Genomic DNA, 57,671 nt, shown 5'->3' with positions numbered 1-57,671 from the left:
CAAAGGCGGGGACTAAACACCTAGGATCCAGAATTTGGTTGCGTCATCTGATGCTGGTGTTCGTATTGAGGTGACAAAAGCCACAACCATTTTTCTCGGTGTTAGCGAGCTGGCTCCCAATGTCCGCGCGGTTACCATTTTGCACCGCCGCCAGCAGCATTTCGGACGTCTCTCTCATTGCGGCAGGGGCACCCCTCAGTCGCTCTGGGCTCATATCCACGTATTCCGCTGTCGCCTCACCAGGAGGGAACAACTCACCCAGCCGCCGTGACCATGAGACCAGATCATGTGCGGACTCCTCCGTAGCTGCGGCGCTCCAGCTTCTACTATACGCTGCGGTGCAAGGAGCCGAGCCACATCAGGTTCGGAATAGGGGCTTGCGTCCCGGCGCCGTAAGCTGGGTTGGCTGGCCTGATTTGAGCGCTTGTGTCTCTTGTGCCGAAACCGCGGACTGATCCTCCGATGACACTTGCATGTCCATTGCGCTTCGGTCTCTTTCTGCCTGCATAGGCTTCGCCGTATTCACGCGCATGATCGGAAGAGTCGCATCATTCGCCATGGTATCTCCTACAGCTCTTGTTGGGGTGATAGGTGAGCGACCTATCGCCTCGAGGAGTTAATGTGGCGCAAGCCGAATAGGTAGACTCGGAAAATACCTAGGAGGACGATATTCATCCTGATCCAAGGGATGGCGACTCGGACATCCCTTACGCCTCGGACAGTCCAGCACCCTTGAATACCTCGTCGAGAGCCTCTTGCGCCTCCCGCTGGATCTGCCGAAGATGCTCTTCGCCCTGGAAGCTTTCGGCATAAATCTTGTAAATATCTTCCGTCCCTGAGGGCCTCGCGGCGAACCATCCATTTTGAGCGACAACCTTAAGGCCTCCGATTGGAGAACCGTTCCCAGGGGCGGTCGTTAGCTTCGCCCGTATCGGCTCGCCGGCGAGCTCTGTCATGCCAAACTCATCCGGCGACATCGCTGCCAGGAGCGCCTTCTGTTCCGAGGTCGCGGGCGCGTCGGTTCTTTCGTAGAAGGACGTCCCCAGCTTTTGGCCAAGCGCCTGGTAGAAAATACCCGGATCATGCTTTGTGCACGCAGTGATTTCCGCAGCAAGTAGGCCGAGGATTAAGCCGTCCTTGTCAGTCGTCCACGCCGTTCCGTCGCAGCGCAGGAACGATGCCCCCGCGCTTTCCTCACCTGCAAAGCCGAGCAGCCCATCGGCTAATCCGCCAACGAACCATTTGAATCCTACCGGGACTTCTACAACGTTCCGGTTCAACATTTTGGCGGCGCGGTCGATGATACTGCTGCTGACAATCGTCTTGCCAATGCAGCAACGCTCACTCCAGCCGGGTCGGTTCGCAAAAAGGTAGGCTATCGCCGTCGCGAGAAACTGGTTCGGCTCCATCAAGCCGCCCGACCGGTTGACGATGCCGTGTCGGTCAGCATCTGTGTCGGTCGCGAAGGCGACATCGAATCTGTCACGCATAGCGATCAGGCCCGTCATGGCGTAGGGGGAAGAGCAATCCATCCGTATCTTTCCATCCCAGTCGACGGGCATGAACCGAAACGTCGGGTCTATCACTTCATTCACGACCGTCGCCGCGATGCCGTATGTCTCGATTATGGGTTGCCAGTAGTGGACGCTGGCGCCTCCTAGTGGATCGATCCCTATTTCTACACCGGAGGCGCGGATCATTTCCATGTCAACGACGTTGGCTAGATCGGCGACATAGGAGCCAACGTAATCGTGCTTGTGGACCCAGGATGATTTGAGAGCACGATCGTACGGAATGCGTTTTACACCCTCGAGCTTGTCCTCCAGGCTCCTGTTCGCGAGCTGCGCGATTTTGCCCGTGTCCTGGGTGTCCGCAGGGCCGCCCGTCGGCGGATTGTACTTAAAGCCTCCGTCCTCTGGCGGATTGTGAGACGGCGTAATCACAATCCCATCGGCCAGACCGCTCTTGCGGTTCCTGTTGTAAGTCAGAATGGCGTGAGAAATGACCGGCGTCGGTGTATAACCGCTGTTCGCGTCGAACATCACATTCACCTCGTTGGCGACAAATACTTCTAGTGCACTTGCCAATGCCGGCTCGGACAGTGCGTGTGTATCAATCCCGATGAACAAGGGGCCGTCGATTCGTTGGGTTACGCGATGATGGCAAATCGCCTGACTGATGGCGAGGATATGAGCTTCGTTGAAGGAGTTCTCGAAGGCGGATCCTCGGTGTCCCGAGGTGCCAAAGGAGACCCGTTGCGAGGGAATGGTCGGGTCCGGTCTACCGGTAAAATACGCAGTTATCAGCCGAGGCACATTGATGAGCCGGGAGGGATCGGCTGTCTTCCCGGCAAAAGGGCTAACCCGCTGGCTCATCTGTCTCTTTTCCTAAAAGGACGTCGCTCGATGCCGGCCGGTCTCGAATCATCGCCCCAAGCCCGACCTGAACCCGATGGATGGCCCCGTCATCCACGAGCTTTAGGCGGAAAGGTCGTTCGAGGATCGCCTTTCCATCGATCGATGCGGATACGATACCTTGCCCGGCCCCGGCAGGATTCTCGACGCGGATCTCGTAACTCGCGGAGCCATGTCGGAGCCGTATCTCGAAGCCTGGCCATGATTTCGGGATGCAAGGTTCGAGATGCAGGATCTCCCCAAGCAGATGCAGGCCGAGAATGCTTTCGGTAGCGGCGCGGTACATCCAGCCGGCGGAGCCCGTGTACCAGGTCCAACCGCCCCGCCCGACATGGGGTGGCATGGCGTAGACATCGGCCGAGACCACGTAGGGTTCGACCTTGTAGCGATAGACGTCAGCGCGTGTATGCGAGTGATTGATCGGGTTCAGAAGTGCAAACAGGCTGGCCGCCTCGTCACCATCGCCTAGGGCCGCAAAGGCCATGACCGACCAGAGAGCGGCGTGAGTATACTGGCCTCCGTTCTCTCGGATACCTGGCGGATAACCTTTGATATAGCCGGGATCGAGCGGCGTCTTGTCGAATGGCGGCGCAAACAGCAGCGCCAGGCCGTCCTGGGGCCGAATCAGGTCCCGCTTGACGAATGCCATTGCGTGGCTCGCTCGGTCGGCCTTTGACGCTCCGGAGAGCACCGCCCAGGACTGCGCTATGGAGTCGATCTGGCATTCTAGGCTCCCGGCCGATCCTAGCGCGGTGCCGTCATCGAAGAAGCCGCGCCGATACCAATCGCCATCCCATGCTTCGCGCTCTAGCGACGCCTGCAGGGCAACAGCATGTGTCTCCCATGCCACAGCCCGCTCCTTCTCCCCCCGGTTGCGCGCAATCGGAATGAACGCCGTCAGCGCGGCGTGGAGAAACCAGCCGAGCCAAACGCTCTGCCCCTTTCCTCCCTCTCCGACGCGGTTCATGCCATCATTCCAATCTCCTGTGCCCATCAGCGGAAGCCCGAGGTCGCCGACCGCGAGGCTGTGATCGAGAGCCAGGGCGCAATGCTCGAACAAGCTGGCTGTCTGATCGGAAGCTGCCGGCAGGAAGAAGGCATCGTGCTCATCCGCCCTCAACGCCTGGCCTTCCAAGAAGGCTACCGGCTCGTCAAGAACCGCGAATTCGGCGGTAACACTGAGGTAGTGGCCGACCGCGTAGGCAAGCCAGGCGCGATCATCCGATATCCGGGTCCGAACACCCTGACCCGAATGCGGTAGCCACCAATGCTGGACGTCGCCCTCGACAAATTGCCGCGCGGCAGCTCGCAACAAGTGCTCACGCGTGAGTGCCGGGCGTGAGACCGCCAGCGCCATACCGTCCTGGAGTTGATCGCGGAAGCCATAGGCACCGCTGGCCTGGTAGAAGGCAGACCGCGCCCAGACGCGACAGGCGAGTGTCTGGTAAAGGAGCCAGCCATTCGTCATGATATCCATCGATCGGTCGGGCGTCTTTATTTCGATCTTGCCCAGGGCGTCGTCCCAGTAACCTATCGCGGCCGCGAGGACTGCACCCAGATCGGCTGTACGATAATGCGTGATCAAGTTCCGCGCCTCATCAACGCTTGCCGCGTCGCCCAGGAAAAAGGCGATCTCGACACTGCCGTTCGCCGGGACCTCGACTTTTCTCCGCAACGCGCCGCATGGATCTAAACCTGCGCCAACAGTTTTGGAAAGCGGCGCCGCGCTGCTGAGCGCGGCAGGATTCGCGAGCGTGCCGTTGCGGCCGATGAACTCACGGCGGTCGCCGGTCCAACTCGTGTGACCTCCGCGCAGATCTGCAAAAGCAACGCGAGACGGAAACGCCATGTTCCAAGGATTTCGAGCAAAAATCGCACCTGTAGAGGGATCGATCTCCGTCGTAACAAACGGCAGCGAAGACGACCGCGACGGGGCGAGAACCCACTCGACATAGGCCGTTACACTAAGGCGCCGAGCCTTCCTCGAACGGTTGTGGAGGATAAGGCGCGAAATCTTAACCGGCGCGTCGATCGGCACATACTGGAGAAGTTCGACATCAACGCCATGCGCTGAATTTTTGAAGCGAGTATAGCCGCGTCCATGATGCGCGATATAGGTTGCGCCTTCGTCGCGCATGGGAAGTGCGGTGGGCGTCCACACATCTCCACTCTCATCATCGCGGAGGTATAAAACCTCTCCCGAAGGATCGGTCACGGGGTCGTTCGACCAAGGTGTCAGCTGGTACTCGCGGCTGTTTGCGGACCAGGTATAGCCGCCGCCGTCCGCCGCGACCTGGAAGCCGAAGGTGGGATTGGCGATGACGTTGATCCAGGGCGCCGGCGTCGACAAGCCGGGGCCGAGGATGGTCACATACTCCTTCCCACCATCCGCGAAACCGCCGAGGCCATTGAAGAACTCGAGCTTTGGCGACACGGGCGCCAAAACCGCTTCTACTCTAGGAGGTGCTATCTGTGTGGGCGCTCTGGCCGCATTGCCCGTTTCGGCAATCCTGTCGAGCTGATCGAAGAGGCTTCCTCGCTGTGCGACGAACACAACGCGCGCCGCGGAACCAAGAAGGGCCTTTGTTTCGGGCGGGATAAGGTCGGCCCGCAGCACAAAGACGCGCCCGGACGGCCCCTTCGCTCCCGTTCGCCACCGGGATTGGCTCGTACGGACCTGCGCGTCGATCGCGACTTGGAGGTCTTGGACATAGGAAGATTGCCGCTCGTTGAGGATTACCAAGTCGACAGCGAGCTGCTTCATCCGCCAATACTCATGCGCCTGCGATAGCTGGCGCGCGATATCGAGGTTCTCGATATCGCTGATCCGTAAGAGCACAATGGGCAAGTCCCCGGAGATCCCCTGTGCCCATAACCCTGATTGTGGGCCGGCGCCTCGAATTAAGGAATCCGACGACGGTCGCAACGTTCGCGTCGCATAGATGACATAGCCAGCGAGACGCTGAAAAAGGCCGGCCTCAGCAGCGGTGATACCGAAATGATTTAGCTGGACCTGCGCCTGTGTCCAAGCAAGCGTTCCCGCCCGCGCGAAGGCTGCCGTGTCTCTATGCTTGTCGACATCATCCAGTAGAGCTTTCCTGGTTGAAGCAACGATTGTCCAGAAAGCGACCGTCGCGGTCGATCCCGCGGCGACCCGAACCTTTCGGCGCAACGCGAACACCGGATCGAGCACCGTGCCGATGGTGTTTGAAAGAGGCCGGGCATCTGTCATCGCGATTGGCGTTCTCGGGTCGCGCCCACGGCCGAGAAACCGCGCCCGGTCGGTCTCAATCTCGATGCCCCCTACGGCTTCACCATCAACGACGGCCAAATGAGCCGCCCAAATCTCGGGCTCCTCCGGCGTCCGTCTTCGGCGCGTGGCTAGAATGGCGCCAACTTCGGGGAGGAATTCTGTCTGGACGAAAAGCTTCGAGAAGGCCGGATGGGAAACATCGGCGGCCTGAGGGGCGAGCACGAGCTCGGCATAGGATGTCACCTCGACTTCGCGTGGGCGATTGCCAGTGTTGGTGATGGTGACGCGCCTCACTTCGGCGTCATCCTCGACCGAAACGAGCGCATCCATAATCGTTGTCAATGTTCCATCGCGACGGGTGAACTCGGCTCGATCCTCGTTGAAGACAACATGGTATTCCTGCGGCTCAATGGCCGTCGGCTGAAACGTTGCCGACCACACCTGCCCGCTCCTGACATCCCTGAGATATACATAGGAGCCGCGGTCGTCGCAGGTGGCGTCTTCCCGCCAGCGAGTCACGGCAAGATCTCCCCAGCGGCTGTAGCCCGAGCCTGCCGCCGTGAGCATAAGGGCATAGCGCCCGTTTGAGAGAAGATGGGTGGCGGGCGTCACTTGATGAGCTGACGCAAACCGACGTCCTCCAGGTGCCTCCATATCGTGGGATCTGGATGATGTTGCGTCCGCCGCCCAAGGACGCGCGACGGCAATCTCGCGAGGCGGACGCTCCTGTAACAGCAGCTCCGTTGCCTGAATGATCGGCTCGGCATGGAACCGCGACCGCATTACGCCGTCCAAGAGAGCATCTGCGATGGCGGCGATGGTCATCCCTTGATGGTGAGCCATGAAGGCCTGCACGATAGCGACCCGTTCGCCGACCGGCACGCGAGCAGGCGTGTAGTCCAGCGCCTCGTAGAAACCGTAGCGTCCAAGGCCGCCGATCGCGGCAAGCCGGGTAAGATTCCTGGACGCGGCATGCAGATCGACCATTGTCGCGAGGGCGGTGGCATAGGGCGCTATCACCCGATTTTCGCCGAGGCCTCGCTTCAGGCCGAGGCCAGGGACGCCAAAGTTCGAATACTGATAGGTAAACTCCAGATCGCGGACGTTATAGGCAGACTCCGAAATGCCCCATGGCAAGTCCAGGCCCGAAGCGTAATCGATCTGCCGACGCACAATGAGGCGGCTCGTCTGCTCGAAAAGGCTTCCCCCGGGCGCGCGCATGATCAGCGATGGCATCAGATACTCGAACATTGAGCCTGACCAGGAGATGAGTGCCGCGCCACGCGCGACGGGAGTGACCGAGCGGCCCAAACGGAACCAGTGGCGCGCGGGAACATCGCCCTTCGCAATTGCAAAGAAACTCGCGAGCCGCGCCTCGGACGCCAGGAGGTCGTAGCAGTTCGAATCCAAAGTGTTATCGGATAGGAGGTAGCCAATTGACAAAAGCCTACGCTTTTCGTCGAAAAGGAAGCCGAAATCCATCCCGAGGGCCAACGAACGGGCGACACTCTCGATCGCAGAGAGGCGCACCTTAATCGCGTCGTCTGCCGCGGCCGTCAGCCCAAGATCGCGGCAGTGCGTCGCTATCGTGTTTAGGCTCGCCTCGGCCCAAAACACCATATCTTTGCCCACATCGGGACCGCGTTCTTCGGCAAACGCCCGCGCCATATCCGCTATCGTCTCAGCTTGACCCGCGAGGCCAGCCAAACGTTGTGAAAGCTCGTCTGGGGTGCTCAATGGTCGCTCAGACATGATTGCAAGGTTGGCGAGTGCCCCATCAAGCTCGCGCCACGTCACCGTCTGCGTTCGGGGTAGGTCACGGAAGCGTCGCGCCTCCTCATGAGTGAGGGCGATGGCGTCGGCGATGCCGCCAAGGCGGCCGGCAGCATCAAAAGAATTCGTCTTCCAGTCTCTACAAACGTTGGCGAGAGCGATGAGATGTCCCGCCAAGTTCCCGCTATCGACGGACGAGATGTAGACCGGGTCGAGCGGTCGTAGATCAAGCGTGCCATACCAGTTGTAGAAATGACCCCTGAAGCGTGGCAAGCCGTGCAAGGTGGCAAGCGTTGCCTCAAGCCGCTCGGTCGCCTCGACGAGTCCGATCCAGCCAAGATCCCGTGCGCTGGCCACCGAGAGGAGATAGAGTCCGATATTCGTCGGTGACGTTCTATGCGCCACGGTCGGCGTTGGCGTCTCCTGGAAATTGTCGGGCGGCAACATGTGGTCGGCCGACGTTACGAAGGTCTCAAAAAACCGCCAGGTGCGGCGCGCGGTCAACCTCAACACGCTCGTGCGGGGATCCGATCTCGAGGGCCGAATGGCAACTCGCGGCGAGCGGCTCACCCAGCGCGCGCCAGCCGGAGAGAATGCCCAGAGCACGGCAAATGGGGCGACCAGCGGCCAAGTTCCGCGCCCGAAGATTACAGATAGTAGTATAGCAGCGCCGCCAATCAACGGCGCGGCAACCATTTTACGGTAGGAGCCGAAGACATCGAGACGGGGACAGAGGTTCGCTTGAGCGGCGGGAACCCATTCCAGCAGATGACGGCGAACGACGAAGAGGCGCCACAACGTGCGCGCGATCGCGTCACCCATCAACCAAGCTTGATGGGCCAAAAACATGATGGTGAACGCAAAGAGCGTGCTTGCTAGACGGGAATCCCGACCGAGAGCACGAAGATGGCTCCCGACAGTGATCCCCGGGCCGCGCGGACGGATTGAGACGATAACCGGTATAGCTGCCGGCACGATGATCGTTGCAAGGATAAAGACCGTCCACGTTACAGCTTGGTTCAGGGTCAGGGTCCAACCGGCGAGTAAGGCAACCATAGCCACAGGGGCCGAAAGGGTGCGGCGCAGATTATCCAGCATCTTGCAGCGACCGATGGGCGGCATGGCGCCGAACATCCGAGCTGCGCGAACGGCCATTGGCCCACGTCCCAAGATCCAGGGCAGGAGCTGCCAGTCGCCGCGCGCCCAACGATGATGGCGAAGAGCGCTTATGTCATAGCGCGAAGGAAATTCCTCAATGACCTCAATATCAGAGGCGAGGCCCGCGCGCGCGAAGACACCTTCGAACAAGTCATGGCTGAGGAGGGACGATTCGGGTACCCGACCGGCCAAAGACGCCTCAAAGGCGTCGATGTCGTAGATCCCCTTGCCGGCGTAGGATCCCTCGCCAAACAAATCCTGATAGACGTCGGAAACCGCCGCGGAATATGAATCGATCCCACTCGAACTGGAGAAAATGCGCTGAAATAATGACCCCTCGCGTCCAACCGGCAGAGACGGCGTAACGCGCGGCTGCAGGACCCCATAGCCTTCAATCACACGACTTTTCGCCGCATCGACGCGAGGACGGTTGAGCGGATGGGCCATCTTCCCGATCAACCTGCGAACGGTGTCGCGCGGCAATCGCGTGTCCGCGTCCAGTGTTACGACGTAGCGAACATCCCGCGGTGCGAGCAATGGTCGTCCATCTATCTCCAGGAAATTGGTATCAGTTGCAGCACGGAGAAGACGGTTCAACTCGTGAAGTTTGCCGCGCTTTCGCTCCCAACCAATCCAGCGAGCTTCTCCTCCGTTCCAGACCCGCCGACGGTGGAACAATAGGAAGCGGGTGCCCCCTGGCGCCGGTCCATACTGCCGATTGAGACGGGCGATGCCATCCGCGGCCGCTGCCAGGAGCGCCCCGTCTGCTTCCGCATGCTCGGTGAGCGCGTCAACCCAATCGGAAACAAGCGCGAAATGCAGATCGCCGCCGAGACTTGCAAGATGGTGGATTTCTAGCCGGTTGATCTGCTCCTCGACCGCCTTCAGCGTGGTGAGAAGCGTCGGGATTGCAACAAGGGTGCGTAGGTCCGACGGAACGCCATCACGGAGTTCGAGGCCGGGTAGGAGCGTTGCACTGACACCAAAGCTGACGGCACGATTGACCAGTGAAACCGCCGCATCCACGGCCGGGATCAAGCCGAGGAAACCAAACAAGCTCAGCCCCGCTCCACTGACGCCGGCCCTCGAGAGAGCCAAAAGCGGCATCGCGAGGAGAACGACGGTAAATGCTGCGACGGCAGTGCCGTAACCGGCAATCCCAACACTACGATTGAGACGAGCCGCCCATTTATGCAACGGCCGATGAAAGCCGATCTCCGTCTCGAACGCGCGACGACCCCCCGCAAAGAGATAATATCCCGGATCCGCTAAGCGAGCGTTCGCTCCGGCAGAGCATGGCCGATTTGCCGCCCGGGCCTTAAGAACGGCTATGCGCGCAATATCGGTCTCCGTGTGATCCGCACCGCGGGCCAACTCCTCGACGGCCGTGCGATAGAGATTCCGGGTCGGAAAGTCCATCTCTCTGAAGGCACTCTCTTCAGCCAATACATCATCGACGAGACTGACCTGCTCGATCGCATCGTTCCAATCAACATCAGAAACAAGACGAAGACTGGTGATGATGTTACGGACGGTGACGTTGGTTGCGCTCTGAACCCTGTGAACGTCTCTCACCACAAGATCGGCCGTCACTCCCTGCGCGGACAGGCGGGCGTCTAGCCAAGTCAAGGCCGGGCTAACCTTAGGGTCCTGGTCGCGCAGCCTATGCACGAACTGAACGGCGAAGGCCTCGGCGAGCGCTCCTTGCCTCTGGCTCCCAGAATCTCCGATACAGGTTCCATGGCGCGACGACCTATTCCGAGCAGACGATCTGCGAGACTATCCGCCTCTTGCCGCGACGCACGGTTATCCACGATCTGACGTGCCAGACGCCCCAAGTTCTCAATCAAGATGATCCGGAGCGTGACAGACACTGCCCAGAGTTCGCCAATTGTGAGCGGCTGAACCTGCTGGTACGCCCGCAGGTAATGGCGCAAAATTTCAAGGTCAAAGGCGCTGTCCGTGTGAGCGACAAATGCCCAGGCAATGCCGAATATGCGCGGATAGCCGGCGAAGGGGCCGGCCGCTAATTTGGGTAGCTGACGATAATAGCCGGAGGGCAAGTCCGAGCGAATGTCCCGGATTTGCCTTTCAACAAGATAATAGTTGTCGATCAACCACTCCGCCGCGGGCGTGATGGCACGCCCGTCATCAATACTTGCTAACATGCTGCGATAGGCGCCGAGGAGCGTCGCCCCATTATCGGCAAGTCTCCGCTGGAGCGGAAAACCTCTGGTGTGGTTCGGAGTAATCGATTGAGTTGCGGCTAGGCTCCGCCCGTGGTCCTCCAGACGCTCGACGCTGAAAAGCTCTTCGCGGATCGTAGCCTGGCTGTCCCATAATGACGCAGCGCGCGCCCGTCCAAAGGCGCGGAGAAAGAAACTTGTCAATTGTACCTCAAGATATGAATCCAGTTCTCACGATCAAAGCTAAGCCATGGTTTCGGCGGCCAAACAACGCCAAGAAGAAAACTCAAATCATCTCGCCTTCGGTCGTTCTTTCACTCAACGTAGTCGAATGCGGGGCATTGGAGGAGGCTCGGAAAATACCTAGACCAAATGTTCGCCTGAGGAGGGGTGACCCATCTCGCAGTATGCAGGCTTTTCGAGGGTTGTGCACTGGGGGCTACAGGCCCCGAAAGATGGGTCAGCGCAGCAGGCGCCCGCACTGCAACCTCTGCTACGGCTACCTGCCGTCGGGCAGAGCCATGTCAAACCCTGTCTCTTCTCTGCTCAAAAGACTTAGATTCCATTCCGAGACTGATCAACAACGGCACAGCCCGCTCAGCAGTAGCGCAGAGAAAGCGGCGTAGAGGAAGGCTTCGGCTGAAGCGACACTCGAGTGTGAAAACAACGGAAGCGGGCGGCCCGCGCGGCGCATCGCCTATGGGCAAAAGATTTCGAGGCAATGCCCGACAGCTTCCTGCCGCCGATTCCGCAATAACTAGGATACGGTCATCACCGCCTACTCAAGCGGGACCGCGATTGCGTTGGCCGCGAGGCCAGCCCGGCCGCTGCAATCCACTCAGGCACGGCCGGAGCATGTGGAGGATCGCGTTCACGATCTGCCGCATCGACCACTTCCGCTTCCGGCCGCGAGGGCGCGGCGGCGGCAGGAATGGTTCCAGGATCGTCCTTTCGCCATTGGTCAGGTCACTTCCCGAGTGCAGCCCTGCGCGGCTATGCTGCACTCCGGGTGGCCGGATCCACATGAGGTTTTTGACAGGGGCTTCGAACCCTCGTCTAGGATCACATCTGGCCCGACCATCAACCCACTTCAATCGTTGCATGTTGATCAAGAAAATGGCCCTCACCGCCATCGACACTACTTAGCGATTGGCAGACAAGTTATCGTTGCTTCTTGTTCGCTTCCGTCTCCAAACCCCGGCTGTTTGGTTCGCGCTGCGGCAAGGGCCAGCCGTGCCAGTGCGGGCAGCGACGTCGCACCAGTCTTCTCCATTATCGAGGCGCGATGGTTCTCGACAGTGCGCTGGCTGATGCCGAGGTCGCTTGCGATATTCTTGCTGGGATGACCGGCCAAGACGAGCGCCATGATCTGGCGCTGCCGCGGAGTGAGGCCTGCGACTTGCGACGCCGCGGCCGCGCGCGAGGCGATTAGTTTATGGGAATCCCCGGCCTCCTCAAGCGCGCGCGCAACGCTGGCCAAAAGCTCCTTGGGACCGATCGGCTTCTCTATGAAGTCCGATGCCCCCGCTTTCATCGCTTCGACGGCCATCGGCACGTCGCCGTTGCCAGTAATCATTATCGCCGGCATCTCGTCGCCTCCGCGGCGCAAGTGGCGCAACAACTCAAGACCGCTCATCTCTGGAAGGGAAGCGTCAACGAGGAGACAGGCTTCCCGTCCGGGCCGGTAGGTTGCGAGGAACTCCTCGCCGCTCGCGAAAGCTTCGGCGATCCGGCCGTCCTCCTCCAACACTTCACGTATCGCATCACGCACATGACTATCGTCGTCAACGACAAAAACGATTGGGGAGACGCGCTGAGCGAGCTTGCCGGCGGCCCGCATGAGCGGCGCGGCTGGGGATATCGGGGACGCTCTGAGAAGGTGTTGTATGACCTTCGTCAGCTCATCCGTCCTTACCGGCTTATTCAGCTGAACGCTACGCTGGCTGGCCACGCTGTTCGAGGTCTCGCTCGAAGTGTCCCCGGTCAAGACAATCGCCGGTATCTCACGACCGATCACATCCCGAAGGCGTCTGATGACCTCGAGTCCATTCATGCCGCCGGGAAGGTTGTAGTCGCTGATCAGCAGATCCGGTTTAGACAACTGCCTCGTCACCAGATCAAGTGCGAAAACCCCGTCGGACGCTGTTGTGGGATGATGTCCCTGTTCGCGCAATACAAGCGCGAGGAGTTCCCTCACCTCTGTGTCGTCTTCCACGACCAGAACTGAACCGCTGAGTTGGCGAACAGCCGCCCGCTCCTTTGCTCCGATCTCGCCATGGCGGACGGGAGTAGCGGCAAGTTCACGTGCGGGAAATGCTACATCCAGCTTAAAAACTGACCCTCTCCCGGGTGAAGAATGGACGCGGATGGGGCCACCGAGTAGGTCAGCCAGGCGCTTGACAATGGAGAGGCCGAGACCAAGCCCCCGGCTTCTCTCTCGCGCTGCATTGTCAACCTGATAATATTCCTGAAAAATCGACTGAAGCTCGCCTGGGGACACTCCGATCCCAGTGTCCCAAACTTCAACGGTCAGGCCGGTGGCGTGCCGTCTGCAGCCGAGCAACACCTTGCCGTGCTTAGTGTATTTGATTGCGTTCGATAGCAAGTTCCGGATTATCTGCTCGAGCAAATGGGGGTCGCTTTCAACGGCCAACCCACAAGAGACGACGCTTAGAGAAAGGCCTCGGGCTTGGGCGTGATAGGAAAATTCGTCTCTTAGCCGCGTGAGCAAATCGTTGATTGGAAATGTCACGATTTCCGGGCAAACCGTCCCAGCGTCGATCTGGTTGATGTCGAGCAAGGTGTTCAACATGCCAGACATGGCTGCAAGGGTTTCGTCTAAACGGGCGACAAGCGTCTGAGCTTTCTCCCCCTCTATACTCTGCGCCAAAAGACCCTGAAGCAGGGTGAGCGTTTGAAGCGGCTGCCGAAGGTCGTGGCTTGCGGCGGCGAGGAAGCGCGACTTCGTGACGTTAGCCAATTCGGCTTGTTGTTTGGCTGCCTCAAGTTCCCTTCCGGCATAAATACGCTTCGTTATATCGGTGAAGGTGATGACGACGCCTTCCACTTTAGCGTCATGCGCTCTATAAGGCGATATCCGGCGCCGATACCACGTGCCTCCCTCCCCTTCGATCTCCCTCTCCACAAGCGTCTCGCTAGTCAAGACCGTTTGGGCATCGATCGTGATGGAAGCCTCGGGAGCAAGCGATGCGAGGTCCGCCAAGGGTCGTCCGATATCGCTGGGGATAACGCTAAACAATGCTCGCGTCGCTGGCGTGAAGAATCGGATTTTAAGATTGGCGTCGAGAAATATGGTTGCGACGTCAGTACTATAAAGAACGTTTTGAAGGTCGTCCGATGTTACGCGCTGTCGGCTCAGTGCTTCTTGCAATTGATGATTTAAGGCCGTCAGCTCCTCGTTGAGTGATTGTAGTTCCTCCTTTGACGCTAGTAACTCTTCGTTCGTCGACTGATACTCCTCGTTAGCGGACAATGCCTCCTCATTAATGGCCTTATGCTCTTCAACCATGATCTCTAGGTCACGCAACGCGGTCTGCAGTTCAGCCTTCGTGCTCTCCAGTTCCTGCTGGTCGTCTACCGTTGACGCACTCATGTGCGGCGACGGAACGCCGCGACGGCTTTCCTCTGGCGACGGACCACTGACGAATGAAACGAGTAGAAATTCCTCGCCCGCGTTCGTCACGGGTTGCACGTCGATGTTGAAGGAAGTCGAACCGTCGTTGCCTTTCCCTCGTCCGCCCGCCTCGATCACGCGGGTTTTCTCTCGGATGGCTCGATCAACCGCCGACTTGAGCTTGGAGCGTATTTCCGGCCGCGCCATCGCGAAAAGATCTTGCGTTGGTTCCTCGGGAGTTGCGCGTAGATAGCGATCGGTGGGCCCTACGGAAAATAGACAATCGTGCTTGTAGTTGATCAAGATCGATGCCGGAGCGTATTTCTCTAGGACGAGCCGCCGTCCGAAGTCAGCGAGTGAGACTTGACGAGCAAGCTTCGGTCCCGGGCCTGGCCTTGGATGAAACCTGCCGGCTTCACTGACTGATGAGGCATACGCGGCATCCATCGGAAAATCGCGACCCACACGTCTATAGAGCCGCTCGGGCTTCGAAATCACAGAAAAGCGATTATCGGCCTCTTCGATCGTTTCAGAGGTGCCAAGGAGAAGTACGCCATTTTCGCGGAGTGCGAATTGAACGACGGATATGACCTTCGCTTGGGCCTCTGGGCTTAGATAGATGAGAAGATTCCGACAGGATATCAAATCGAGACGCGAGAATGGCGGATCAGCCAGTACATTTTGGACCGTGAAGACCACCATGCCGCGTAGTTCAGCCGAAACCCTGTAACCGTGATCTTCCTTCGAAAAGAACCGCACCAAACGCGCCGGAGAGACTTCGGCCTCGATAGCGGCCGGATAGAGCCCTTCCCGAGCGGTCGCTATGGCCTCCGGATCGACATCAGACGCAAAGAATTGCAGCCTCATATCCAACTTTGCCGCTGCCACCTGTTCGTGGAACAGCATGGCTAAGGAATAGGTCTCTTGCCCCGTGCTGCATCCAACGATCCAGATGCGGATCGGCTGATTGTCGGCATGGGCACGCACCAATTCCGGTACGATCCTTTCCGACAGAACCTCGAACACCTTGCGATCTCGAAAGAAACTTGTCACGTTGATCAGTAGGTCCATCGCAAGGAGATCGACCTCCGCCGTGTCATTGCCAAGGGTCGCGAGATACCGTCCCATGTCCGCGGCTGGGATAGACGCCATCGCCATGCGTCGCTCGATGCGACGCTTCAAGGTTCCCGGCTTGTAAAGCGTGAAATCATAAACAGTCCTAGCGCGTATAAGTTCGATGATTTCATTCACGCAGTCGCGCGGCAAACGGACTGGGGTAACCCCCTCGGCAATGATTCGGAGTGATCTCTGTCCGGCATATTGGATCAAGGCGGCCGGAATATCAATAATCGGAAGCACGACGTCGACAACGCCGGCGGCGATCGCGCTCCGCGGCATACCGTCATAAGCGGCCTCGTCAGGCTGCTGAGCGATGGTATGACCGCCTCTAAGCCGGATCGTCTGCGACCCAAGACTTCCGTCGGCACCGGTTCCCGAAAGGATCACGCTGATGGCGCGACTGCCAAATTCCTCGGCTAGCGAACGCAGGAGGAAGTCAAAAGGCAACCGCGCGCCTCGAGGCGCCACAGGTCGCGAAAGCTGTAACACGCCTTGGGCGACGGAAAGGTAGCGACCTGGCGGGATGACATAGACGTGGTCACGCTCGATGATCATCCCACTGGTCGCTTGCAGAACCGGCATCGGGGTATGGGCTGAAAGTAGCTCTACCATCAGGCTCTCATGGGTGGGATCGAGATGCTGAATGACGATGAACCCCATGCCGCTCTGGCCGGGGAGAGCATCCAGCAACTTTGTGAAGGCCTCAAGACCTCCCGCCGAAGCTCCAACTCCGACCACGAGACCGACCGGGCTGCCGTCGGTCTCAGCGACCGGCGAGGCACCGTGATTTGATTGCCGGTGATCCTCGTCTGGGACGCGCTTCCCCGAGAGTGTACCGGGGACTGCAGCTGGCGGAATGAGGATCATACCGGCTCTCTATCACGGCTCTGTGGGTGGGCGGCGCTCTTCTTCTCAAATTCTTATAAGGCGTGACGGCGACGGAAACCGAGGCCTCGGTTTAGCGAGCCAGACCGTCGCCTAGGTAATTTCCGAACCTACCCTCTTTTTGTTTTCGTGGGGACAAGGATGTAAGGCTGGCTGAGCTGGCCGACAGATGTTTGGCGTGAGCACCGTATGTGGAGATCGGCGCCGATGGCGACCCAGATTGGAGAACTGACCATGCCGGCCACGCGTGGCATCTTAGCCTGCCAGCCAAGGCGCACGATTATTGGGACTATAGTCTCGTGAAGGGCCTCCGCATTCTAGTCGTCGAGGACGACGCCATTGTCGGAATACTGATCGCCGAGATGCTTGTGGCCATGGGCCATGAGGTTTGCGCGCTCGAAACGAATGAGGCAGATGCGGTCGCGGCCGCGGCGCGGCACCGTCCTGGGCTGATGATTGTTGACCGACAGCTACGCGAAGGCAATGGAGGCTCTGCCGTTCAGACTATCTTGAAGTCAGAACGAATTCCCCACCTCTTCATCACGGGCAGCAGCCGCCGCGATCCAAGTTTTCCAACCTCCGTTGTGCTTCGAAAGCCGTTTCGCGAGCCCGATCTCGTCGAGGCGATCGGCCGCGCGCTCGCTATGTAGCGAGATCATACTACGCACCGACTCTAGGTAGCGCCCGAGCATAGCAGCCGCATGCAGGAGCCGCCCTATGACTATCGAAGAAATCAGCTAAGATGATGATGGCGAAGGTGAGCGGGCCCGCCGCCGCCTAGGCGACCGAGAACATCCGTATCCAGAATGAAGGGAGTCGAGACCAACAATTGTCGCCAACTTAGTCCAAGGCGCTATTTTCGGGTCCTTCATTCCAGGGTTTCAGACGGACGGCTACGTCTTCACGGGCGGTTCCTTCGATTGCTCACGCCCTTCAGCGTATCAACCGGCGTCGCGCTGCTCTTCGGATACGGCCCGCTAGGCGCCGGCCGGTTGATACTCTGGACGGACCGTTCTTCACAGGCTGACAAAGAGGCGGTCGCCTCTGCCTCATCGGTGTAGCGACACCTGCCCTCATGGTGAGTGTGTGGACACCCTAAGCCCACGCAGATACCGCCGCGCGTTGTTTCGGTTGGCCGAACATCGCCCTTGTTGCTCCGGTCCCAATCGTCTCAGTTCTCGCCTTGCCAGGTGTGGCAAGCGCTCGGATCCACGCAGCCGGAGACAAAGCCCTACTCGCAGCGCAAATTGCTGTTCGTAATCTGCTATCTTCGGATTGCCATCTGCCTGTTTCCGCTGATCTTGCCGCACTGTCTAACCTTGTGCCAGGCCCATCATCTCGCGACACAGAGCTTCCTGCTGATCGGGATTTTTGTCCAGCCGCCTATCATCCTGCTCTACTCAGCTTGCTCCTATTGGAATTTTTTCGGGGCATGGAACGCGGTGATTTGGGGATATTACTAAGCTATGGCTACGGGCCGTTGGTTCCTGCTGGCGGCAACAGCGAGCGCGGTCCACTTCTCGAACCGCGCATAGCCGGCTAACCGCTTTCGTTCCTCTTCAGCAAGCTTCGCGTAGACGACTAACAAATGCCCAGGCGCCAAAGCCCTTTTGCATTCATGGTGAGTCGCCCCACTTCCAGTTCCGGATCTCTGGCAAATCCTGTCCGTGCTTATCGATGTAATGCTTGTGCTCGATCAGCTTGTCCTTGACCATCTGTTTCAAATAGGACCCCTTGCTCCCGAGCCCGGGCAAGCGATCCACAACGTCTTGGACCAAATGAAAGCGATCAAGATCGTTTTGCACTCGCATATCAAATGCCGTTGTGATGGTCCCCTCCTCCTTGTACCCGCGCACGTGAAGGTTGCGGTTCGTCCGACGGTAGGTCAGCCGATGCACCAGCGACGGATAACCGTGAAAGCCAAATATGATGTGCTTGTCCGTCGTGAAAAGCGCGTCATAGTCGAGCTCGCTTAGGCCGTGCGGGTGCTCGCTCTCAGATTGCAGTTTCATGAGATCAACGACGTTGATGACGCGGATTTTCAGGTTGGGTAAGTGCTTGCGAAGGATCGACACAGCCGCGAGAACCTCTAGCGTCGGGGTGTCCCCACAGCAGGCCATAATCACGTCGGGCTCGGCATCTTGATCGTTGCTCGCCCACTGCCAGATGCCAAGGCCCTCCGTGCAGTGGACGACCGCAGCTTCCATGCTTAGCCATTGAGGTAGAGCGTGTTTGCCGGCGACAACCACGTTGACGTAATGGCGGCTGCGGAGGCAGTGATCAAAGGTGGATAGCAGGCAATTCGCATCAGGCGGCAGATAGACCCTTACGATATCCGCCTTCTTATTGATCACATGGTCTAGGAATCCCGGATCCTGATGTGTGAACCCGTTGTGATCCTGCTGCCAGACGTGTGACGCAAGAAGATAGTTCAAAGAGGCTATCTTCCGTCGCCAGGGCAGCTCCGACGTGACTTTCAGCCACTTGGCGTGCTGGCTGAACATCGAGTCGACGATGCGGATAAAGGCTTCGTAGCTATTGAATAACCCATGACGACCGGTCAGCAGGTATCCTTCTAACCATCCCTCGCACTGGTGCTCGCTCAGCATAGCGTCGAGCACGCGACCCGTGGGCGCCAAGAACTCGTCGTCGTCGACCTCCCTAGCTTCCCACTGGCGGCTAGTGCCTTCGAAAACGGCGCCGAGGAGGTTCGAAAGCGTCTCATCGGGACCAAAAATTCGGAAATTCCGCTCCACTTCGTTCAATTTAATCACATCGCGCAGGAATGTGCCCAGTACAAGGGTATCCTGGGCTTCGACAGCCCCCGGCGAAGGCACGTTGACCGCGTGATCTCTAAAGTCCGGCATTTGCAGATCGCGCAGCAGGAGCCCACCGTTAGCGTGCGGATTGGAACCCATCCTACGGTCACCCTTCGGCGCAAGATCGGCTAATTCCTCTCTTAGCCGGCCGTTCGGACCGAACAATTCCTCGGCTCGATAACTCCTCATCCAGGCTTCGAGCTGTGCGACATGCTCCGGGTGTTCAGGATCCACAACCAACGGGACCTGATGTGCACGAAAAGTGCCCTCGATTTTCAGTCCATCCACCGTCTTCGGGCCGGTCCAGCCTTTGGGCGACCGAAGAACAATCATGGGCCAGCGCGGCCGCGTCGCACCACGGGTGGTTCTCGCCGTGTCTTGAAAGCGCCGAATATCTTCAACCGCCTTTTGCAGGACGGAGGCCATGAGCTCGTGCATGGCCTCTGGCTCATCACCTTCGACATAATAGGGGGTCCAGCCGCAGCCCCGGAAGAATTGGTCCAGCTCCTCACGCTCTACGCGGGCGAGGATTGTCGGGTTGCTGATTTTGAATCCATTCAGATGCAGGATGGGCAACACGGCGCCGTCTGTCTTAGGATCGAGAAACTTGTTGGAGTGCCAAGCCGTTGCCAGGGGACCCGTTTCAGCTTCGCCATCGCCGACGACACAGGCGACAATCAGGTCGGGATTGTCAAACGCCGCGCCGAAGGCGTGGCTGAGAGAATAGCCGAGTTCGCCACCCTCATGAATGGAGCCGGGGGTTGTTGGGGCGACATGACTAGAAATGCCTCCAGGAAATGAGAACTGCGTGAAGAGCTTCTTTAGCCCGCTCTCGTCCTGAGTGACGTTCGGATAAACCTCGCTATAGCTGCCTTCAAGATACGTATTGCCGACCAGTGCCGGACCGCCATGGCCGGGGCCGGCGACATATATCATATCCAGATCATATCTCTTAATGACCCGGTTCAAATGAACATAAATAAAATTCTGGCCGGGAGTGGTGCCCCAGTGGCCGACCACCAGCGGCTTCACATGGGCAAGTTTAAGCGGTTCTCGAAGAAGCGGATTATCATACAAATAGATCTGCCCGACCGACAGATAGTTGGCAGCCCGCCAGTAGGCGTCCATTAGGAGAAGCTCGTCAGTCGCGAGCGTCGCCTCCCGAGGGGCCAACGCCTCATCTGGGTGTACTGTCGATTCATCGAACTTTGAAGTTATCAAGTCCATTGGTTACGACTCCTCGTATGTGTCTCATTGGGCCGTTGGCTCGTCCGCGGCGTGCTATGATTGGCTGTTGCGCCGCCTGGCTGCGGCAGTGACCGGGCTCCGCCGCCTGAGACAGCAGGACCTGTGGCGGAATGGAACACGGGCATCGATCAAGGTGCCCTACCAGCACCGCCTGGTCCGACCATAGGACCGCAAAGCGCTACGGGAGCAGCCTCGGAAACTACTCATACCGGCGCCCGCCACCGAAACAGGCAGGGCGGACGTTGAAACAGGCAGCTATTCGATTGATTACGGCCCGCTAGGCCCGACGCCCGCACTCTTTGACGCCGGCAAGTCGGCCTCTGCCGCAATTTCAGGCTGACCGGTGCCAAGGGTCTCTGAGTACTTTCCGAGTCTCGCCCTCTTGCTCCGGTGATGGGATACTCTTTGGCGCGAGCCGGACCGGACCAGTGATTTTAGCAGCAAGGAATGAGCGATGTTCCCTCGTTGAAACAGGACGCATTTTGTGGAGCGCCTCGGGTGCACGAGGTTATCTCATGTTAGGTGCGGCAGCCGTACCGGGCGTCCTCTTGTTCGCGGTCGCACTGGTGTCACGCAAATCACCGCGTTTGCTGATGAAGACCCCCGGCCGTACGGAGGCTGACACAGAACTGGCAAGATCCGACCGGCTGTCGACTCCACTCTGAGCTTCGATGTCATCGGGACCGTTGTGAACCGCGATACCGGCGGCGCATCATGGGGAGGGTCGCACTACGAATTGCATCGTCCACTGGCAATCTAATCTTTTGTTTGCTCGCGGCTTCTGCGGCTTAGGCTGAATTTGGACCTACAATCGCGCGCCGGATAAGGGGGTCCGCTGGAGCAAATAGAGCAGATTGGTAGAGGAGCGCCTGATGGCGCGCATGGACGATAGCCTTGGTTTCTCGGCACGTCCGGGTTATTGATTTTCCTCGATGCGGATATGTCTGCGCTCAAGGTGCCCTAACTGCCCTGTAGGATCGGAGCCACCCCTCCTTTAGCTCAACGGTGGCAAGAAATTTTCCGGACGCCTTGATCAAGCATGCACACGGCTTTGAAATTGATAATATTCCCAACGTGGTGAGTTCACTATGACCAATCAAAAGCCCGTCGAGAGAATCGAGTCCCCCGTAAATCTCGGTCGGGAACGACCCCATGGCGATATCTCATTCTTCAAGATTGCTGAGACGGCAAATGACATCATCATCGTCACGACCCCCGACATTGACCCACCGGGGCCGACGATCATCTATGTGAACCCGGCTTTCACGCGGCTGACGGGATACAGCGCCGGCGAGGCCATCGGCTTGACGCCACGCATCTTGCAAGGGCCAGGCACGAGCCGTGCTACACTGAAGGACATCCGCAGCTCACTGAGCTCCGGCGGCCCGGTGCACGAGAAGATTTTGAACTTCGCAAAGAACGGTGCGCCCTACTGGCTCGATCTTAGGATCGTAGCGCTGAGAGACGCCGGCGGAGCAATCACTCATTTCGCGGCGATCGAACGTGACGTAACGCTGGACAAGCGGCGCCTGGATGAGTTGGAATTTCTGGCTGACCGCGACACGCTGACCGGAATCCCCAACCGTCGCTCCTTGATGCGGTTGACGGAAGCCGAGATCAACGTTTCTCTAGCTCGGGTCAGCCTTAATATTCACAGAAATGGGCCTTGCCTCGCGTTCATCGACGTGGATGGCTTCAAGGCAGTAAATGACAGGCTGGGTCACGCGAACGGTGACGCGGTGCTCTTCGGCGTAGCCGACCGATTGGCGGAGAACGTACGCAGATCGGACATGCTGGGCCGCATTGGCGGAGAGGAATTTGCTGTCTGTATGCCCTCGGTTTCACTCCCGGAGGCAAAGCTTCTTGCAGAGCGACTACGCTGTGCTGTGGCGTCTATACCTTTCGAAACTCCGTCGGGGCTAGTGTCTGCGACCGTCAGTATCGGGGTGGCCGCCTTCGGCACGGGCGATGACCTGGCACACCTGATGGAGCGCGCCGACGCCGCTATGTATGCCGCTAAACGGGGCGGACGCGACCGCGTCGCAGTAGACGCGGTGGATGCGCCGGCTTCTGGCGCCCGCTGCCCCTAGCTGCCTAGCCGGAAGCAACCGACAAAGAATATCGACCATAAACCATCGACGCGGGTACCTCATGCTGACTGTCGGTCGGCGGTCTAGGTAGTTTCCGAGGCTACCTATCCCCGTGCGCAAAGGGGAAAAGAGCCCTGAGGTAGAAACGTGTTCCCCGATCCCGTCTGGTGACGTTGGCCGGAGCCCGCCAAGGCCGTGATGCGGCGGAGTTTGAGATAATTTGCCCAAAAGCATGTTCGAGTGACGGAAGAGCAAGGCATGATCGGATGCCCGGACTAAGCGACGAAGAATCGGCATACCACGTGATCCAGACGACGACCCAGGCCGCTGCCAAATCGATCAGACACGACGGGGGCTAGCACGCGTCCGCATGAACAGCAGCGCCAGCACGCCTGTCACCGCGCCAGGCCAACATCCGGCGAGCGTCCCGGCGGTCGGAACCGTGAGATCGGTACGAGGGGCAGTGGTCGATGTAAGCTTTTGTGGATACGCACTGCCTCCAGTAAACACCGCTCTCGTCATCGATTGGAAACGGCCCGAGCCGCTGGTCTTGGAGGTTCATAGCCACCTAGACCCCAGCACGATCCGCGGCATTGCACTCCAGGACACGGCAGGTCTGGCGCGCAACACAGTAGTGCGATCGACCGGCTCCCCCGTCCTGGTTCCCGTCGGAGACGCGATTCTGGGCCGTCTACTCGATGTAATCGGCACGGTGCGCGATCGAGGACCTCCACTCCCTCCAGGCACTCCCCGGCGTGGCATCCACAATCCGCCGCCCCGGCTTGAAGACGAGACCTCGAACACCGCGGTATTTGAGACTGGAATTAAAGTGATCGATCTTCTTGCGCCTCTGGCTCAGGGCGGAAAGGCCGCTATGTTCGGCGGCGCCGGTGTAGGCAAGACCGTGCTCGTCATGGAGCTAATCCATGCGATGGTCGAGAAATATAAGGGCATTTCAGTTTTCGCTGGAGTGGGCGAACGGTCACGCGAAGGCCACGAATTGCTGACCGACATGCAGGCATCTGGCGTGCTCGCGCGGACGGTGCTGGTCTACGGACAGATGAACGAACCTCCCGGCGCGCGTTGGAGAGTACCATTGACCGCGCTCACGATCGCGGAATATTTCCGCGACCAAAAGCATCAAAATGTACTCCTGTTGATGGACAATGTATTCCGATTTGTGCAGGCGGGCGCCGAGCTCTCTAGCCTGCTGGGCCGCCTGCCGTCTCGCGTTGGCTACCAGCCGACCCTGGCGAGTGAAGTTGCCTCCCTTCAGGAGCGTATCGCATCAGTCGCCGGCGCCGCGGTCACTGCTATCCAGGCAGTGTACGTGCCGGCCGACGACTTTACCGACCCGGCAGTGACAACCATCTCGAGTCACATGGATAGCATCATCATGCTGTCGCGCACGTTGGCGGCTGATGGGTTCTATCCGGCTATCGACCCACTCGCCTCGTCTTCGGTGCTGCTGGATCCGCTTGTGGTGGGCGAGGAGCACTATGCAACTGCCGAACGCGCGCGGGAGGCGCTCGCCCGCTTCAAGGATCTTCAAGACATCATAGCTCTCCTGGGTGTAGAAGAGCTTGGTGCAAGTGATCAACTGATCGTAAAGCGCGCGCGCCGGCTCCAGCGATTCTTGAGCCAGCCCTTTGTTGTAACGGAAGCTTTTACCGGCACCCCTGGTCGAAGCGTCAGCCGCGCTGACACCCTCACCGGGTGTCGCGCCATCCTCGACGGCGAGGCCGATGACTGGGCAGAGGCTTCCCTCTATATGATCGGAACCCTTGAAGAAGCCCGCCAAAAAGAAGCCGCGGCCACGAAGACTGCTGCCTCCTCATGAAACTGCGGATAACGACGCCGCTCGCGATAGTCATAGACGAGGAGGGCGTAGTGCTGCTGCGCGCCGAGGATGCGAGCGGTAGCTTCGGGATCCAGTCCCACCATGCCGACTTCCTTACCAGCCTCGCATTGTCCGTCGTGAGCTGGAAGAGCAGTGATGGCTCCAAGCACTACTGCGCTGTGCGCCGCGGCGTCCTCTCGGTTACCGGTGGTTGCAACATTGCGGTCGCCACGCGCGAAGCGGTGACCGGGGACGATCTCGCCGTCCTGGACGAACGGATCCTCGCGCAGTTCCGCTCCGACATTGAGGCTGAGCGAGCCGAACGGATCGACAGTACCCGCCTGCAGCTGACGGCCATCCGCCAGATCGTGGGCCATCTTCGGCCGGATTGGCGTAGTAACAATGCGGGCTTGGCATGACGACGCCGAAGCTCACACCTGACGAAGATCCGCTCGTGAAAGTCGTTCGCCAACGGGGAAAGCGCAACCAGAATTGGTTGCGGGAAGGCGAATCTCCCGTTGTGCAACGTCTCGCCCAGATCGGCGTGCTCGGATGGATCATCGTCGTGCCAATGTTGATAGGCGTTTTCGCCGGTCGATGGCTAGATAGAAGCTTTCATTCCGGATTGTTCTGCACCGCACCACTTCTCATGCTTGGAGCGGCATTGGGCTGCTGGTCCGCCTGGAAATGGATGCAACGCTCATGAACTTCCCAGCTTTTGCCGGTCAGCCGCTCTGGGCGCTGATCCTCAGCCTTATTGCATACCTCGCCGCCGGCATCGCGCTCGGTATGCTCTACTTCCGCGGCCTCTGGTGGAACGCACGGCTATTTGCCGGGTCAAGGCATCTGTCGGCAGGCATCGCCTTCATGATCGGCCGCTTCATGCTCCTCGCCGGCTGCTTGATGCTGGCAAGTCTAGAAGGTGCGCCGCCGTTACTCGCGATGGCACTCGGTATCCTGTTTGCTCGCGCCGGTGTGATGCGGCGAATGAGGGGCGCTTAACTATGAAGTCGCCCCTCATCAGCGTCGCGCTTTTCCATTTAGGTCCGGTGCCGATTACTGCGGGCGTAGTAACGACTTGGGTGATCATGGCGGTGATGCTCTTGGGCGGCCTTCTCATAACCCGCCGATTGTCGCTCGTGCCGTCGCCAACCCAGGCGACCTTCGAGCTCATCGTTGACACGGTCGACGGCCAAATCCGTGATACAATGGAGGTTGAGCCCGCCCGCTATCGCGCCTTCATCGGCACACTCTTCGCTTTTATCTTCGTCTCCAATTGGTCCTCTCTGGTCCCGGGCGTTCAGCCGCCGACGGCCCACCTCGAAACAGACGCCGCACTCGCATTGCTGGTGTTCCTAGCGGTGATCTGGTTCGGGTTACGGGCAGGTGGTGTTCGCGGCTACCTCGCGACCTTCGCCACACCGAGCCCGATCATGATCCCGCTCAACTTTATCGAGAGCATAACGCGCACTTTCTCGCTGCTTGTTCGCCTGTTCGGCAACGTCATGAGCGGGGTCTTCGTCATCGGCATCGTGCTTTCCCTCGCCGGCCTTTTGGTTCCAATTCCTTTGATGGCCCTCGACCTTCTGACAGGGGCGGTCCAAGCCTATATCTTTGCAATCCTGGCGATGGTCTTCATTGCCGGCGCGGTTGGCGGAGCGAAGCCGGCATCGGATATTACCAGCGAAAGGACGGCACCATGAACTGGTTAGCCCTCGTCAGCATCATTTCGGCCGCCATGGCCGTATCCTTCGGTGCAATTGGCCCGGCGCTTGCCGAAGGAAGAGCGGTGGCGGCAGCGATGGACGCGATTGCTCGGCAGCCAGAATCCGCGAACACCATTTCTCGGACACTCTTTGTTGGGCTCGCCATGATCGAGACGATGGCGATCTATTGCCTGGTCATTGCGCTGCTTTTGCTGTTCGCGAACCCTCTGTTGAAATGACGTCATGAAGATCGACTGGTGGACTCTTGGCATCCAGACTGTCAATGTCGCCATCCTCGTCTGGCTGCTCAAACGGTTCTTTTGGCAACCGGTCGCGACGATGATCGGGCAGCGTCGCGCTACGACTCAGAAAACTCTTGCGGAAGCTGATGAAAAGCGCAAGCAGGCGACAGCCGCCCTCGCGGAGATTGAGAAAACGCGCGCTGGCTTAACGCAGGAAGGGGAAAAAGTTATGGCCGCCGCGCACTGCGCTGGAGAGCAGGCGCGCTCGGTGCGTCTCGCCCAAGCGGAGACGGATGCGGCGAAGCTCGTCGCAACTGCCAAAGCGGCGATCGAAAAAGAAAGTGCTGTGACCGAGAAAGAGTGGGCAGAGCGCTCCGGCCAGCTCGCGATTGAAATAGCTGCGCGTCTGGCAAGGCGCCTGAACGAAACATCCGTGCGGGCGGCCTTCCTAGACTGGCTTCTCGCCGAGATACGAAGTCTGCCAGAGGCTGAGCGGCGAGCCGCGGCGGCAGCCGGTACGGCGCTCGAAGCCGTCAGTGCGACAACACTTGAGCCGGCCGAGCAGGAGCGCTACAGCGCGCTGATCGGAAAGGCGTTCGGGGTGTGCCCTCGCATTGTCTTCAAGGTTGATCCCGCACTCATCGCGGGGCTCGAGTTGCACGGACCGCACTTCACAGTGAACAACAGCTGGCGGGCCGATCTCGCCCAAATCCTCGCGGACATCAGGCATGGTAACCGAGACTAATATCCGAGCCGACGCCTGGCTCGAGGGTGCCCGCCTCAAGCTCGGCTCGGCCGCTCTCGGTCCCATGGCCGAGCAGATCGGCCGGGTGGAGGAAGTGGGCGACGGCGTCGCCCTAATTTCGGGTCTGCCCAATGCGCGGCTTGATGAGTTGTTTCGGTTCAGTAGGGGACAGTCCGGCTTTGCGCAGGTCCTTGAACATGACCGGATTGGCTGCGTGCTTCTAGACGATATTGACGGGGTGGAAGCAGGCGACTCCGTGCGGGGTACGGGCGACGTCGTACGCGTTCCGGTGGGCCCGGCACTGCTTGGGCGTATTGTCGATCCACTCGGTCGACCACTCGATGGCAAGGGACCTGTAGCAGCCGACACATTGCTACCCGTCGAACGCCCGGCACCAGCCATCATCGACCGGGACCTTGTGGTCCAGCCCGTCCAAACCGGCCTCCTCGTCGTGGACACGCTCTTTGCTATAGGACGCGGCCAGCGCGAACTCATCATCGGTGACCGCGCCATAGGCAAGACCACAATCGGAATCGATACAATCATCAATCAGAAGACGAGCGACATCATCTGCGTGTATATCGCGGTCGGGCAAAAGAGTTCGAGCGTCCAACGGGCGATCGAAGCCATCCACGGCAAAGGGGCAGCGGAGCGTTGCATAATCGTCGTCGCCGGTGCGGCGAGTTCGCCTGGGTTACAATGGATCGCCCCCTTCGCTGGCTTCACCATGGCGGAGTATTTTCGTGATCGCGGCCAGCACGCACTGGTGGTGATCGACGATCTCACGAAACACGCCGCTACCCATCGGGAAATCGCGCTGCTGACACGCCAGTCCCCCGGGCGCGAGGCCTATCCGGGTGATGTATTCTACGTCCATGCGCGGCTTCTTGAACGCGCTGCCAAGCTGTCGAAGGAGAAAGGCAGTGGCTCGTTGACGGCTTTGCCGATCGCGGAAACCGATGCGGGGAACCTCAGCGCCTATATCCCGACCAATCTGATTTCGATCACGGACGGCCAGCTTGTGCTCGATGCGAAGCTTTTCTACCAGGGGCAGAAGCCAGCCCTTGATGTTGGGAATAGTGTCAGCAGGGTCGGCGGCAAGACCCAAGCCCATGTGCTACGTGACGCCGCGAAAACGCTGCGCCTCGACTACGCGCAATTCTTGGAATTGGAGACCTTCACTCGCTTCGGCGGCATGCCCGACACAAGGGTCCGAGATCAACTGACCCGCGGCGCGCGTATCCGGGCAATCCTGGACCAGCCCCAGCACGCGCCGTTGCGGCTCGCGGATGAGGTGGCATTGATCATGGCCGTTCAAACTGGCTTGCTTGATACGCTCCCGCTTGCGGCCGTGGTCGGGTTCCGGCAGGGCTTGCCTGGCGCACTCGACCAAGGTGCCGCAGACGCCGTGCACGCAATCCAGGAATCCGGCTCGCTCGACGATGCGCAAAAGGAAGCAATCGAGGAGACGCTTCGGCGCCACGTTCAGGCCGTCACCCCCAGAGCGGCGCAACAAAGAGCGCCCGAGTCGAAGACCCCGGCGACATGACCGAACGCTTAGCGGCCGTCGAAGCCCGCATAGAGGGCATTAACCAGCTGGGAGCGGTTGTGAATGCCATGCGCGGCATAGCGGCGGCGCGGGTTCAACAGGCGCGCAACCAACTTGCCGCGGTTGACCGCTATGCTTCGGCAATTGCCGCCGCCATCCAGCAAGCGCTCGCGTTGATCCCCGCCCCCCATCCCGATGTCAAACGTCGTTCGACCAGAATCGCACTGGTTCTATTCTGCGCGGAGCAGGGTTTCGCGGGCGCCTTCAGCGAACGTATCCTCCAAGCGGTTGGACCCGACCTCTTGCTCTGCGAACTCTTTATCGTCGGAACTCGAGGCAGTGCGGCTATGGCCGAACATAACGCCCGGGTGAGCTGGAAGGGTGCGATGCCTTCTCACTCCCTGGGAATTCCCAAGCTAGCGGATCGCATTGTCGACGCGCTTTATGCCCGGATCGCAACGGGCCAAATCGACGGGCTAGACGCCGTCTTCACGCAATGGACGCCGGGACAGGGTGTCCATGTAGAGCGCCGACACCTTTTCCCGCTCGACACAACCGCGCTCGACCCGCCGGCGGGTATTAACCCACCTCTGCTGAATCTGACACCGTCACGGCTGCTCGCCGATCTGACGGCGGACTACCTGCACGCTCAGCTTTGCGAGGCGGCACTTCACGCCTTCGCGGCCGAGAACGAGGCTCGCATGCAGACGATGGCGGCGGCAGGGAACCAAATCACGCGGCAGCTCACGGCCTTGCAGACGACGCAGCGTCTCGTACGTCAGGAAGACATTACGGAAGAGATCATCGAGCTCGCGGCCGGTGAAACGGCAAGCCGGCTAAATCAGGACTGATTGCAACGAACGAAAGCCTGGAAGTGATGCCAACAAGCGTAGTTGCATGCGCCCGTACGTCGGGACTGAGTAGATTCCGATCCTGCACGGCCTGGCCCGGTCTGCTTATTTTTGATTGAGAGGTGGGCCCTCACCGCCTCCAGTTCTTAAAATATGGAGAAGACATGACCCCCGACAGTCAGCTGCAAGAGGCGGTTCTCGCGGAACTTAGCTGGGAGCCGAGCGTCGTCGCTGCTCATATAGGAGTTACAGCCAATCAGGGCGTCGTTACCCTCAGTGGTCAGGTCGGCACCTTCGCCCAGAAGCGCGCGGCGGAGTCCGCGGCGAGTCGTGTCAAGGGCGTGAAGGCGTTGGCCGAAGAATTGGAAGTTAATCTGCCGTTCGAGATGAAGAGAGACGACGGCGACATCGCGCTAGCTGCGATCGACCGTCTCGCCTGGGACACATCTGTCCCTCGCGACAGCGTCGTCGTAAAGGCAGACAATGGCTGGATTACTCTGACCGGTGAGGTCGACTGGCACTTCCAGAAGGACGCGGCCGAGCAAGATATCAGACACCTGATGGGTGTCGTCGGCCTCTCGAACCAGATCACGATCAGGGCGCAGGTGAACGCAGTGGACATTGGCAACGAGATCACGCGCGCTCTGCACCGGTCGTGGCTAGACCCCAAGACGATCACCGTTCGGGCGCAGGGCGGAGACGTCAAACTCACCGGGACCGCGCACTCCTGGCACGAACGGCAGATAGCTGGTGACACAGCCTGGTCGGCGCGTGGCACGACCGACGTCGAGAATGACATCATCATTGTCTGACTGATGCTGAGCCAACTGCACTCGAGCGAATGCCGCGGCACAGCTGTCCTAAAACCCGGGTGGTGCGGCAAAGCTTCCGTTACGAGAACCAGACGTCGCGCGCCTGGGTAGGCGCCGCCCCGAGCATTTCAGAGCAGGCCCCATTCCCTCGCTGGCACTGTGAGACGATGCCTCTCAGTCACCTGGAATTTCGCGCAGAGCCGGTCTGGCTGTCGATCCCGGCCACCGTCAGCGCGATACACTATGCCGCAACCGCTTCCAGACTACCTGACTACCTGACCCGAAAAGTCAATCAAGTGTCCGACGAAGCTTGGATGTCGCGGCGCCCTGGGACGCCAGCGCACGGATAATATCACTTCTGCTTACAATTCCGACGATCCTGTTGTCTCGCAGGACAGGCACGCGCTTAACTCGATGGCTAACAAACAGGTCGGCTATCTGCGCGAGAGTGGTACCCTCCGTCACAGTGATGACTGGGCTGCTCATAAGATTGCGGACATGCCATTGCCCCCGTTTTATATCCTCCAGGAAATTTGGGGCCAGTTCGGTTCCTTCGGCCAAGAGAGTCAGCCACCAGGCGCGATGACTTTCATTTCTGGAAGTGAAGGGTTGCATAAGATCACCCTCACTGACCATGCCGATAAGCTGCCCCCCATCATCGCACACAGGTGCCGCGCTGATGTCGTTCTTCGCCAGGATTTTGGCTACCTCGGATACTGTGTCGTCGGGCGAGACCGTGTATACGACTTTAGTCATCAAGTCGCTAGCATAGAGGTCCAACATCGCCTTTATCCTTCATTCCAATCGGATTACTGCTGCCAAGAATCCTGAGCGTTGATAGGCTCTAACCTTTGGACAGTTTGGGTGTGGTCAAATCCAGCCGCGTCACGCCGTCAAGGATTCAAGGCATACGCTGTCAGTTGCTCGACGTGGGTGAGATTCTTAGACGTTGTGAGCTGCATAATGTAAACACCCGAGCGCTCGCGTATCACCTCTTAGGTTGGTCATCCGGAAAGTTCGCAGCCAGATGGGGCGAGCAGGTTCGGATGCGCCCATGGGTCAGCTGAGCATTGATCCCGAATCGATGAACCGCTGGTGCCATGAGAGAGCTTCCCCTGGCAATGAAGGTGACTGCTGCCCGTAGGAATGATCGCGAGCGCGGCGGAAATAGTCAGACAATGCAGGACGGTAGTCAGGATGCGCGCAGTTCTCGATGATCGTCACGGCGCGCTGCTTGGGCGAAAGGCCACGCAGATCAGCCAATCCCTGCTCGGTCACAAGCACCTGAACGTCTTGGGTAATATGGTCCACGTGACTTGCCTGGGGCACAATCGCTGAAATCTTGCCGCCTTTGGCTGTCGACGGCGTCATAAAGATTGAAATGGACGCGTTGCGGGCGAAGTCACCCGATCCACCGATGCCATTTTGGATGCGCGATCCCATAATATGCGTGGAATTGACGCTGCCGTAGATGTCGGCCTCGATCAGTCCGTTCATGGCGATGCAGCCAAGGCGCCTGACCAGTTCCGGATGGTTGCTTATTTCTTGCGGGCGCAGAATCATCTTGTCACTGAAACTCGTCATCTCGCTGTTGAGCTTGGCGGCTGCTTCTGGACTGAGTGAAAATGCGGTCGCAGAGGCCATACGGAGTTTGCCTGCCGTGAGCAGGTCCAGCATCCCATCTTGGATTACCTCCGTGTAAGCGGTCATGTTCTCAAACGAGCTGCCCAGAAGACCGGTGAGAACTGCGTTTGCGATGTTACCGACGCCAGACTGGAGGGGTAGGAGCGACGCCGGCAGGCGACCCTTCGCAACCTCGTGGTGAAAGAACTCCAGCAGATGCCCTGCAATGGCCCGAGCCGTGCCATCCGAGGGTGCGAACGGAAGATTTCGGTCGGGAGCGTAGGTTTCCACAATAGCGACGATCTTGTCGGAATCGCAACGGAATGAGGGATCGCCTATTCGGTCGTCCGGGCGGACCAGAGGGATCGGAACCCGGTTAGGCGGCAAGGCAGTTCCGTAATAAATATCATGCATCCCTTCTAAGGCGGCGTTCTGCCAGCTATTCACCTCCAGGATCACGTGTCGGGCTTGGTCAAGCCAGGTCTTGTTATTGCCGACCGAAGAGGAGGGGATGAGCGCGCCGTCCGGCCGGATGCCTGTCACCTCGATCACCGCGGTATCGAGCGGACCTAGGAAGCCCTGCCACGCCATAGGTGCGACTTGGCTCAAATGCATGTCGAAATACTCCATCGCACCGCTGTTGATTTTCTCGCGGACGACCGGATCGGAATTGTACGGCAACCGGAACTCGATACCGTCCGCTTTGGCGAGCGCGCCGTCCAGTTCTGGGCCGGTCGAGGCGCCAGTCCAAACGCGCACGCGAAACGGCCTTCCCACCGCGTGCTCCTTTTCGATATGCTCGGCAAGCGCAAGGGGAACCGCTTTGGGATAGCCGGATCCCGTGAATCCACTCATCCCAACAGTGCTTCCAGAAGTGATGAACGAGGCGGCCTGTTCGGCGCTCATCACCTTGGAGCGTAATCCGCCGCAGCGGATCCTCTTGTGTTCGATCATCTCCTGCCTCCGGATAAACTCGGCACCTACCCAAGTGAAAGGTGTCCAAAAGAGGAGACGCTTGCGCGCCGCCGCCTGGAGGAAGGCTAAGCGACTTGGTCAAAGTCACCCAGGGTCGGAAATTACCTAGATCGCAGCGTTCCGCTCGTCAGCTCAAACCGTCGAAGCATGCTCGGCAGCGGGTTGCACGATCCTGCTGATAGATCTCGCGAGTGGGCCGCAACGGAAATCTAGCCTTGCCCGCTTCCGCTCAGACACCCTCGCCCAATGCTTGAACTAGGTCGCGGCCCTCGCCGTGATGGTTCAACTGATGACCAGACTCACTCTGAGTAGTTTCCGAGGCTGTCCTTGCCGATCTCCGGCAAGCTATGCTGCAGCAAGCCGACCTTTGCCCAAAGCCGCGCCCCGCCGTGCGGCGGCTTCTGCGCGACAGCTAGGGTGGCCTCGAGCTTCAGCTTGGAGATGTTGTCGGCTGCGAGGAGCGAGCGCTACCCCCGAACAGCCGCGTTGCGGACAGGAGAAGACCGTCATGACCTACGCAACTTTGATGGTTCACTTGAAGGCCGGAGAGCCGAATGCCGGGCTCTTAAGGGTCTCGGGTGAACTCGCTGAGCGGTTCGACGCCAACGTGATAGGCATCGCCGCCCGCCAGCCGCTGCAACTCCTCTACGACAACGGCTTTAGCACCACCGACGTGATAGGTCAGGATTTCCGGGAGATCCAAAAGGCTTTGGAGGCGGCCGAAGCCGAATTCCAAGTCGCGCTTCATGGCCGCGCTAAGAGTTTGGAGTGGCGCTCGTCCATCACAATCGCACCGTTATTCGAATATCTCGCGCATCAGGCGCGGGCTGCTGACCTCGTCCTTTCAGGACCAAATTCAGCGCACTCACCGCTTTATCACCCAAGATACGCAGATTTGGGTCGTTTTTTGATGCTAAGCGGGCGGCCATTGCTCATCGTTCCTGAGGAGATAGATAGGTTGAAGGTCCGACGTATGGTTGTCGCCTGGAAGGACAAGCGGGAGGCGCGCAGGGCCGTGGCCGACGCTCTGCCTCTCTTGAACTTAGCGGGCCAGGTCAGTGTCGTCGAGATCGCAAATAAACTTGATATGGCGGCAGCGACGACCCGTGTTGCTGATGTCGCCTCTTGGCTTGGGCGGCACGGTATCGCGGCGGAGCCTATGGCGGTGCCCGCTGCTGAAGACGATGCAAACCGCCTTGCAGCCCTTGCGGACGACTATCAGGCAGACTTGATCGTCGCTGGAGCGTACGGACACAGTCAACTGCGGGAGGCACTGCTTGGGGGGGTGACGCGAGATCTTCTGCTGCGCTCAGACCGATGCGCATTCTTGTCACACTAGGAACCGCAATCCGAAGGCGGTCCGGGGCGCTAGACAATGGTGCTACGACGATACGCGCTGCCCTAAGACAGCAGCCCATTCGCGTTGAAACCCTCTGCCCCCGCTGTGCGCGAGCTGAGGATCTACAGCCGCTTTCAGCTCACCACAATGGGCGATAGTCCGAAGTCCGCGCCAAAAGACTTAGCTTCCAAGCACCCAAGTCTTGGCTCCGGCAGGAGAACTTACAGACGCTCACAGCGGGCGCCACTCTCTGCCGCCCCTACGGTAGAAATATTGTGACTGCTCGTCCATCGTCTCTCGCCTAATCAGGATGTCCGGCAAAATGTTGTTCTTCACCGCCGGCTTGATGCCCTTTGTCGCTTCGTAGGCCATCTTTACCGCCATCTGGCCTTCCAATACCGGTTGCTGCGCGACCAGGCCGATGAGATCCCCGGCTTTCAACGCAGCCACTTCTCCCGGCTCCGCGTCATATGCGACAACCTTCACCTGGCCCAATTTTCCGGCATTGCGAAGGCCCTGGATGACGCCGATGGCAGTCTCGTCATCGATGCAGAAGACGGCCGCGAGATGGGGATACCGCAGCAGCAGATCGCGGATCACCTCTGCCGCGTGGCTTGGTTGGTCACTGCTGAACTGAAAACCGAGATAGGTGAGGCCGCGATAGCTCTTCAGCTTGTCTTCAAAGCCCCGCTTGCGCAACTCGTCTGTACTCACGCCAGGAAGACCGGTCATGAGATAGACCTGCCCTTTGCCGCCCAGCGCCTCGTCGAGCAGATCGGCCGCCAGTGCCCCGCCCCCAATATTGTCGCCTGTCACGGCACCCGCGATATTGGTGGTGTCCGCCACGCTGGTGTCGGCGGTGACCACAGGGATTCTCAAATTGACCGCGCGATTGACCGACGGCATGAGCGCGTTGCTATCAGTGGGCACGAACACGAAAGCGTCGGGCTTCTGATTGAGCACGGCGTTGACAAAGGGTAGCTGTGCCGTGGGTGAGTAGACGCCCATCGCTCCCTGCCACACCAGCTTGACGCCGAGCTGCCTCGCCTCCTCCTGCGCGCCATACTGCATTGACACGAAAAACGGATCGGATGCGATGCTAGGCACGAATCCTATTGTGGTTTGTTGCGCTTCCGCCTGCGAACCGCAGAGGGAGCTGGCAGCGGCCGCACCTGCCGCGCAGCAAACACCTAAACCGAGGTACCGGATAAGATTGCAACCTAGCTTTTTCATCTACGTTCTCTCATTAGGAACTTTGCACGCCTCACGGCTCCGCTCGAAGTGGTTGTCTGAGATCCTACGCTGCCGCCCAAGCCAACTAAGGCCCGCAACCACACCATGCCGTCCCCGCTTCGGGTGCCGTTTTGCGATACAGTCTTCGGAACATGAGAAAATCTGCCGCGGTACGTCTAGTCGCTCGGCAGTTGCAGCGCTAGCCTCGGAAACTACTCAGGTGGTGCTGCGCCCAGGGATGACGACCTCGTTGGCAGCATCGCCGCGGGGTAAGAGTTGTGCGCTCTAAAAAAATTCCGGAAGATTCCGGCGGTTCAGGGGCGCGTGTCGGTTGGTCGTCGCTCCCTTCGGTCTGAACCAATTGAGCTCTGCACTGCCAGTCAAAACCTTCTGCTCCGACGTCAAATAACTGGTGCTAGCTAAAGCGATGAGCAAGCCATCATCCCGAACTCCGACCCCTCTCTAAATTGCGTCGCGCTGGATAGTCTCGGAAAGATTGACGGCCCTTTCAGTCTCCAGCGGGATGGCGTATTGAAGACCGCGATCATATCTCGGCAACGGCGTCTCGTGGATTTCCAACTTGATCAGGACCTCAGGCGCCGCGGTTAGTTTCAGGACCTAGTCGTCCTACACTAAATTGCGGAGTGGACCGGTGTATTTTCTAGCCCTCGCCACGGATTTTGATGGGACAATCGCTCGCGACGGCGTCGTCAAGCAGGAAACCATCGACGCCCTGCGGCGCCTCAAGGAAAGCGGGCGGCGGCTTATCCTGGTAACCGGAAGGGAGTTGCCGGATTTGATCAAGAGTTTTCCGGAGCTAGTCATGTTCGACAGCGTCGTTGCAGAGAATGGCGCGCTTCTTTACGATCCGGCGACGCAAAATCAACGTTTGCTCGCCGCTCCTCCGCCGCCGCGCCTCGTCGAACGACTTCGCGAGATGAAGGTTGAGCCTCTGTCCATCGGACGTTCCATCGTTGCCACCTGGGAACCCAACCAGGGCAAAGTCATCGAAATTGTTCGCGAGCTCGGCCTGGAGCGCCAGATCACCTTCAACAAGGGCGCCATCATGATTCTCCCTTCGGGAGTCACGAAGTCAAGCGGACTGTTGGCCGCCCTCGGCACCCTGGACCTCTCGGCCCATAATGTTGTTGCGGTTGGCGATGCCGAGAATGACCACGCCTTCCTCAGCATTTGTGGCTGCTCTGCCGCTGTCTCGAACGCGTTGCCGGCCCTCAAAGCAATCGTCGACATCCAGCTCATGAAAGGCCAGGGCGACGGTGTAGTCGAGCTGATCGATAAGTTGTTGCGGGACGACGCGCGCATTCTCCCGACAGAGCGACACGGTATTTCGGTCGGCGTTGACTGCGAAGGAAACAAAGTAAATCTGGACCCGAGTCGCGGTAGCGTATTGATTGTAGGCCCCTCGAGAAGTGGCAAAACGACGATTGCCACCGCCCTGACGGAACGTATGGTTGCGCAACATTACGAGTTCGTAGTCATCGATCCGGAAGGCGATTACGTCGATCTGCAGCATACCGTTTGCCTCGGAGGTCCACGAATGCCCCCCTCTACAGCAGACATCGTCAAGCTTATTCGAGACTCGACCGTCAACGTCGTGATCAATACGCAGGCCTTACTTTTGGCGAACCGTCGAGCCCATTTCGCCATGATACTCGATCAGACGGCCTATCTAAGGTGCCAGACCGGACGTCCGCATTGGCTATTGGTTGACGAGGCTCACGAAGTTTTCCCAAAAGGACATCGCGGGCTCCCACGTACAGGAACTAGCGAGCTTCCCGCCATGGTTCTGGTGACAATTTCATCCGGCTTGCTTTCTGTTGACGCACTTCAGGCAGTCGAGACGGTCATTATTTTGGGCAGACAGCCGTTCGAGGCGCTTGCTGAGTTCGCGGAGGCGGTGGGAACATCGACTCCCACCGAAATTCCTCAGCCCTCCAGTGACGAAGCGCTCTACTGGACTTGGCGCTCCGATAAGCCGCCGTCTCTGGTCCGGGTCACTCCGCCCGCTCAGAGACACAAACGGCACGAAGGAAAGTATGCCGAGGGTGATGTCGGGGTAGGTCGTAGCTTCTACTTCACAAGCCCTAGCGGATCCCACTCAGTGGGAGCAAAAAACCTTTTTGTGTTTGTGGAGGTTGCAGAGCGAGTGGATGACGAGACTTGGGAGCGACATCTGCGGGCCGGCGACTATTCCGCGTGGTTTCGGCACGTCATCCGAGATGAAGGTCTCGCCCAAGCGGCCGCTGCAATCGAAAGGGATCGTTTGCTTGATTCCCGCGAAAGCCGGGCTCGCATAAGGGATGCCGTCTACGGCCGCTATGCAGCTCCCTCCTGAGTTCAGCGTCCCCAGCCGGCCCAGCTCCTCAATCACCTACTAGTCGAGCAACCGCAGGTGCTAAGTCTAGACGCAAACGTTTGTGCAACGAGCAGACTCTATCGCGCTGGACTGAAAGGGCAGATTGGGACGCGACGAGCGGCTCTGAGTAGTTTCCGAGGCTCCTCTCGACGATCTTTTTTTGGTAGCCTGCAATTCTAGGCTGTTTACACAGCCGTAAAGAGAAGTTGGAACGGATATCCACTTCGGTGGATCGCCACTCTTACGCGGTCGGTTTTGCCCTGAAGTTGTATCGTCTCCTCTTTATGCGTTCTTATTTGCGAAGGCCGTCGTATCGGGAGGCGCTTTTTGAGTATCTTGCAGGAGGCCCCTCCACGCCCCGCTGCGTCCGCTGATAAAATGAACCCTGCCTGGAGAAGACGATGTTGGACATCAAGGTCGATGAAGCACTGTGGGCATCTAGCATGATGCCGGAAGGTATCTTGGAGAGATGGTTTCAGACGACGGGTGCTATCGTCTCGCGCGGTGAACCAATTGCAGAAATTCGGATAGAAGACGCGCTACACGAAATCGTCTCCCCGGGCAGCGGAACCTTGACCACTATTGCCGCCGCAAACAGCGTCGTTGAGCCGGGTACTCTTTTGGGTACACTATCTGGAGGGGACGTCTGAGTGGGCGGGCATCGTGCAGGGGAACGTCGCTGCTACGGGGAGTCTATCACTCAGTGAAAACCAGCTTTGATCACGGAGCTCGCTACGCGTATCTTACCTTTCCGTTATCATACCGTCCATTTTGATCTCATGGTGTCGCACGGGACTGCGCGCGATGGCGTAGGGTCGTTTTCAAGTGAAGGAGAACTGCCTGCCATCCATGGCAGTCCGAACGCCGGAAGGGAGTGAACGTCATGACTTACAAAACTTTGATGGTTCACTTGAAGGCCGGGGAGCAAAATGCTTCGATTTTAAGGGTCTCAGGTGAACTTGCGGAGCGGTTCGACGCCTCCGTGATCGGCATCGCTGCCCGCCAGCCGCTCCAGCTCATCGACGACAGCGGTTTTAGCACTATCGATATCCTCGATCGGGATCTTCGAGCGACAAACAACGATATAGAGGCGGCCGAAGCCGAATTTCGAACCGCACTTAGCGGTCGGGCCAAGAGTTTGCAGTGGCGCTCAGCAGTGACGATTGCGCCACTGTCCGAGTATCTCGCGCACGAGGCGAGAGCTGCTGACCTCGTCCTGTCAGGGCCAGATACGATTCACTCACCGCTATATCGGCCACGATACGCCGATATAGGCAGCCTTTTGATGCAAAGCGGGCGTCCATTGCTCGTGGTCCCTGAGGAGATAGATCGGTTAAAGGTCCGGCGTGTGGTCGTCGCCTGGAAGGACAAGCGGGAAACACGCAGGGCCGTGGCTGATGCTCTCCCTCTCTTGAAATTGGCGGGCCAAGTCACCGTAGTCGAAATCGCCAACCCGTCCGATTTGGTGGCCGCGACGACACGTATCGCGGATGTCGCCGCCTGGCTGGGGCACCACGGTATCGCGGCGGATCCTATGGTAGAACCTGCCGCTGGGAACGATGTTGGCGGTCTCGCGGCAATTGCGGACGTCTATCAGGCAGACCTGATCGTCGCTGGGGCATACGGACACAGTCAAATCCGGGAGGCGCTAGTTGGGGGCGTGACGAAAGATCTTCTTCTGCGCTCGGAACGTTGTACGCTGCTATCTCACTGAGTGGGATCGATCCGCCAAGCAGACCTGCAGTCTTGGTGCTTCCCTTGATCGGCACTGTCCCATCATCCGGTACCCGCAGGCATATGGGGGTGATCAAACGGATTGATCATCAACCCTTTTCACGCCCCATGCTGCTCTATTTCAACGGAGACGTCGATCTTCATCGCCTCTTCTGCGTCTCTGGCGACGCTGCTGCACGCAGCTAGACAAGAGCGGCCGCTGGATGACGGTCCATGGACGTCGACCTTGGCGAGCTCAACTGTCTGCGCTTAGAATTCACGATGCGGATTGTTCATAGATTTCGTTTACGGTCCTAACACAGGGAGCCGCCTGGAACGCCGTCGCTGGCTCTGGATCACTCGCAAGGAGATGTGGGTGGAAAGGGCGCCTTGGTTGGCGCCACTAAGGGGGCCGAACTGATCGGGAGGCCAAGCGCAGACTGCGGATCACGAAATGGGCGCAGGGACACCAGAGGCTGGTGCGATCAAGGTATGACGGGGTGCCCGTAGATCGCGGTGAAGACTGCGACGAAGATCGGCCCCAAGAGGGGCAGCACGACGTTAGCGAGGGCGTAAGTCACGGTGTAGCCGATGACTGGCACGGGATTCCCTGCGACGGCCTCGGTGGCGTTGATGGCCGGTGTGCTCGCCTGCTGTCCAGCAATCGCGCCGCAGAGGATCGCTGGTTCCATGTGCAGCAGATAGCGGCCGATATAGAGCGAAGCCACCGTTGGGACCAAAGAGATGAGAACGGCCGCGATCGGCAGTTCCCACCCACGCGCGCCCAGTAATGCCAGCACGCTCGGCCCGGCGCTCAGGCCGACGGACGCAATGAAGATCGCAAGGCCGAGATCCTTCAGAACCCGAGTTGCTGCCACCGGGAACGCCCCGAAGGTCGGCCGCCGCGCGCGCAGCCAGCCGAATCCGAGGCCGGACAGCAGCGCCCCCGCACTTCCGAGCGACAACGCTGCACCGGCAACGGGGACTGTGATCATTCCGATCAGAATACCGACGATCAATCCGCTGCCGAGATAGACAAAATCCGTCATCGGACCAGGGATTTCAGCACTGCCCAAGACGTGCGCCGCCCGCGCTACGTCCTCGGGCTTGCCGAACAGCTGCAGCACGTCGCCACGGCGGACGGTGGCGCCTGGCAGCGCCGGTAATTTGCGATCGTCGCGCGTGATTCCGGCCAGGTAGACGCCGTGGATGGCGGAGGCACGTAGGAACTCGACGATCGAAGCTACCGCGGCGCGATGCTCGGGCCAGCGCGTTAGCACCACGTCCCGTGTCTCAACGGTGAAGGCCACCTCGGAAGGGTCGCCGACCTCGGGGCCGATCACGCGAGCCGCGTCAATTAGAGCCGTGCGCAAACCGGCGACCGCCACCTCATCGCCGGTCTCGAACCTGCAGTCGCCGGTCACCTTGACATCGGCGGCGTGGCGCCGGAGCCCCTCGATGGTCGCATTTCCGCCGAGAGCCAGTTCCACGGCCTCAACGGTCTTGCCTGCAGCAGCTACGACGCCAAAGCCGCGACTGACCAGCGTGGGAAACGCCTTGCCCTGGTCTGAGTCCAAATTGGAATCGGCTCCCCCTAACCTCGCCATAGTTTTACCCGCCTCCTTCCGCAGGTCGATTCCAAGTAGCCTGGGCGCGATCTGGCTGGAGAACATGACGATCGTGATCAGGCTGAAGACGTAGGCAAGGGCATAGGAAGTCGCGACATTCGCCTGCTGGGCCTTCATGTCGGCAGCGGCCAGCCCAAGCTTCCCGATTGCCTCACTGGCTGTGCCGACCATAGCGGATTCTGTCGCCGCGCCTGCGAGCAGTCCGCTTGCCGTCCCTACGTCCAATTTAAACAGCCAAGTTGCAACGAAAGCCACGACGATGATCAGGACGATCTCGATGACGACAAGCAGTCCCCACGTCCAGGTCGTCTTGTCGATGCTGGCGAAAAATGTTGGTGCCACCGAAAAGCCCAGCGCAAAGACGAACAGTGTGAACATGAAGCGCTGAAGGTCAGCATCGACATGGATGCCGATCTGCCCAATCAGCAAAGCGGCGAGAAGGGTGCCGGCGACGCCACCAAGCTTGAAGGGGCCGATCTTGATTGAGCCCACCCCGTAACCGATCACCAAAGCGGCAAACAGCGCGAGCTCGGGGCGGGCGGTCAGAACCGTGCTCAGCATTGATGCAACTCCTTGGGTGTGGGCAAACGAGATTCTGACGCTGGTCCGGCTAGGAGCCGATCGCCCCGGCCACTATCCTACTGCCGACACGTCTGAACTCTTGATAATATTCGTCCGCAAGCGCACGGATCACACGGCCGATCTTGGTGTACTGATACTCATTGAGGTTAGCCAACGATGCTCGCGCCGAGGGGTGTCGCGTGCCAAACCCCTTGCCGGGAAGCAGGACGACGCCGCCTTCATCGGCGAGCCGGAACAGCATTTCCAGCGGCTCCTTCTTGGCCAGCATCCAAGTCGCGAATTCTTGACCGTAAAGATCCGTCGTGATCTCGGCGAGGTCGAGCAGCGTGTAATAGTCGGTGCCATTCGGGTCAGGTGTGGTGGGCAGCCCCAATTCGCGGTACAGCGCGGTCTGCCGGCGGCGGATCACGCGCTTGATCGCCTTACGGTAGTCCCCAGCCTCATCCATTAGGTCGGAGAGCGAGAAAAGTGCGATCTGCACCTGCTGCGGCGTCGACAGCCCCGCCGTGTGGTTCAGCGCGACTGCACGGCTGTCGGCCACCATCCGGTCGATGAACTTGATGTCTTGTGGTTTGATCGCGAGCGTGCCGTAACGCTCGTCGAGCATCGCCTTGTCGGCCTCTCCCAGCTTCGCAAGTTGGCGGTCGAACACCGAATCGCGGTGCGTCGCGACGACCCCCAGCCGCCAGCCGGTTGCGCCAAAGTATTTTGAATATGAGTATACAAGAATCGTGTTGCGGGGACAGACCGCAAACAGCGACGTGAAGTCGTCGGCAAACGTACCGTACACATCGTCGGTTAGGATGAACAGGTCCGGCCGCTGCTTTGCGACGAGATCGGCGATCTTTCGTAGCCCCGACGCGTTGATCTTTACGGATGGCGGGTTACTTGGATTGACAACGAACAATGCCTTGACCGAGGGATCCACCAGCTTGTCGAGCTCGGCGTCCGGATATTGCCAGCCTGTTGTCGAATCAGCGTTCATGTTGACTTCGACCAGCTGGTAGTCGCGCAGGACGGGGATCTCGATGTATGGTGTGAAGATGGGCAAGCCGATGGCGATCTTATCGCCCGGCGCCAGCAGCCGGTTTTCGCGCATCGTGTTGAAGACGTAGGTGATTGCTGCAGTCCCCCCCTCGACGGCGAACAGATCAAGTTCCCGCGGGGACAATTGGCCGCCGATCACGTTCTGTACGAGGTACTGCCGGACGATATTTTCGGTGACAGAAAGAATACGCGGCGGCGTCGGATACTCGCAGGCCAGGATGCCAGTCACCATCTCATGCAGGAAGCCGTTGCCGGACAGGCCGAGTTGGTCGCGCACATAGGACACCGCGGCGACGAGGAAATTGACGCCGGCCGCGCTGCGGTTCGCCAACGCAAAAGCGTCGAACCTGCCTTCCATGCCGTCTTCAAGAGGCAGCCCGCCGACGCCCTCCGGCATGTAGGAGAATGACCGGTTCGCTTCCTCGACGGCGAACAGGCCGAGTTGGAAGAACGCATTGCGTGGAACCGTTGCGACGAAGTTTGGGTTGCCCCGACCCGCATTGAGCATCATGCGCTCGGCGTGCGAGGTCGCCAGACCCATAAGCGTGTCCTTGAGCTGGAACGGGCTGAGCTTGGCAAGCGTGGCGTAGTCGACGGTCTTCATCGGAAATGTCCTGTTGGATGCCCGTGGATCAAGGCGCGCAGAGGGCCCGGATCACCAAGTGTCGAAATATTTCTGGATTTCGCTGAGCGACGACGTCTTCAACAAGGCGATCTGTAGCACCACGCGCGCCTTCGAGGGCTTGAACTCGGATGACGCCACAAAGCCCTCAGTATCGTCGTTGACCTCGGCATTTCGGAGCGTGAAGCCGCTAACGACACGGGTGCTGCGAACAATGACCGTTCCCTTCGCCCGCGCGTCGCGCAGGCCAGCGAGCGCCTCATTGGTGATGTTTCCATCCCCGACGCCGGCGATTACAAGGCCCTTCGCGCCCGCGTGGACCGCTGCGTCGATGAGATCCCGCCCCATCCCCGCATAGGCGTAGATGATCTCAACTTTAGGTAGCTCGTGGATGTCGGCAATCGGGACCTTGGGCGCCGGGGACGCGGTCCCGGCAGCGCAGACGCCGAAGATGTCGACCTGCCCGGTATCAACCGTGCCGATCGGGCCTCTGTCGACCGACTGAAACGCATCCGGCCTCGTTGTATTCGTTTTGTAGACGTATCGCGCCGAATGGATCTGGTCGTTGAAGGCGACCATAACGCCGCACGATCTAGCCGCGGCACTGCCGGCTACGGCCACCGCGTTGTACAGGTTCATCGGACCGTCCGCACTGACGGCCGTGGCGGGGCGCATCGACCCCGTGAACACGATCGGTTTGGGTGTATCGACGGTCAGCGCCACGAACATTGACGTCTCCTCCATCGTGTCGGTGCCGTGCGTGACGACAATCCCGTCCAGCCCAGCCGAATGCTCGAGTTCCTCGAGCCGCCTCGCGAGCTTCAGCCAGGCAGCATCGTTCATGTCCTGGCTCGGTATGTTCATGACCTGCTCGCCAGTGACTGCCGCAATGTCCTTGAGTTGCGGCACCGCAGCGATCAATGACGCAACTCCAAGCTGCCCCGCAGTGTAGCCGTGCTGCTCGACATTTGCTTGCGTCCCGGCGATCGTCCCGCCTGTCGCGGCGATGAAGACGTTAGGCTTAACTGACTCAGCGCACCACCCGGCAGCGGGAAGAGTGCTCGCGAAAACGAGGCTGATCATTAAGACTTGTGTAGCCAGCGGCGAATTTATAGCCATTAGACTCCTCTGCACGGGGCGGGTTGCGGATATCATGCTAGAAGGAAGCGCTCAGAGCTATCTGCGGCGCTACGTACGAGGCGGTATTGCGCCCGGCAACGGAGAGCTGCACGCCGGCGATCATTCCCACATTGCCAGAGAAGTTATATTCGACTGCGGGCGCGACCGAGATCGCGATGCTAGCAGGGCTTTTCAATGTCGTAACTGCCGCCGCGCCGATCGCCCCGCTAACCAGCGTCGTATTTGCGTAGTCCTGCACCAGGTCGAGTGCCAGCACCCAGCGCTGGCTCAATCCATACTCGACGCCGAGGCCAGTGTCGGTGGCAAAGCCCGGGGTTACGTGGCCATGAAATCCTTGTGCCGTCCCGTACACGCTGATGTCGCTAACCGACGCCGCCGCGAACGGCTCGAACGCGTCAGCGTAGAGCCGCAGCCGCAGCGGATGGTTGCCCGGGGTATCGAACAGCGATTGCAGCAATACGCCTTCCTTGATCGTGAAGGCGCCGCTGCCCTGGCCAATGCTTGGAGTCGTCAGCCGATCATATCCGCCCAACGGGAAGCTCATGCCGAGAAACGCTGTCATCGATGGTGCACCGGTTGCGACGTTCTGGTCGTTGAACCGATATTTCAGTTCCACTGGGAGATCGCCCGCGCCAAACGACGAGTTTCTACCTGTCCACAGAGCGCCGAAGGAAGGCACAGCCTGTATGCTCAATCGGTCGGTGATGCCGTACTCGAGCAACGTTTCTGACTGCGCCTCGCTCAGATCGGTCGTGACCGAGCGATGGCTCCAGTTGCCGGCGTAGCTGCCGGTGTTGCCGGTGTACACGGCGTAAGGCTCGGTCTCGAAGTCACCTGCTGCCGACAGCGCGGGAGAGGGTGCCACGAGCGGTCCGGTGAACCATTGCGACTGGGTCGCGCTATCCGGTTGCTGCGCATACGCCGAAGTGCCGGCTATGGCGGCGGTCAAACAGCCAATCGCGGCGCTCTCGGCGAGGCGTCTGTCCCACCGCATTCGGGTTGCCTGGGTCACTTTGCCACGGCCACAGGCGGAATGGCAATCGCTAGTCCGGGCACGAGCGGGCGCCCCTTCGAAACTTGACCGGCACTGCGCCCCTCAGTCTGCCAGTCAAACGGCTCGAAATCGGAGTCCGGCGCTTTCCAGCCTTTCTTGTGGAAGGCGAAGATGACGAATGGGATAGCGATCTCGAGCAGGGTGCCGGCAAGCAGCAAGCCAATATAGATCTCCGGACTTCCTGTCGCGATCTGCCGCGGCGGCAGGAAGCTCAGGAAGCCGGCGATCAATGAGCCGAGCAATCCTATCACGCCGACGATCCACATGCCGTAGTTGCCGCCGGGGATCTTGAACGGACGCGGCTTGTCGGGTTGCGTGTAGCGTAGCCGGATCGCCGCAACGAACATGACAAGATACATCGTAAGAAACATAATATTTGACAGCTGGCCGAGGATCTCGAAGGTCGATTCCACCGATGGCAGCACTGTAAAGGCCAAACAAAGCGCGGTGCCGATTACGCCTTGAAGAAGTAAGATTGCCACAGGGATTCCGTGCGAATTTGTGCGTTGCAGAACGTGCGGCAGATACCCGGCCTTGGCGACGCTTAGCAGTCCGACCGAGGGACCGGCGACGACGACGCTCACCTGGCCGAGGACGCCGAACGCAACCATGGCGGCCATGACGTTGCCCAGCCAAGGCAGCCCGATCGACGCCCAAAGCTGGCGATAGGCGGTCAAAAGGCTCTGCGCGAGGTTGATGTCCTTGTGCGGGATGATCACGCCGACCGCGAGCGTGCCGAGCACGAAAATCACGACCGTAAGGACTGTCGCCAGCAGGATCGCCAGCGGATAATCGCGCGTCGGATTCTTTAGGTTCCGCACATGGACCGCCTGCGTCTCCATACCGGCGTAGAACAGGAAGATGCTTGCGGCGAGAACCATGTTCCCGGCGTTACCGAAATCTGGAAAGAAGCCGGTGTTCAGCGGCATTTGGATGTGTTTCCCCATCGCGACGTAGAGCGCCGCCAGGGCGATCAGGATACCGCCGGGAATGATGGTGCCGAACAGCCCGCCGAGCGTGCTCAGCCTGACCGAAGCCCCCATGCCGCGAAAGGTGAACAACGTCGTTGCCCAGAAGACCACGAGCAGCATGGCGATCGTATAGAGCTTGTTGCCGGCGAGCGCGGAATCGAAATGCTGCGGCCACCAAATGAAAGCGACGGCCGACGAGCCGAAGATCAGTACGGTCGGCAACCAAAGCATCCACGCCTGCCACTGCCAGTAGACTGCGGCAAACCCCCAGCGGGGTCCGAACGCTTCGCCAACCCAGCGGAAGATGCCGCCGTTCTGCGGAAACGTCGCCGCCAGTTCGGCCGCGATGAGCGCTACCGGTATCAGCGCCACGATGGCGGCGAACACGAAGTAGAAGATCGACACCAAACCATATTCCGCCTCGGCGGGAAGGCCGCGCAGGCTGACAACCGTTGTGAAATTCATGATGGCGAAGGCCATCACGCCGATGACGACGGTTTTCTTTCCGGTGCGGTGAGTGCCGGTGCCCAGGGGAAGCACGGGATTCAGGCCGGCGGCTGTGTCCTGCGGTGGCATGATAACCCCATCGTTCAAGGCAACGGTCGGCCTAATGGCCGACCGTCTGGATCAACCGACGAAGATCAGGCGTCCTTGAGCACTTCGTCGCGGGCAGCATGCACGCAGTGGACAGCCCATTTCATGGTTTCCGGCGTGACGAAAACATTCATCGGGAAGGATTTCAGCGCGAACACGACTTCTTCTGAATCCTGCTCATCCCGGTTGTAGTCAGCGACCCGGAAGCCAGTGCTGAAACTCATCCACGGCGTGTATTTGCCGTCGAGCTTCTTGCCGGCGCGGAACCACTCGAACAGCTTGTTGCCGACGGCTTCGGTCAACTGATTGTTCTTGATGAGGTCTGCGCGCCCTGCGGGTTCGGTCAGTTCCTTAGTGAACTGCGCCTTCGCGTTCGTGCCCTTAGGATAGACGCGAAACAACGTGATGAGGCCGGTGTCTTCAGGATTGACGCATACCATATCGGGTTGTGTGTCGACGAGATCCTCGAGGTAGTACTTGGTCTCCAGGATTCCGCCGAGGATCGCCTGCATGCCCTCAAGACCGAAGTATTTCAGCGTCGCCCAGCCAGCGAGCGCGCCGGAGCAGGTCCGCGACACTTCCAGCGTATAATACATCGGATTATATGGCGTGCGGACTTGAAGATATGCGTCTTTGCCACGGCGGTGCAGGGATTCAAACGCGGCGGCGTCCTTGTAGAGGAAACAGCTACTAACGTATGGCGCGAAACCGACCTTGTGGAAGTCGATACCCACGCAGTCCGCGTGCTCGATCTCCTTCATCATCTCGCCGTTCTGCCGCAGAATCGGCAGAACGCGATCGGAGAAACCGAGCGGATTTGTGGCGAAGTCATAGTCCTTAAAGTAAATCCATGACCATCCGACCACGGCGTCCGCGTAGAGGATCGCCTTGCCGAAGCCTTCGGGATTCGGGTAGCGATCGAGCAGCGCACGCACTTTGGCGATGGGGTCGAAGGCACTGGAGTCTGTCGTGCCCATCGTGCAGACGATGGCCGCAACCGGCGTCTTCGACGCCGTAAGTTCCTTGAGGATGCGCTCGAGGTCGACGACATCCATCTGGTTGGTGACAACATCGGTCTGTACACGAACGACGTTGTCCATGCCGATCCCGGTCCAGTCGCTGGCGTTCTCCTGCACGTAGTGGGCCTGCTGCGAGCAGATGACCTTGGCGTCAGTGCGGATGCCCTTCTCGCGCGAATGCGGCAGCACGCGCGTAAGCCCGTATTTAAGGCCGTAGGTCCAACACCCGCTGCCGCCCCACGTGAAGATCGCACCGGTGTTGAGTGGGTCCCAGCCGATCAGGTTACCAAGCATGCCCGCCGTCTCGAGCTCGGCACGTTGCACGTTCCAGGAGTATTCGCCCTCGATCAGACTGGGCGCGAACACCTGCGCCATCATAGATGCCATGATCGCCGCAGTGTTGCCCTGCGGCAGCACGTTGCACATCGTCAGCGGACTGCCCCAATTGCCGAGGCCCTGGAACATCCCCACGACCTCATCGAGAACGCCCTCAAGGGTGCCCATCTCACGGGCAATTTTCACATCCTTGACTTCGGGGTAGGTCCAGGTGAGTGCGCCGCTGTCACCGAGATAGGCAGGACCGCCCTTCTCCGGCCGGAGCATGTCGAGCTTGCCGACGAATTTGCCGATTTGCTCGGCCAGCGGATCCTTGCCGCCACGATACGGGAGCGGAAACTCGCCAGTCATCTCCGTGCGGTACTTCGCCCATTTCGGCGCCTTGTCGTGAGCAGCGCCATCGGCTTTGAAGTGGCTCTCATAAGCCTTTGACGTGGCGTGTTTGGTCGCCGCGACTTTTGGGGGTAGTGCGTCCATGTCATGCCTCGTTTTTAGGTTTGTTGAAAGCGTCGGGATGTGTGGGCCGGGACTTTTAATACGGTCCAACAGCACGGGCTGGTAGGCTCGGAATCTACTCACGCGAGCGCCGGCGGGGCATTCGATGGGGTCGTTGGACGCTGGTGCGTGGAGCCTGGTAGGGCTGGTCAAGGCCGGTGCGAGGCAACGCAAGACGGCCATATCGCGTTCGGCGCACCGGAGTTACTTCCGAGACGTCGTAGCCTTCATCTCGGGTAGGGTCAGAAATTTACCCAGGCGGCGCTGACCGAGTGATCGGTGCAAGCCCTAGTCAAGGCCGCCTGTCCGGGTTCAATAGCGCGGAGAGCGTAACCGCAAGCCGTCCACGCCGGTGAGCAGCGTGGCGTAGACCTTCTCAACTTGATAGTGCCACGAGGCTTGGCTGAAGACAGCGGTGCCTGTTAGTGACGTCCGGCCCAAGGGTGTTCCGCAGGTTCACGGTTGCTGGTCATTCCCCCCTGGAAGCGGGCCGTTGCGCGCCAACGCGAACCTATGGCTATCGATTTATAGCCCGACAAGGTTTAGCCATGCATCACCGAGCGATGCTGCTGCCGTGCGGGCTTCGCACGGTCGATTGTAGGCCTTCCTCTCCTGCATAGGTATATTCCGAGGGTGGCGACTCCTGCTGCTAAATCCTATTTCTTTCCCGAACGTCCTCAGTCTTGGCGGATCCTGGGAGGTTCGGATCAAGATGCCGCCTTCGCAGTTCTTCAAAAACTGTGACACGGCTCCGGATGGATAGGTCTACAAACGCCAGGCCGATCGAGGCTGCAATGCGTGAACTCCGATCGAACGCAATTTGAATACGTTGGCAGTTAGCACATCCGGAAGGCATCCGGAATTCGCCCTGCACGTCCCGTGCGGCGCCGACCATAGTGGATCAAAGGAGGGTTTATGAAAGCTGGCGATATCATGACGAAAGAGGTGCTGACGGTAGGACCGTTTGCTAAGATTGATATGGCGATAAGAATCATGGTGGTGAGTCGCGTCAGCGGCGTCCCCGTGATCTCAAGCGGTGGCAAGTTAGTCGGTATCCTGACACAGGGCGATTTGTTGCGGAGAGTCGAGACCGGCACGAGCGATTGTCATCGTCCGGGTTTCCTTGAACTGCTAGTCGGCCATCGGCACGCGGCGGAGGAGTACGTGCGCACACACAGCCGACGCGTCGACGACCTTATGACCCGTAAGGTCGTCACTGTGGCGGATGAGACCCTGCTCGAGGAAGTCGTGAGACTCATGGAGAAGCACCGCATCCGGCGCGTTCCGGTCGTCCAAGGCGGACGCCTTACGGGTATCGTGAGTCGTGCTGATCTCGTTACTGCGCTTGGTCGGAAGCTTGCCGAAATTCCGATGTTAGGAGGAAGCGATCAGGAAATTGAAGCTCAGATCTACACTAAATTTCATGATATGTCCTGCTTGGAGAATAGTCGCGTGACCCTACAGGTACAAGCCGGTGTGGTCACGCTCCACGGGACCATCCATGACCCACAAGCGCGGGGCGCACTTCGTGTCGCGGCAGAAACCGTCTCTGGCGTAGTCTCTGTTGAGGATCGTGTCGTATTCAAAGAACCGTTGATAGCGTCATTCGGACCTAATCCCTAGCTGGCTGCCAATTTTCTATGTCGTTATAGGCTTTGATGGCTTCGTCATCCGACAGGGACTCAGTGATAGGTCCGGATATTGCAAAGCGGGTAGGCCCACAACAGAACTTTTCTCCCCACTACAGACCGCCGCAATTTCGCGCGTCGCTAGTCCCGTCCCTCAGGATTTTGCCACTTGTTCATCTCCCTTCGCATTGGAGGACCGAGCTGACTCTTCCATACAAGGGCCCGTCTGGTTCCGCACCGCCTAACCGCCCGGCTGCCGCTAAGGCAGCTTCCAGGTCTGTCCCCGCGATTGTCCTGGAAGAAGCGCCTACCCCGGTTTCGGCATCAGTTAGTGCGGTTCAATCATCGACGGTATGACTCGCGCTCCGATTCATGCCTGCCGAAAATCAAATCCCGGCTTTTCTGTAATTCGCGCCAAGGCCGCTCTTGACGTCCGCAGCTTGCGGCAATTTAAGGCCTGCACCTGACCGCCGACCTGGAGGAGCCTCCCCTCATCTCTCATACATCACCACACCTCCTTATCCGTCGGTTTTGTGACCCAAGATCGAGTAAGAGGATATCGTAGGTAGATTCCGAGGTTAGCGACCTTAGCGCGACCGTATGATGGTTGCGTTCACCGATCTTTATTCAAAAGAACCTATGACCACTACTCTGATCATCCTTTTGGGCGATAGTGCTATTGAGGTCGGCTCTAGCTTTTGCTCGGTGCGCCGTCGGACCGCCTTGTCCCGCGCCGCCTCCGCAAGGCGTCAACTCCACCTCTCGAGGGATAACCAGCATGCAGCAAGAAGTTGCGGGAGCCTCGCGGCCCAGACGTGGCAGCGTCGGAGCTTAGTAGATGTCCATGAGCTCTAATCGCTGTTCAACCGACTTTCCTGTCGTGTGCGTAGGTGGTTCGGCTGGTGGTCTTGACGCCTACACGCGGCTACTACGGCGCCTGCCGGCTGATACGGGCGTTGCGATTGTCATCGTTAACCACTTGAGAATCGTGGCCACCCAGCTCCACGAGATCCTCCCGCGCTACACCGAAATGCCGGTCGAGCTAATCACGGACGGTTTGACCCTCCGCCCCAACCATGTGTTCATCATCCCTGCACAGCGCGATCTTCACGTCCTCGGCGGTGCATTTCGTCTAAAGCCGATTTCCAAGCCGCGGGGATGGCCGGACGTCATCACCGTTTTTCTGCATTCGCTGGCGCGGCATTGGAGAGGCAAGATTATCGCGGTGATCGTCTCCGGCTACGACGGTGACGGGGCAGCAGCGCTGTGCGGCATAAAGGAGGCGGGAGGAATTACCATTGCGCAAAAGCTTGAGACAGCCAAGCACCCCGATATGCCTGAGAGCGCGATCGCGACGGGATGTATTGATTTTGTCCTTTCACCCGAGGATATCGCGCGAGAAATTGTGCGAATTGAGCATGATGATCCCGGCATCTGCAAAACTGGATCTGGGACGAAATAAGAAGGGGCTATCGTCTCAAAAAGAAGCGTGAATTGCACGAGCAGCGGGTTGCGCGGAACCGAAGAAAGGGCCAATCGTGACCCGTGGATCACTGGCCGAGAAGCCGCATGCCCTTGGGCCAATTTCGTTAGCCGAAACTCGTGGCCCTCCTCTATCCAGGGGCCTTGCCCTGATCTTCATGGTCATTCTTTTCACCGGCTAGGCCGCAGCCTAGGTAATCCTGAGACGTCGGAAAACCGGAACCTTCACGAAATCCAGGAGAATTGCGAAAGCAACGGCAGCGGCGAGCGTGCCGGCCACCACCCATGCCGGCAAAGGTGTCATTGCGATGCCTCCTATCGCCAGTGTCGAAGCTATAAGGAGATCGGCGACGGACGAGAGGAGGAGCCAGATACTGGGGCGGGACGACCACAGATGACGACGCTCACGATTGGTATAGGTCGTAGCCTGGTTACCGAACACGATAACAACGAAGGCCAGGGTCTGCAGAGCGCTTATCGTGAATCCCAACCGGTAAGCGCCGAAGGCGAGGACAGCTGTGCAGAAGAGCAATTCGCCCATGCCCATGATAACGCCGGCGATCGTCAAATGGCCGATCCGCCACGCGTTCGGAGCGGGCGACGGCCGGACTTTATCGGTCGTCAATGACATGCCGAGGAAGTCGCCGGTGACCATGATAAGAACCATGAGCAATGGGGTCAGTATCGCATGCCCGGTCATGAGCAGGCCGATCCCCAGAAACAGCACCTGGAAGGTTTTCTTCGTAATGGAGTTCAGCGTGTAGCTGAGGATGCGCTGAAATGTGATTCGGCCTTCCTTGACCGCGGCAACGATGCCGGCCAGTCCGGGCTCGGTCAGCACCATGCCGGCCGCAGATTTGGCGACATCGGTCGCCGTAGAGACCGCTATTCCAATTTGGGCCTGACGCAATGCCGGCGCATCATTGGCACCGTCGCCGCACATGCCAACGGTTTGGCTGCCTCGCTGGAAAGCTTTGACGAGCTTGTATTTGTCTTCAGGCAGGACGCCAGCGAAAATCGCGTATTGCTCGGGGTGGACGGCGTCGGGGATGGGCCCAGGCGGGCAGATCGCACCATCAAGCCCCACCGCTTTCGCGACGATGGCTGCCGTTGCGGGGGCGTCGCCCGTCACCATCACGGTCCGGACACCGAGGCCGCGCAATTCGCCGACGAGCGCCGCCGAATCAGCGCGAGGCGGGTCGCTGAGTGCAATCAGTCCGGCGAGCTTGATCCCCGCCGCAGGTCCGGCGGCGACCGCCAGCACGCGGAAACCCTTATCCTCAAGCTCCTTGGCTGCGGCCGCCGCTGTCGGCGCAGGCTGGGAAAGTCCGACAATGATGGTGAAGGCGCCCTTCAAAATTCGCTGTGTCTCACCCGTCGGATCCGTCGCGGTTGCTTCGGACATTTTCTTGGTCGGATCAAAAGCGGCAAAGTTGATAAGCTTCGGAGCGTCGGGTAGAGTTCTGCTTGCGGCCGCCGCGCGTATCGCGCCGTCAACTGGGTCTTGCCCGCCATCCGAACTCGCGACTGCAGCCAGTGCCAACACGTGCGCGTCATCGTATCCCGGCATAGAGTGGACGGTCGTCACCGTCAGCGCATTTTGGGTCAATGTGCCCGTCTTGTCGGCACACAGGACGACCATCGACGCCGCTTCATCCACCGCCGAGAGCCGAGTCGGAAGGACGCCTAACTTCGCCAGAGCCCGCGCGCCGAGCGCCGACGCAAGGGTAAAAGTGGCCGGCAGCGCGACGGGTATCGATGCCAGGATCGCTGTCAGGATGAGAGGTACGATGTCGGCGACCGGCATCTTCAGATACCATGCATAGGCCACCAGCAGTATGATGACGATGCCATTGAAGCCGGCGAGATTGCGCACCACCCGCAGCACGGCCCTTTGTTGAGTACTGACAACGTGGGCAGTACGAATGAGTTCAGCCGTACGACCGAACTTGGTCCGCGCGCCGGTCGCGATGACCTCCGCTTCCGCCTCGCCGCGCCGGATCAACGCCCCTGCATAGGTCTCAACCCCGGCGCCGGCTTCGATGGGTACGGATTCGCCCGTGAGCATAGACTGGTCAAGTAGAACATCACCGGCAGTGAGCTTCACATCCGCCGCAACTACGCCGCCAAGCGAGAGCTTCACAATGTCGCCCGGCACTAACTCTGCGGCGGCCACCGTCTTCCAAATGCCATCACGTCGGACAGAGACGGTTAGTGCGAGCCGCGATTTCAGCGCGGTGAGCGTCGCCTGGGCACGACTTTCCTGGAAAAGTCCGAGCGCGGCATTGAATACCAGCAGAAGGGCAATGATCGCGGCTTCGACAAACTTGCCAAGCATCAACTCAAGCACGATCGCAGCCTCTAGCATCCACGGCACAGGCGCCCAGAACTTCTTCAAGGCCGTGCGCAAGGGATTCACGCTCGTGTCCGGCATGGCGTTGGGTCCGCATTTGACGAGCCGGCGGCGGGCTTCTTCGCTTGTCAAGCCAGCTTTTGAAGCGGAACCGGGGGAAGCTGTTAAGGTGTCTGGAGAGGCGCCGCTCGAGAACTTGCTCGGCTGTGTCCCGGCTCGGTTGAGCTCATGCGTTGCCAAGCGCATTTTAGACGCCGGTTCCAGCGCAGGTGCAGCACTCGGCGAAGTTTTTGCCTTCGCTTCCGATTCCAGGCTGGCATCCGACACGCTGAGCGGGTTGATCTTGACATTCATAGCGGGTCCTTCCTTTTCCTAGGCGCTCGAGCGGAATCGAGGCGTCGCCGGCTGATGGGCACGCAAAGTCCGGCGCCCTCCTGGCAAACGATGCCCAAATACCCGGAATGCCGCGGCACCGGAGCATTTGGGCCAGGACGGCGCGCCGAACGGTCGCCCAAGAAGCCACCAGCGCTGTCAACGCAGGCGAGAGCCTTCGCAGCCGAAGCTCCGACAAGTACATTTGCTCGGCATGACGCCCAGCCTCGGAATCTACTCAGGGGCGTTCGCGCGGAGAACCCGGGGCGAGATTTGGACGCGGCTAGCCTTAGTGGCAGCGCCTCGTCGCAGCGGTCATTTTGGCCGATCGCGCGCGGCGGCGAAAAGCAAACGTGCTGCCCCACGGGATCTTGGAGCAGGCTAACCTGCCGCCCGTTCAATGACACCGTCACTCCGAAAAGAGGCACCTCATCCAGCAACTTCGCCGAGCGCCCGTTTTTCCCACCCGGATATAATAGAGGCGCTGATCCAGCGGCTCTCCAGCGATCGCGATCGTCAGATCGGCCATGTCGGTGAACTCCGATAATCTCACCGCAATAGTTACCGGGACAGTTGGTTGGCGGGCATCGGCGTCCAGAGCTTCCAGCGCGCCATGCGAAAGGTCAACCGCCGAACCGCCACAACACATGGTGGTTCTCAAGGATCCAAACAAAGGTCCAATCCCGCTTCAGCTTACCGCGTGCCCATGCGCTCTCTTCGATTTGGGAGAACGCACTCAGCCACTTGTTGCGTTTCACAATCGCTATCAGGCCGCGTCTGGCGCGGTCTGTTAGGGCGCCGAGATCGGCCTTCTCCGCGCCGACGCGCTCGGCCATGCAATTCCAGTCCTCGATGTAGCGCGCGATCGGGAGTGCGAGTTCCTGTTCGGTCAAGCGCCCTTGTACCTGGTTACGGCGCATCACGTTCCGCCTGACCCGGTGGCGTGCCCCTGGACCTCGTCCATCGCCTCAGCGATGCCCGTCAGGCTCTGCCGGAAGCGAGAATGGAGCTGAAGGGTTTGGCGCCTGAATGCAGGAAGGTTACACGCAGGCGCCAAAGGCATAGAGGGGTGAGCGGCCTTGACGCCGCCTCGCTATCCAGGGAGCTGTGCCAGGCTGGATATGGGCACCCCGCCCCAGCAAGGGTTGCACCTGCTGGCCGATGCTAGCGAAGTGACTTTCCGCTCTTACAACTCCGGGTTGCATTTAACTAGATCAGCTTCTGACCCGATGCAACATCACGGTATCGCTACGGACGCCGTCCTGCGTTATCCGTTGCATTCGTGCCCCTGGGTAACTGGCGTCACAGCCCTACCGAAACTGGAACTGGTGCGGTCCTGAGCGTGAAGACGGTTCCGAGCGGGATAGGTAGTTTCCGAGGCTGCCGCGGCGGATTACTCTGTGACTATCGTCTGTTTGGCTTTCGGTTTGCGCGAGTTCAGCGCCGTCTGCGGGTCAGCAACTCTGGGAGAACGATTTTTATGGACCGCCCCAAGACGGTTTCGGCCAAATGAACGAAATCGGCGGTTATGGGCTGGATGATCTCACGGTCGGAATGTCCGCCAGTTTCGCCAAGACAATCACCGAAGCCGACATCGTCCTTTTCGCCGCCGTATCCGGCGACAACAACGCTATTCACACCAATGCGGAGTTCGCCGCAACCACGATTTTCAAAAGCCGAATCGCCCACGGAATGCTGTCGGCGAGCATCATTTCCGCGGCGATCGCCAACAAGCTACCAGGTCCTGGCAGCATTTACTTGTCTCAGAACCTGCGGTTCATGGCCCCGGTCCGGCCTGGCGATACGGTCCATGCCACAGTTGAGGTCAAGCAGATCACGCCGGAAAAGCGGCACGTACTTCTCAGAACGGATTGCACCGTGCGTGGCGTGACCGTGATCTCTGGCGAGGCGCTGGTGAAGCTTTCGGGCGCAGCGTCCTCGGCAGCACTACATCCGTCAGGGCAACCTGTTGCGGCGTGACGCCAGACGGGCTTCCGAGCGAAACTGCGTGGAATCAAGAAAAAGGCGGTCACGCCATGGGAGCGCACAATGGACGTAGCAAGCGAAGTCGGAGCCAAGCGAGTCGGTCCCTATCGCGACCTGCACGGCAAGATGGCGGCCAATTATGTTCCGCTCTCGCCGCTGAGCTTTCTGCCGAAAGCGGCGGCGATCCACCCGCACCGGATTGCGCTCGTCCACGGCGCATGGTGCAGCACCTGGGCTGAGACCTACATCCGCTGTCGCCGCCTGGCCTCGGCTTTGGCTCGCCGCGGCGTGGGACCGGGCGACACAGTCGCCGTGCTGGCGCCCAACATTCCCGCGATTTACGAGGCGCATTTCGGGGTGCCGATGACAGGGGCGGTGCTGAACACGCTAAATATCCGCCTCGACGCGGAGGCAATCGCATTTCAGCTCACGCACGGTGAGGCGAAGGTCCTCATCACCGACCGCGAATTCAGCCCGATCGTCAAGCGCGCGTTGAGCTTGCTGGAGCGGCAAATGCTGATTATCGATATCGACGACCCATTGGCGCATGACGGGGCGCTACTCGGCGCGATGGATTATGAGGCATTCCTTCTGGAGGGAACCCCCGATTTCGCGCCGCTGCTTCCTGCCGATGAATTCGAGCCGATCGCGCTGAATTACACTTCGGGCACGACCGGCAACCCTAGGGTCAGGACCCATTAATTGCTTGCTTCGGCTCGGCGCATTGTGATTCTGGAGATGGCGGGAGGATACCGTCATGGACAAACTGTTTCTGCTC

General features: G+C 59.5%; 36 protein-coding genes and 1 pseudogene (1 of these 37 running past the window's edge). 21 read left to right on the top strand and 16 right to left on the bottom strand.

The features are described 5' to 3' along the window. Positions 1-24 (top strand): annotated as a pseudogene (locus GSQ83_RS00190) (IS481 family transposase); it begins 940 nt to the left of the window's first position. A 683-nt stretch (positions 25-707) separates the two neighbouring features. Here GSQ83_RS00190 and pgm read toward each other — a convergent pair. From pgm to GSQ83_RS00175, 4 genes are all read right to left on the bottom strand, one after another. Further along, a complete protein-coding gene (pgm, locus tag GSQ83_RS00185; protein WP_158800691.1) occupies positions 708-2,375 on the bottom strand; it encodes a phosphoglucomutase (alpha-D-glucose-1,6-bisphosphate-dependent) in 1,668 nt (555 codons plus the stop codon). After that, complete coding sequence (locus GSQ83_RS00180; protein WP_216849841.1) at positions 2,359-10,227, bottom strand: GH36-type glycosyl hydrolase domain-containing protein; 7,869 nt, start codon at positions 10,225-10,227, stop codon at positions 2,359-2,361. The genes pgm and GSQ83_RS00180 overlap by 17 nt, the downstream gene beginning before the upstream one ends. After that, complete coding sequence (locus GSQ83_RS29705; RefSeq protein ID WP_216849840.1) at positions 10,224-10,988, bottom strand: hypothetical protein; 765 nt, start codon at positions 10,986-10,988, stop codon at positions 10,224-10,226. The genes GSQ83_RS00180 and GSQ83_RS29705 overlap by 4 nt, the downstream gene beginning before the upstream one ends. Before the next feature lie 934 nt (positions 10,989-11,922). Further along, complete coding sequence (locus tag GSQ83_RS00175) at positions 11,923-16,227, bottom strand: CheR family methyltransferase (RefSeq protein ID WP_254065414.1); 4,305 nt, start codon at positions 16,225-16,227, stop codon at positions 11,923-11,925. Positions 16,228-16,613: 386 nt separating this feature from the next. Between GSQ83_RS00175 and GSQ83_RS00170 the strand changes: the two genes are divergently transcribed. Further along, a complete protein-coding gene (locus GSQ83_RS00170; RefSeq protein WP_254065413.1) occupies positions 16,614-17,072 on the top strand; it encodes a response regulator in 459 nt (152 codons plus the stop codon). A gap of 966 nt (positions 17,073-18,038) precedes the next feature. Here GSQ83_RS00170 and GSQ83_RS00165 read toward each other — a convergent pair. Next, positions 18,039-20,414 (bottom strand): phosphoketolase, encoded by a 2,376-nt coding sequence (locus GSQ83_RS00165; protein ID WP_371417930.1) that lies wholly within the window; start codon positions 20,412-20,414, stop codon positions 18,039-18,041. 1,163 nt (positions 20,415-21,577) lie between these two features. Here GSQ83_RS00165 and GSQ83_RS00160 point away from each other — a divergent pair. From GSQ83_RS00160 to GSQ83_RS00110, 11 genes are all read left to right on the top strand, one after another. Further along, positions 21,578-22,579: a GGDEF domain-containing protein gene (locus GSQ83_RS00160; RefSeq protein ID WP_158800688.1), complete on the top strand. Its 1,002-nt coding sequence runs from the start codon at positions 21,578-21,580 to the stop codon at positions 22,577-22,579. A 370-nt stretch (positions 22,580-22,949) separates the two neighbouring features. Beyond that, positions 22,950-24,419 carry a F0F1 ATP synthase subunit beta gene (gene atpD, locus GSQ83_RS00155; protein WP_158800687.1) on the top strand — a complete coding sequence of 490 codons (1,470 nt, stop codon included), beginning with the start codon at positions 22,950-22,952 and terminating at the stop codon, positions 24,417-24,419. After that, a complete protein-coding gene (locus tag GSQ83_RS00150; protein ID WP_158800686.1) occupies positions 24,416-24,838 on the top strand; it encodes a F0F1 ATP synthase subunit epsilon in 423 nt (140 codons plus the stop codon). The genes atpD and GSQ83_RS00150 overlap by 4 nt, the downstream gene beginning before the upstream one ends. Continuing rightward, positions 24,835-25,125, top strand: a complete 291-nt coding sequence (locus GSQ83_RS00145) for an AtpZ/AtpI family protein (protein ID WP_158800685.1) — start codon at positions 24,835-24,837, stop codon at positions 25,123-25,125. Before GSQ83_RS00150 ends, GSQ83_RS00145 begins: the two co-directional genes overlap by 4 nt. Next, positions 25,122-25,421 (top strand): ATP synthase subunit I, encoded by a 300-nt coding sequence (locus GSQ83_RS00140; RefSeq protein ID WP_158800684.1) that lies wholly within the window; start codon positions 25,122-25,124, stop codon positions 25,419-25,421. The genes GSQ83_RS00145 and GSQ83_RS00140 overlap by 4 nt, the downstream gene beginning before the upstream one ends. Before the next feature lie 2 nt (positions 25,422-25,423). Then, positions 25,424-26,122, top strand: coding sequence for a F0F1 ATP synthase subunit A (locus GSQ83_RS00135; RefSeq protein WP_158800683.1), 699 nt, complete (start codon positions 25,424-25,426; stop codon positions 26,120-26,122). Then, a complete protein-coding gene (locus GSQ83_RS00130) occupies positions 26,119-26,364 on the top strand; it encodes a F0F1 ATP synthase subunit C (RefSeq protein WP_158800682.1) in 246 nt (81 codons plus the stop codon). Before GSQ83_RS00135 ends, GSQ83_RS00130 begins: the two co-directional genes overlap by 4 nt. Before the next feature lie 4 nt (positions 26,365-26,368). Further along, a complete protein-coding gene (locus tag GSQ83_RS00125) occupies positions 26,369-27,112 on the top strand; it encodes an ATPase (protein WP_158800681.1) in 744 nt (247 codons plus the stop codon). Then, on the top strand, positions 27,096-28,661 hold the full coding sequence (locus tag GSQ83_RS00120; protein WP_158800680.1) for a F0F1 ATP synthase subunit alpha: 1,566 nt from the start codon (positions 27,096-27,098) through the stop codon (positions 28,659-28,661). The genes GSQ83_RS00125 and GSQ83_RS00120 overlap by 17 nt, the downstream gene beginning before the upstream one ends. Continuing rightward, positions 28,658-29,512: a F0F1 ATP synthase subunit gamma gene (locus GSQ83_RS00115; protein WP_158800679.1), complete on the top strand. Its 855-nt coding sequence runs from the start codon at positions 28,658-28,660 to the stop codon at positions 29,510-29,512. The genes GSQ83_RS00120 and GSQ83_RS00115 overlap by 4 nt, the downstream gene beginning before the upstream one ends. Positions 29,513-29,676: 164 nt before the next feature. After that, positions 29,677-30,324: a BON domain-containing protein gene (locus GSQ83_RS00110; protein WP_158800678.1), complete on the top strand. Its 648-nt coding sequence runs from the start codon at positions 29,677-29,679 to the stop codon at positions 30,322-30,324. A gap of 288 nt (positions 30,325-30,612) precedes the next feature. Here GSQ83_RS00110 and GSQ83_RS00105 read toward each other — a convergent pair whose 3' ends face one another. Continuing rightward, positions 30,613-31,107, bottom strand: a complete 495-nt coding sequence (locus tag GSQ83_RS00105) for a CBS domain-containing protein (protein ID WP_158800677.1) — start codon at positions 31,105-31,107, stop codon at positions 30,613-30,615. A 276-nt stretch (positions 31,108-31,383) separates the two neighbouring features. Continuing rightward, a complete protein-coding gene (locus GSQ83_RS00100; RefSeq protein ID WP_158800676.1) occupies positions 31,384-32,901 on the bottom strand; it encodes an acetyl-CoA hydrolase/transferase family protein in 1,518 nt (505 codons plus the stop codon). A gap of 529 nt (positions 32,902-33,430) precedes the next feature. Between GSQ83_RS00100 and GSQ83_RS00095 the strand changes: the two genes are divergently transcribed. Further along, on the top strand, positions 33,431-34,261 hold the full coding sequence (locus tag GSQ83_RS00095) for a universal stress protein (RefSeq protein ID WP_158800675.1): 831 nt from the start codon (positions 33,431-33,433) through the stop codon (positions 34,259-34,261). A gap of 231 nt (positions 34,262-34,492) precedes the next feature. Here the strand turns inward: GSQ83_RS00095 and GSQ83_RS00090 are convergent, their stop codons facing one another. Then, a complete protein-coding gene (locus GSQ83_RS00090) occupies positions 34,493-35,368 on the bottom strand; it encodes an ABC transporter substrate-binding protein (RefSeq protein ID WP_158800674.1) in 876 nt (291 codons plus the stop codon). Positions 35,369-36,146: 778 nt separating this feature from the next. Here GSQ83_RS00090 and GSQ83_RS00085 point away from each other — a divergent pair. From GSQ83_RS00085 to GSQ83_RS00075, 3 genes are all read left to right on the top strand, one after another. Further along, on the top strand, positions 36,147-37,850 hold the full coding sequence (locus GSQ83_RS00085) for an HAD hydrolase family protein (protein ID WP_216849839.1): 1,704 nt from the start codon (positions 36,147-36,149) through the stop codon (positions 37,848-37,850). Positions 37,851-38,272: 422 nt separating this feature from the next. Further along, positions 38,273-38,521: a lipoyl domain-containing protein gene (locus GSQ83_RS00080; protein ID WP_158800672.1), complete on the top strand. Its 249-nt coding sequence runs from the start codon at positions 38,273-38,275 to the stop codon at positions 38,519-38,521. A 224-nt stretch (positions 38,522-38,745) separates the two neighbouring features. Continuing rightward, positions 38,746-39,585: a universal stress protein gene (locus GSQ83_RS00075; protein ID WP_216849838.1), complete on the top strand. Its 840-nt coding sequence runs from the start codon at positions 38,746-38,748 to the stop codon at positions 39,583-39,585. Between the two features lie 484 nt (positions 39,586-40,069). On the opposite strand, the gene aspT is transcribed toward GSQ83_RS00075, so the two are convergent. The 6 genes from aspT to GSQ83_RS00045 all read right to left on the bottom strand — a co-directional run bounded on the left by aspT (position 40,070) and on the right by GSQ83_RS00045 (position 49,129). Further along, positions 40,070-41,773: an aspartate-alanine antiporter gene (aspT, locus tag GSQ83_RS00070; protein ID WP_158800671.1), complete on the bottom strand. Its 1,704-nt coding sequence runs from the start codon at positions 41,771-41,773 to the stop codon at positions 40,070-40,072. Between the two features lie 49 nt (positions 41,774-41,822). Continuing rightward, positions 41,823-43,445 (bottom strand): bifunctional aspartate transaminase/aspartate 4-decarboxylase, encoded by a 1,623-nt coding sequence (locus GSQ83_RS00065; protein WP_158800670.1) that lies wholly within the window; start codon positions 43,443-43,445, stop codon positions 41,823-41,825. 51 nt (positions 43,446-43,496) lie between these two features. After that, on the bottom strand, positions 43,497-44,582 hold the full coding sequence (locus GSQ83_RS00060) for an asparaginase (protein WP_216849837.1): 1,086 nt from the start codon (positions 44,580-44,582) through the stop codon (positions 43,497-43,499). A gap of 37 nt (positions 44,583-44,619) precedes the next feature. Continuing rightward, positions 44,620-45,597, bottom strand: coding sequence for a hypothetical protein (locus tag GSQ83_RS00055; RefSeq protein ID WP_216849836.1), 978 nt, complete (start codon positions 45,595-45,597; stop codon positions 44,620-44,622). Between the two features lie 14 nt (positions 45,598-45,611). After that, entirely contained in the window at positions 45,612-47,204 is a 1,593-nt protein-coding gene (gadC, locus tag GSQ83_RS00050) for a putative glutamine/gamma-aminobutyrate antiporter GadC (protein WP_158800669.1), read from the bottom strand. Between the two features lie 65 nt (positions 47,205-47,269). Next, positions 47,270-49,129: a pyridoxal-dependent decarboxylase gene (locus GSQ83_RS00045; protein ID WP_216849835.1), complete on the bottom strand. Its 1,860-nt coding sequence runs from the start codon at positions 49,127-49,129 to the stop codon at positions 47,270-47,272. A gap of 858 nt (positions 49,130-49,987) precedes the next feature. On the opposite strand from GSQ83_RS00045, the gene GSQ83_RS00040 reads away from it, so the two are divergent. Together GSQ83_RS00040 and GSQ83_RS00035 are read left to right on the top strand one after the other, a co-directional pair. After that, complete coding sequence (locus GSQ83_RS00040) at positions 49,988-50,695, top strand: CBS domain-containing protein (protein WP_158800668.1); 708 nt, start codon at positions 49,988-49,990, stop codon at positions 50,693-50,695. 843 nt (positions 50,696-51,538) lie between these two features. Beyond that, positions 51,539-52,162, top strand: coding sequence for a chemotaxis protein CheB (locus tag GSQ83_RS00035; protein ID WP_254065411.1), 624 nt, complete (start codon positions 51,539-51,541; stop codon positions 52,160-52,162). A gap of 210 nt (positions 52,163-52,372) precedes the next feature. Here GSQ83_RS00035 and GSQ83_RS00030 read toward each other — a convergent pair whose 3' ends face one another. Together GSQ83_RS00030 and GSQ83_RS00025 are read right to left on the bottom strand one after the other, a co-directional pair. Then, positions 52,373-54,781: an HAD-IC family P-type ATPase gene (locus GSQ83_RS00030; RefSeq protein ID WP_158800717.1), complete on the bottom strand. Its 2,409-nt coding sequence runs from the start codon at positions 54,779-54,781 to the stop codon at positions 52,373-52,375. A gap of 749 nt (positions 54,782-55,530) precedes the next feature. Continuing rightward, entirely contained in the window at positions 55,531-55,827 is a 297-nt protein-coding gene (locus GSQ83_RS00025; protein WP_158800667.1) for a hypothetical protein, read from the bottom strand. A gap of 589 nt (positions 55,828-56,416) precedes the next feature. Between GSQ83_RS00025 and GSQ83_RS00020 the strand changes: the two genes are divergently transcribed. Further along, a complete protein-coding gene (locus GSQ83_RS00020; RefSeq protein ID WP_158800666.1) occupies positions 56,417-56,887 on the top strand; it encodes a MaoC family dehydratase in 471 nt (156 codons plus the stop codon). Positions 56,888-56,956: 69 nt separating this feature from the next. Next, entirely contained in the window at positions 56,957-57,595 is a 639-nt protein-coding gene (locus GSQ83_RS00015) for an AMP-binding protein (RefSeq protein WP_174246607.1), read from the top strand. Positions 57,596-57,671: the final 76 nt, after the last annotated feature.

Origin of the sequence: Acidisoma sp. L85 (assembly GCF_009765865.1) — a bacterium.
GTDB lineage: Bacteria > Pseudomonadota > Alphaproteobacteria > Acetobacterales > Acetobacteraceae > Acidisoma.
This window is presented reverse-complemented; position numbering and strand designations above follow the sequence as displayed.

What these genes read in the sequence shown, in the direction of transcription:
- pgm (WP_158800691.1), bottom strand. Translation starts at nt 2,375, where the DNA reads ATGAGCCAGCGGGTTAGCCCTTTTGCCGGGAAGACAGCCGATCCCTCC.
- GSQ83_RS00160 (WP_158800688.1), top strand. Translation starts at nt 21,578, where the DNA reads ATGACCAATCAAAAGCCCGTCGAGAGAATCGAGTCCCCCGTAAATCTC.
- atpD (WP_158800687.1), top strand. Translation starts at nt 22,950, where the DNA reads ATGAACAGCAGCGCCAGCACGCCTGTCACCGCGCCAGGCCAACATCCG.
- GSQ83_RS00150 (WP_158800686.1), top strand. Translation starts at nt 24,416, where the DNA reads ATGAAACTGCGGATAACGACGCCGCTCGCGATAGTCATAGACGAGGAG.
- GSQ83_RS00145 (WP_158800685.1), top strand. Translation starts at nt 24,835, where the DNA reads ATGACGACGCCGAAGCTCACACCTGACGAAGATCCGCTCGTGAAAGTC.
- GSQ83_RS00140 (WP_158800684.1), top strand. Translation starts at nt 25,122, where the DNA reads ATGAACTTCCCAGCTTTTGCCGGTCAGCCGCTCTGGGCGCTGATCCTC.
- GSQ83_RS00135 (WP_158800683.1), top strand. Translation starts at nt 25,424, where the DNA reads ATGAAGTCGCCCCTCATCAGCGTCGCGCTTTTCCATTTAGGTCCGGTG.
- GSQ83_RS00130 (WP_158800682.1), top strand. Translation starts at nt 26,119, where the DNA reads ATGAACTGGTTAGCCCTCGTCAGCATCATTTCGGCCGCCATGGCCGTA.
- GSQ83_RS00125 (WP_158800681.1), top strand. Translation starts at nt 26,369, where the DNA reads ATGAAGATCGACTGGTGGACTCTTGGCATCCAGACTGTCAATGTCGCC.
- GSQ83_RS00120 (WP_158800680.1), top strand. Translation starts at nt 27,096, where the DNA reads ATGGTAACCGAGACTAATATCCGAGCCGACGCCTGGCTCGAGGGTGCC.
- GSQ83_RS00115 (WP_158800679.1), top strand. Translation starts at nt 28,658, where the DNA reads ATGACCGAACGCTTAGCGGCCGTCGAAGCCCGCATAGAGGGCATTAAC.
- GSQ83_RS00110 (WP_158800678.1), top strand. Translation starts at nt 29,677, where the DNA reads ATGACCCCCGACAGTCAGCTGCAAGAGGCGGTTCTCGCGGAACTTAGC.
- GSQ83_RS00105 (WP_158800677.1), bottom strand. Translation starts at nt 31,107, where the DNA reads ATGTTGGACCTCTATGCTAGCGACTTGATGACTAAAGTCGTATACACG.
- GSQ83_RS00100 (WP_158800676.1), bottom strand. Translation starts at nt 32,901, where the DNA reads ATGATCGAACACAAGAGGATCCGCTGCGGCGGATTACGCTCCAAGGTG.
- GSQ83_RS00095 (WP_158800675.1), top strand. Translation starts at nt 33,431, where the DNA reads ATGACCTACGCAACTTTGATGGTTCACTTGAAGGCCGGAGAGCCGAAT.
- GSQ83_RS00080 (WP_158800672.1), top strand. Translation starts at nt 38,273, where the DNA reads ATGTTGGACATCAAGGTCGATGAAGCACTGTGGGCATCTAGCATGATG.
- aspT (WP_158800671.1), bottom strand. Translation starts at nt 41,773, where the DNA reads ATGCTGAGCACGGTTCTGACCGCCCGCCCCGAGCTCGCGCTGTTTGCC.
- GSQ83_RS00065 (WP_158800670.1), bottom strand. Translation starts at nt 43,445, where the DNA reads ATGAAGACCGTCGACTACGCCACGCTTGCCAAGCTCAGCCCGTTCCAG.
- GSQ83_RS00060 (WP_216849837.1), bottom strand. Translation starts at nt 44,582, where the DNA reads ATGGCTATAAATTCGCCGCTGGCTACACAAGTCTTAATGATCAGCCTC.
- GSQ83_RS00055 (WP_216849836.1), bottom strand. Translation starts at nt 45,597, where the DNA reads ATGCGGTGGGACAGACGCCTCGCCGAGAGCGCCGCGATTGGCTGTTTG.
- gadC (WP_158800669.1), bottom strand. Translation starts at nt 47,204, where the DNA reads ATGCCACCGCAGGACACAGCCGCCGGCCTGAATCCCGTGCTTCCCCTG.
- GSQ83_RS00040 (WP_158800668.1), top strand. Translation starts at nt 49,988, where the DNA reads ATGAAAGCTGGCGATATCATGACGAAAGAGGTGCTGACGGTAGGACCG.
- GSQ83_RS00035 (WP_254065411.1), top strand. Translation starts at nt 51,539, where the DNA reads ATGTCCATGAGCTCTAATCGCTGTTCAACCGACTTTCCTGTCGTGTGC.
- GSQ83_RS00030 (WP_158800717.1), bottom strand. Translation starts at nt 54,781, where the DNA reads ATGCGCTTGGCAACGCATGAGCTCAACCGAGCCGGGACACAGCCGAGC.
- GSQ83_RS00025 (WP_158800667.1), bottom strand. Translation starts at nt 55,827, where the DNA reads ATGCGCCGTAACCAGGTACAAGGGCGCTTGACCGAACAGGAACTCGCA.
- GSQ83_RS00020 (WP_158800666.1), top strand. Translation starts at nt 56,417, where the DNA reads ATGAACGAAATCGGCGGTTATGGGCTGGATGATCTCACGGTCGGAATG.
- GSQ83_RS00015 (WP_174246607.1), top strand. Translation starts at nt 56,957, where the DNA reads ATGGACGTAGCAAGCGAAGTCGGAGCCAAGCGAGTCGGTCCCTATCGC.